Genomic DNA, 56,702 nt, shown 5'->3' with positions numbered 1-56,702 from the left:
GTTGACGTTTTTTGTTCGTTCAGTTTTCAAAGAGCAATGATTGTTATCATGTTGCCGCTCAAGGCGACTTTTAAATATTATCATAATCAAGCTGTTTAAGTCAACAACTTTTTTAAATTCTTTTTTCAAAAGTTATTGTCTCGCAACAACAGATATTAATATACCACCATATCAACATGGTTGCAATATGTTTTTTCAATATTTATCATTAGAATTGAAAGAAAAAATATTCATATAATTTATTGTAATACAAAAAAGGTAAAGCACCTAAAATTACATGCTTTACCTCTGATTAATAGTTATTAACGATGACGCATTAACGGGAATAAAAGAACATCTCTAATAGAAGGAGAATTGGTTAAAAGCATAACAAGGCGATCGATACCTATTCCGAGTCCTCCTGTTGGAGGCATTCCATATTCTAATGCTTCGATAAAGTCATCATCCATCATATGAGCTTCATCATTACCTTGCTCTCGTTCTTTAAGCTGCGCTTCAAAACGCTGTCTTTGATCAATAGGATCATTAAGCTCTGTAAATGCATTTGCATGCTCACGTGCAACAATAAATAGCTCGAAGCGATCCGTAAATCGTGGATCTTCGTCATTTTTCTTTGCAAGTGGAGAAATTTCTACAGGGTGGCCAAAAATGAATGTTGGCTGAATTAGTTTCTCTTCAACTTTTTGCTCAAAAAACTCATTTACAATATGACCATAAAGCATATGTTCAGTAATCTCTACTCCATGCTCTTTTGCCAATTGCTGCGCTTCTTCCTTGCTCATCTCTTTCCAGAAATCTACCCCTGTATATTCCTTAATCGCGTCAACCATATGAAGTCTTTTCCATTCCGGTTTTAAATCCACTTCATATTCACCGTATTGTACCGTGGTCGTTCCCAGTACCTCCTGTGCGATATGAGCGATTAGGTTTTCAGTTAGACTCATAATATCACGATAGTCAGCATATGCTTCATATAATTCAATCATCGTAAATTCCGGATTATGGCGCGTTGAAACACCTTCATTACGGAATACACGGCCGATTTCATACACCTTCTCTAAACCGCCAACAATCAAACGCTTTAAATGAAGTTCAATTGCGATACGCATGTACAGCTCCATATCAAGTGCATTATGGTGTGTAATAAACGGACGGGCAGAGGCTCCACCAGCAATTGAGTGCATCATCGGGGTTTCCACTTCTAAATACCCTTGGCTATCTAAATAACGGCGCATTGATTGGATAATCCGACTGCGGTCAACGAATGTTTTTTTGCTTTCCTCACTCATGATTAAATCCAAATAACGTTGACGGTATCGCTGTTCAACATCCTTTAAACCATGAAATTTATCAGGAAGTGGTCGCAATGCTTTTGTTAATAGTTCAAATTCCTGAACCTTTACAGAAAGTTCGCCTACTTTTGTTTTAAAAAGTGTTCCTGAAACACCAACAATATCCCCAAGATCAACTGAATCGAAAATTTCATATTTTTCATCACCAATTGCATCTTTACGAACATAGATTTGAATTTGTCCAGATAAATCCTGGATATGCGCAAAACCCGCTTTTCCTTTGCCGCGCTTTGTCATGATACGGCCTGCAAGTGCTACTGTTATATTTTTTTCTTCAATCTCTTCTTTTTCAAGCGCTTCATATTGTTCAATTAATTCCTTAGATTGATGAGAACGATCAAAACGCTTTCCAAAAGGATCTAGCCCTTGATTTCGAAGGCTATTCATTTTTTCCCTTCTGACGATTAATTGGTCATTTAATTCTTCATGACTCTGGCTCACTTATATCATCTCCATTATTTTGTAAATCTTTTTATGTAGGGCCTATGCACAATAAAAGATTTCTCACTTCTTATTATTCTACACAATGTGGACCGGACAGACATCAATAATATGAATAAATAGAATAAAAACTGCCAGTAGGTCACTGGCAGTTCTCTTTCGTTCAAAAGTATTATAGATAAAGAAAATTCCAAAGTCAAACATCACCTTTGTTATCCAGCTTGGATTTGACTCTGTTCCATATCCTCTATTTCTATTACAAGTGCATTTAACAATGTAACAAGATCGTCTCTTGTTTGACACTCATTTATCGCATTTCGCACTTTTCCATTGCCACGGATTCCTTTTAGGTACCAAGCAGCATGCTTACGCATTTCACGAACAGCTATATACTCATTTTTCAAAGCGATTAAACGATCTAAATGAAGGATGCAAACATTAATTTTCTCCCGTGCACTCGGCTCCCCCAATAATTCCCCTGATTCTAAGTATTTAACTGTACGATAAATCATCCATGGATTTCCTAGCGCTGCTCTGCCAATCATTACACCATCACAGCCTGTTTCATCAAGCATCCGTTTAGCATCTTGAGGGGTTTGGACATCTCCATTTCCGATTAGAGGAATATTGATGCTTTGCTTCACTTCACGAATAATATCCCAATTCGCTTTTCCTTCATACATTTGTACACGTGTACGTCCGTGCATCGCTACAGCCTTTCCGCCCGCACGTTCAACTGCCTGTGCATTACGTACAGCGTAAATATGATCTTCATCCCATCCCATACGCATTTTAACGGTGACTGGTTTTTCAACTGCATCTGTTACAACTGAGACCATTTCATATATTTTATCTGGATCAAGCAGCCATTTTGCCCCTGCATCACATTTCGTAATTTTAGGAACAGGGCAGCCCATATTAATATCGATAATGTCCGCGTTTGTATTTTTATCAACAAATCTCGCCGCTTCAACCAATGTCTCTTTTTCACCGCCAAAAATTTGCAAACTTAACGGCTTTTCTCTTTCATCGATGTAAAGCATGTTCATTGTCTTTTCATTCTTAATAACAATGCCTTTATCACTGACCATTTCCGCACATACTAATCCCGCACCGAACTCTTTTACCGTTAGCCGAAAGGCCGAATTACAAACCCCTGCCATCGGCGCAAGTACGACACGGTTTTTTAATTCAATATCGCCAATTTTAAACATTATAAACCTCCTATTTTGCAATAAGAAAGCGCCTTGTTGAGGACGACAAGCATAAAACAAGTCTTTCACTCAAGGCGCAGCAGTTGGAATTATTTAACCTAAAAGTTACATTTCTTATTTAAAAATATCTATTCTCTATTTTCATCTGGGGGAGTTAAATCTTCAAGGGTAATATTTAGCATGAAAGCAACCCGCCCTAAAAAGTCTGCAGCAGGCATTCTATTCCCTCTTTCAATTTCCCCTAATATCGATACTGATACACCAAGTTCTTTGGCAAAACTCTCTTGTGTAAAGCCTTTTAGTTTTCGAAAAGCGCGAATACGTCTTCCCCATTTTTCCGCTTCCATATCCGTACTCCCTCTCTATCAGGTATGTCCTCTAAACTTGCTTGAAGAGGCTTTTCCATCGCCGGAAGCTTGATGCTGGACTGAATCTCAAGTAGAGGGATGATAACAAACGCTCTCTCTTGCATCCGAGGATGAGGAACTAATAACTTCTCTGTTTTAATATTTTCTTGATTATACAGCAAAATGTCAAGGTCTATCGTTCGAGGCCCCCACCGTATTTCCCTTTTTCTCCCAAGATCCTTTTCAATAGCAAGGCATTCATCCAACAGTTGAAATGGATTTAATGCTGTTTTCACTTGTATGACCATATTTAAAAATTGCTCTTGATCCTCATACCCAACTGGATCCGTTTCATAAATGGACGAGGTATCCACTACATTCACACCTGGAAGAGCATTCAACTCTTTGATCGCTTGCTTTAAATTCTCGAAACGGTTCCCAATGTTGGAGCCTAATGCAATATATGCTTCATTATTCATTACATTCTGCTCCTTGTTACTTCAACGGCAACTGACTCATAATGGCCTGGAATAGGCGGATCTGGTTTAATTACCCGCACAGTCACTTGGGATATAGGTTCAAAACGAGCAAGCATTTCCCCGGCAATCTTTTCAGCAACTGCCTCGACAAGCTTATAAGGTTTTCCTTCAACAATCTCTTTGCATACTTGATAGATTTCTCCATAATTAATAGAGTATTCGAGCTGATCCGTTACCCCTGCTTTTTTTAAATTAGTTTCCACAGTTAAATCGACCATAAATCTTTGTCCTAGACGGGTTTCCTCAGGGAAAACCCCATGATATCCATAAAAAGCCATCTTATTTAAAATAATTTTATCCATGATAAACTCCCTTACCTACTAGTACATCCATCATTTTTGCCATTCGAGCCATTTCTTTCACATCATGTATACGCATAATGTGACATCCCTTCTGGATTCCATAACAAACGGTCGCCCCAGTACCTTCCATCCGCTCATTAACAGGCAAGTCTAACACCCCGCCAATCATAGATTTTCGAGAAGTTCCAAGTAAAACAGGATATCCAAGGGACACAAGCTTGTCCAAATCTCTCATCATTTCTAGATTATAAGTTAAGTCTTTAGCAAAGCCAATTCCCGGGTCCAAAATAATATTCTCATCCTTGACTCCCGCTTGTTTTACAAGTGAGATGCTTTCAAACAGATCGTTAACGACATCACGGTAAAAGACGGAGTAATCTTGGTTTGTACGATTATGCATTAATACAATTGGGACTTGAAGGTCAGCCGCAACCCTCGCCATGTCCTCATCCGCTTTCGCACCCCAAATATCATTTATAATATGCGCACCTGCCTGAATTGCTTCCTTTGCAACCTCTGCCTTATATGTATCTATCGAGATAGGTACATCTACTGCTTCTGAAACAGCCCGAATAATAGGAATAACCCGCTCAATTTCTTCTTCAGCAGATACTTTAATAAATCCGGGTCTGGTCGATTCTCCCCCAATATCAATAATATCTGCACCATCCTGCACCATTTGCACAGCCCGTTCCACCGCTTGATTCACGTGATGATACTTCCCTCCATCAGAAAAGGAATCAGGCGTAATATTTAATATCCCCATAATTAGTGTCTTCTTGCTGTAGTCCAATGAATAAGGACCACATTGAATAATTGTAGACATGAATATTTTACCTCCCTTTACCACTCATTCCTGCTCCACAAGTACCTGCTAAGGTTCTTATATCGCTTCTGAAGATCTTGTAAGAAACTGCCGTTATTGCCTGGCATCTTGGTCCCATCAAATGAATAAATCGGAACAACCTCCTGGATGGAATTCGTAACAAAAACCTCATCTGCTTTTTTGGCTTGATCCACATGATAGAAGCCTTCCTCAACGGTTATCCCATTCTTTTCGGCTAACCTCATAATTAATTTTCTTGTCACTCCATTTAAGATGCCTGTTTCAATAGCAGGAGTGTACAGCACATCCTCTTTTAGCCAAAATAAATTTGAGACAATCCCCTCTGCCAAATACCCTTCTTTTGTTAGAAAGATTCCCTCACAATCAGGCATATCCCCTATTTCCCTCTTTGCTAAAATATTATTTAAATAATGGTGTGACTTTAAGCGCTCTACACCTTCAGGAGTATTCCGATTCAGGGTTAATATTACAGCCTTTTTTTCCTGTCCGCTCATTGATAGAGGCAGAGGCTTCGCAAAGATAATCAGATTGGGGTGAAGATAAGGATCTGGCTGCAGTCCGATTTCTCCTGCCCCTGCGGATACATTCATACGAATATAAGCATCAGTTAAATGGTTTTTCGCTAAAAGCAGGCGAAGCGCACACAATATTTCATCCCTAGAATAAGAAATTTTCACATTTAACACTTCTAGACTATTATTCAGACGTTCCAGATGATCATCCAATAAAAAAGGATGTCCACTATAAACTCTGAATGTTTCAAATAGCCCCATACCGTATAAGTATCCATGGTCAAACGGTGAGATAACAGCCTCTTCCTTCCGGACAATTTCGCCATTCATATAGATAAACATTGCTTAATCACTCCTTAATCTCTTCCACTTTCGAATAATAACTCAGGAAGTTCTTAAGCAAATCCATTCCCGCTGTTGTCATGATCGATTCCGGATGAAACTGAACACCTTCTACCGGCAGCTCTTTATGGCGAATGGCCATGATTTCACCTTCAGCCGTCCATGCAGATACTTCGAAACAGGAAGGCAGCGTTTCCTTCTTGACAATTAAGGAATGATATCTTGTTGCCGGGAAAGGATTAGGCAAGCCACGGAAGATCGTCCTTCCATCATGATGCATTTCAGAGGTCTTTCCATGCATCAGCCGCTCTGCCTGAACAACTTCCCCACCAAAGACTTGGGCAATAGATTGGTGCCCAAGGCAAACCCCGAAGATTGGAATATGGCCAGCAAATGCCTGGATTGCTTCTAAACTCATTCCTGCTTCATTCGGACTGCAAGGCCCAGGAGATACCATTAAAAATCTTGGGTTTAATTCACGAATTTCATCAATCGATGTTTCATCATTTCTTTTAACAACTAATTCTTCTCCCAGCTCACCTAAGTACTGAACGAGATTATATGTGAATGAATCATAGTTATCAATCATGAATATCACAATTAATCACCTGCTTCCTGTTCTGTCATTTCTTTTGCTTTCCATAGAGCAATTGCCTTTTTTAATGACTCTTTATACTCATTTTTCGGATTTGAGTCAATAACCACACCCGCACCCGCCTGAACATGTGCGAACCCATCTTTCACAAGCATTGTTCGAATAATAATATTCAGCTCAAGATCCCCATTAAAATTAATCCACCCGAATGAACCTGTATACGGCCCTCTCCGTACTGGTTCTAGCTCCTCGATAATTTCCATTGTTCTAATCTTCGGTGCACCTGTAATCGTTCCTCCAGGGAACACAGCATCAATTAAATCAAACCCATCTTTCCCATCATCTAGTTCTCCTCTTACATTTGAGACTATATGCATGACATGAGAGTACTTTTCGATAACCATAAACTCATCTACTTGAACTGATCCATATTTACAAACACGGCCAAGATCGTTTCTTTCTAAATCAACGAGCATCACATGCTCTGCCCGTTCCTTTTCATTTTCAATTAACTCATTTGCCAGTTCGAGATCTTCTGATTCATCTCTTCCGCGAGACCTTGTTCCTGCAATCGGCCGGGTGCTAACCTCTCTGCCTTTCTTCTTAATCAATAATTCAGGCGAAGCACTAACAAGCTGATACTCTGGAGTATGGATATACCCCATATATGGAGAGGGATTTAATACTCTCAGCTGTTCGTAAACATCCATTGCCGGAAGGGAAATTGGCTGGCTTTGACGGACAGATAAATTCACCTGGAAAACATCGCCCTGCGAAATATAATTCTGTACGCGCTGAACAGCCTGAATAAACACCTCTTCACTCATTGAAAATTCTTTTTGACTGTTTATTTCAGCTGTCCTTTTCGATTTTGGAAGAGAAAATTCCGCCATCCAATGCCTCTTCCATTCTTCTGCTCTATCTTCTAGCTTTTCCTTATCATCAGACTCATCATATAGACACATGAGCCACAAAACTTCAGCTTTATGATCAAACACAAACCATTCCTTAAAAACTAAAAAGTGAATATCTGGTATTTGCAGATCATCTTTTGCTGCTTCCGGCAGCTTTTCAATATAACGGCCATAATCATAGCTAATTAAACCGATGGCGCCACCTTGGAAATCGGGGAACTCCTCATACCTTTCTGTTTCATATTGACTGAGCCACTCTTTAAGCAAATGAAGTGGATTTCCCTCAAGCGTTTGTTTTCCGGTTTTATGTATAACTTCTAATCTTGAATTTTTCCCGATTAAAACAGTTTCTGGGTCAAAAGCTGCAATGCTGTAGCGTCCGCCGCGCCCGCTTTCCAATAAGATATGATGTTCTTTTCCTGCTGCAATTTGACGATATTGCTGAAATAGACGACGATAAGTATAAGGAATTTGTTTGGCATGTATATGATATTTTTTCATCGAAGGTCACCCCCATGTATTCTCTTTTTTCATCATACATGAAGAAGGCTCGTCTTTCATTTTAATTTAAAAAATTACAAAAAAAAGCAACCGCCGCTTGTGACAGTTGCTTTTGCTAATTATTCCGTTTCAAATTGGTACAATGGAGTGCTTAAATAACGTTCTCCATTACTTGGCAGAATCGCAAGCACTTTCCTGCCCTTTCCAAGCTCTTTCGCAATCTTTAACGCAGCAAAAATGGCTGCTCCTGATGAAATGCCTCCTAGAATTCCTTCTTCTTTTGCCGCACGGCGAGCATACTCAAATGCCTCATCATTCGTCACTTGAATTACTTCATCATAGATTTCTGTATTAAGAATATCGGGAACAAATCCAGCACCAATTCCTTGAATTTTGTGCGGACCTGGCTTTCCTCCTGATAAAACTGGAGAGTCAGTTGGTTCTACTGCATAAATTTTGACATTCTCATATTTCTCACGAAGAACTTCTCCAGCCCCAGTTATTGTTCCACCAGTTCCAATTCCTGATATAAATGCATCCAGCTGATCACCCATTTGTTCAGTGATTTCCTTCCCAGTTGTTTTCCGGTGAATTTCTGGGTTAGATAAATTTTGAAACTGCTGAGGCATGAAGTAGCCGTGTTCATTTGCAAGCTCTCCCGCTTTACGAATTGCTCCATTCATTCCTTCCACTCCAGGAGTTAAAACAAGCTCTGCCCCATAAGCACGAAGAAGGTTGCGCCGTTCCATACTCATTGTATCAGGCATAACTAATACCGCCTTATACCCTTTCGCTGCAGCAATCATCGCCAGACCAATTCCTGTATTCCCGCTCGTCGGCTCAATGATGGTTGCTCCTTTTTTTAATTCTCCGCTTTCTTCCGCTGCTTCAATCATTGCTAAAGCAATACGGTCCTTCACACTGCTCCCGGGATTCATATATTCTAGCTTAACAAACACCTCTGCACTATTCTCATCAACGATGCGATTCAGTTTCACAATTGGAGTCTGGCCTACTAATTCTGCAATTGAATTTGCAACACGTACCACTTGCCCCACCTCTTATTCCGAGTATTTTTATTGGTTTAATTAAAAGTTACCAAGTAAAGCCTATAAAGTCAATTGTTTTGTATCGAAAAATTCAATTTTCAATTAAATTTCATACTTTTGCCTAATCTTCATTAACCTACCCCTAAAACTCAGAAAAAAACACGGACTTGGTCCGTGTTTCATACCTAGTTAGCTTCAAGGTCCCCGTAAAACCATTCAATATCTGTTTCATTCCATAATGGCTTCGCAGAGACAGGGATCTCCATTTGTTCTAAAGCAATTTGCCTTCTAATTTGATCTTTTACATCCTTATATTTATATTCCTTGCCTTTAACAGCTTCATGGAGCATAACAATTGCATAGCTATTCTCAAGCTTTATTGGTTTATTACTCCATTTACCTGGCTTTAGCTTTTTAATTATTTGAAGAAAATCCTTTGAGTAGCGATCGCTGTCTTCATTTACATATCCAGCATCTCCTCCAAGATTTGCCGTAAACTCATCAATTGAACGTTCCATTGCCAGCACAGCAAAACTAGACCCTTGCTCCAATTCCTTCAGCGTTTGTTCTGCTTCTTTTTTTGTTTGGACAACAATTTTAGAAATATGATAGGAGTCAGGCAAATGAAACTGGTTTTTATTCTGCTCGAAATAACTCTTCATTTCTTTTTCTGATACTTTTACATCCTTTGTTAAGATTTCCTCAAGCATCAGGCTGCTTTTAATTTGCTCACGCATTTTTTCTTCATCTGATGACTGGTAACCGCCAGATGAGCCATACATTGTTTTAATAACCATGAGTTCCCGTTCAACTGCTTGATCGGAAATTTTTATTCCGTACTTCTTCCCAGCAGTTTCAATAATTTTCTGGTCAACTAGCTCACTCAGTATTTCTTTTCCATATCTTGACTCCATTTCATTCAGCCAATCCTGCCGTGTGATCTTTTCCTTTCCTACCTTTGCCACAACCTCAGTATTTCCTGTACTCCCTTTAGAAATGAAAAAGGCTACGGTCAAGCAATTTAGCAAAATGAGTCCGGCTATTATAATCCAAATTTTCTCTCTCTTCAACCTCTCCCTCTTCACCTTGGCCTCCCCCTAAAATTTCTCCATTTACTTCGCTTCTTGCTTTAATTCTTCTAATTCTTCTTTTGAATAATGGTACACTTCATTACAGAAATGGCATTGTGCCTCTGCTTTGCCGTCTGTTTCAATCATATCCTGGATTTCCTCTTTTCCAAGACTAATAATTGCATCTGAAAACCTTTCCTTTGAGCAGGTACATGTGAAACTTACAGGTAATTTTTCAAGCACCTTCACATTTTCCTTCCCTAATAGCTCACTTAATAATTCCTCTGGCGAAAGTCCTTGCTGGATGAGTTTAGAAACAGGAGGAATCTGTTTTAAACGATTTTCAATATCTGTAATTGTTTCTTCATCTGTTCCAGGCATAAGCTGCAAAATAAATCCACCTGCAGCAAGAATGGTATTGTCAGGATTAACAAGCACTCCTACACCAACAGAAGATGGCGTTTGTTCAGAAGTGACGAAGTAATAGGTGAAATCTTCTCCTAATTCACCTGATACAATTGGAACCTGACCTGTAAAATTCTCCCTCATTCCGATATCTTTAACAACAGTTAATGTTCCGGTTGTCCCAACTGCACGGCGTACATCGAGTTTCCCTTGTTCATTTAAATCAAAATGGGTTTGCGGATTCGTTACATATCCCCTTACTTCCCCTTTTGAATTACTAACAACTAAGATAGGACCAAGCGGACCCCCGCCATCAATTTTAATGGTGATATTTTCTTCGCCTTTCAACATAGCACCCATCATCACACCAGCTGACATGGATCTCCCTAAAGCGGCAGAAGCTGTTGGCCATGTTTGATGACGGCGCTGAGCCTCACCAACTGTTTCTGTCGTCCGAACCGCATACGCCCGGACTTGCCCATTATATGCAAGTGCTTTAATTAAGTAATCGTTCATTTGTAAACCCCTTTCAACCCCTGTGTTCATTATTTTAATGTGTCCATATTACGCTTATAAATAATTTGAAGGCCTTTTAATGTTAAAAATGGATCAACTATATCAATTATTGTTGATTCCTTTGCAATTAAGCTCGCTAATCCACCGGTTGCAATAACGGTAGGATTTCCTTTTGCTTGATCCTTCATTCTCTTAACAATTCCTTCTACTTGACCTACATAACCAAATAAGATTCCAGCTTGCATCGCTGCCACCGTATTCTTCCCAATAATATCATCTGGCCTCGCAATTTCAATTCTTGGCAGCTTGGCAGCTCTTGAATACAATGCCTCAGTTGAAATACCAATTCCCGGGGCAATCGCACCGCCCATATATTGTTTATGCTCATTGACATAGCAATAGGTAGTCGCTGTTCCAAAATCAACAATGATAAGCGGACTGCCATAGTCATGGATGGCAGCAATTGCATTTACTATGCGGTCTGCCCCAACTTCCCTAGGATTTTCATATTTAATATTTAACCCTGTTTTCATACCAGGGCCAACGATAAGCGGTTTTATATGAAAGTATTTATGACACATTCTTTCAAGTGCATTCATTATCGGTGGGACAACTGAAGAAATAATAATTCCATCTATATCAGCAAATTTCAACTCTACATGGTCAAATAGCGACTTAATTAGCATGCCATATTCATCTTCTGTTTTATTTCGGTTCGTTTCAATTCTCCAATGGTATTTCAGAATATCTCCGTCATATACACCTAGAACCATATTTGTATTCCCTATATCAAATACGAATATCAATCTTCTCACCACTTTTTTTATAGTTAAATTCGACAATGTTTTCACTGAACACATCATATCATAACTCGGTTAGCAACGTGTAATCGGAATTAACTTGAAGTGAATTTCTTAAAAAAATTGTGCATGCGCCTTGATTAGCCTAAGGCGCAGCACAACATGAGCCTCATTAAAATCTTAGCCTTATCCTTCGCCTTCCTGAAGGAGCGGATTGTGATCTCGACGTCGACGTAGGAGTGACGTCGTCCCGCATTGTCAACTCTGTACAAACTGTACGTCAGGGGTAGGCGCTCCTCCCTATAATCCACTGCTTATATTTGTGCGATATAACGCATCAGAACCTTCCTAATGGAGCAGGATGCAGACCAACTCGTAACACTATTCACAACATTCGACTATATAGTTTCCTAAACCGCAAAAAAAGCGCTCCAGTAAGAGCGCTTTTCCAATTATTCTTTACGGTCGTCCTTCGTTTCTTGCTGAGTTTCTTCTGCAGAAGGAGCTGAATCTTCTTTTGCCTCTGTCGTTTTTTCAGGAAGTTCTTCTTTATTCACGTTTATGTTCACCTTAACGTCTCCAGAAGTATTATCATCTGATTTGACAGAACGATCAGGTAATGTGCCATGATCAATTAAATGTTTAATTTGTTCTGCGTCAAGCGTTTCTACTTCTAGCAGCGTGTTAGCAATTAAATCTAGTTTTTCGCGATTTTCAGTAAGGACCTTTTTCGCCTTTGCATAACAATCCTTAATAATACGCTGAATTTCTAAATCAATCTCATAAGCAATTGCATCTGAATAATTCTGATCATTATTGAAATCTCTTCCTAAGAAGACTTGACCGCCTTGGGATTGACCAAATTGTAATGGACCAAGCTTGTCACTCATTCCAAACTCTGTAACCATTCTTCTTGCGATACCTGTAGCACGCTGGAAGTCATTATGGGCGCCGGTGCTTACTTCACCGAACACAATCTCCTCGGCTACACGTCCGCCTAGCAAACCGACAATCTTATCAAGAAGCTCTGGTTTTGTCATAAAGAAGCGATCTTCTTTAGGGAGCATAACAGCATATCCGCCGGCTTGCCCACGAGGGACAATCGTTACTTTATGAACCATTTCCGCTTCTTCAAGGACTACACCAATCACCGTATGACCCGCCTCATGGAAGGCAACGATGTTTCTTTCCTTTTTAGAAATAACACGGCTTTTCTTCGCAGGACCAGCAATTACACGGTCAGTTGCTTCATCAATATCAGTCATATCAATTTTCTTCTTATCCCGACGGGCTGCAACAAGAGCTGCTTCATTCAATAAGTTCTCTAAATCAGCACCTGAGAACCCAGGGGTACGCTGTGCAATGGCTTTCAGATTAATACCCTCATCTAACGGCTTATTGCGTGCATGTACTTTAAGAACTGCTTCACGTCCAATAACATCTGGACGATCAACTGTAATCTGACGGTCAAAACGTCCTGGACGCAGCAATGCAGGGTCTAGAATATCTGGGCGGTTTGTCGCAGCCACGATTATAATTCCTTCATTGGCGCCAAAGCCATCCATTTCAACAAGCAATTGGTTAAGCGTTTGTTCACGTTCATCGTGTCCCCCACCTAATCCAGCGCCACGCTGGCGTCCAACTGCATCAATTTCATCAATAAATATAATACATGGTGCATTTTTCTTAGCATTTTCAAATAAATCACGCACACGTGATGCACCAACACCAACAAACATTTCAACGAAGTCAGAACCACTAATAGAGAAGAATGGGACACCAGCTTCACCAGCTGCAGCTCGCGCAAGCAACGTTTTACCTGTACCTGGAGGTCCTACTAAAAGAACACCTTTCGGAATTCTGGCTCCTAGTTCCGCAAACTTTCTAGGGTCTTTCAAAAATTCAACGACTTCAACAAGCTCTTGCTTTTCTTCATCCGCTCCAGCTACATCCTTAAAGCGAACTTTCTTTTTACTGTCATCATAAAGCTTTGCCTTGCTTTTACCAAAGTTCATCACACGGCTTCCTCCGCCTTGTGCTTGGTTTAGTAAGAAGAAGAACAAAATAAAAATAATGATGAAAGGGATAATTGAAGTGAAGAATGTAACCCAGCCGCTTGTTTCCTTAGCTGGCTGAAAATCCACCTCAGCATTTTGTGCAGCAAGTGCATCAATTCGATCAAGGATCTTATCACTGTTTACAACATAAGTAACAAAATACTTGCCTTCTTCATAGCCCTCAAGCTGACCTTTTACTTCAAATACGCCTCTCTCAGGCTGCATCGTAATGGATTTAATGTCACCATTTTCCAAATGAGTAACAAATTCATCATAAGAGACTTGCTTCGTTGGCTCATTGTTCCCATTAAAGAAACTAACGACGCCGATAATTACCAAAAATATCAATAAATAAAAGATGGTATTCCGGAAGATCCGATTCATCCTTTACCTCCTCCCACGGTAAACAAACTATAATGTATAGTATCATAGAAAAACGTGCCAATACAAGGATTTGCACTTGACAAAAGTGGTTCACTTCTTCATGTAGAAAGGATCATTCTTGGATGTTTCCTCTTAGAATTATTGACTTAATTATTATCACTATATACTTCAGGCTTTAGCACACCAATATATGGAAGGTTTCGATACTTCTCAGCATAATCAAGACCATACCCAACAACAAACTCATCAGGAACGATAAATCCAACATAATCGGCTTTAATATCTGCCTTACGTCCAGTTGGTTTGTCCAGCAGCGTTACAATTTTGATGGATTTTGCCTTGCGATAGCGGAATAATTCAACTAAATAACTTAAAGTCAAACCACTATCGATGATATCTTCAATGATCAAGATATCTCTTCCTTCAACAGATGTGTCAAGATCTTTAACAATTTTAACTTCCCCAGATGAAACAGTTGACTTGCCATAACTTGAAACGTCCATAAAATCCATTTCAAGATACGTATCGATACGTTTTAACAAATCTCCCATAAAAGGCATAGCACCTTTTAAAACACCAATCGCAAGAGGAAAGCTGTCTTTATACGCCTCTGTTAGTTCTCCAGCCAGCGCCTTAATTTTTTCTTGAATTTCTTCTTCTGTTATTAAAATTTTTTCGATATCATTTTTCATTATTAGCGTGCCTCCTAGAAGAATCATTGCCTTATGTAAGTTAAAAGAATAAAGTTAGCATTCGACTGCTGCCCTGTTGAAGAACGGGATTTTTTTAATCCTGGCACCCACAAGATTTGGCCGTTGCTGTCTGTAACAATTGGCCAAGAATTTCTTTCTTGCAAAGGCACTTTATTATCGATAAAAATATCTTTTACCTTCTTCGACCCTTGCATTCCTTTCAATGACATACGGTCTCCATCTTTCCTCGTTCGAATAACAAGAGGAAGCAAAGAATCGTCCCGCTGCAAAAGAAGGGAATTTGCTTGAATAGAACCTTCAGGACAGTTTGTGAATTCAAGAATTATACAGCTGCCATTGGGTAATTCGAATTTTCCAGGTTCTTTCATTTCAAAACGATAGGATTGTATTGGTTGAAGACGAAAAAGGAATTGACATTTCTCGTATGAACGCACAACTTTCAAACCGTTTGGGAAATGAAGTGTTCCAGATGGGTGGGGACTGCTCATTAATGCAAAAACATTCTCAATATGTAAGGCAGATAAAGATGTAGGTTTTTCCTTATAAAGATAGTTTAATATTAGTTGAATCCCTCTTCTTTGTAAAGGCATTGGCATTTCTTGAAATTCTATAATATTTATTATTATTTCCCTAGTTGTCTTCTTTTCCATTACTTTATTCATTTTTTGGATCGTTAATTCCTGCAAAAAAGCTTCATCACTTTGAATTTCTTCGCTAAATCGCTGAAAATGAACATGAACATGAGGGTTTTCCTTTTTTAAAAAGGGCATGACTTCCTTCCGAAAGCGATTGCGGCTGTAAAGTCCCTTTTCATTACTAGGATCTCGGCGCGGATCAAGATGATTGATTTCGCAATATTCTTCAATTTCCAATCGATTCAAGCATAGAAAGGGCCGAAGAATATACCCATTTCCAAACGGCCTGCTAAAAGCAATCCCCGCTCTAGCATCTCCTGAGCTTCCTCTAGTTAACCGCATTAGAATTGTTTCGACCTGATCATCTCCATGGTGACCAAGGGCAAGATAGTCTGAATGATGCTTCTCCATCATTTGTTCATAAAACTGATATCTGCATTCTCTAGATGCAGCCTGAGTGCTTTTGCCTGTCTCTTCAATATAGTTAGGAACATCCATTCTCGTCATTTCAAAGGGTATATTTCTTTCCCTGCAAAATCGCTGAACAAATTGTGCTTCAGCAAAAGACTCTTCCCCTCTAAACATATGATCAACATGGGCAGCAACAATAGAAAGATTGAATGACTGCTTCTTTTCCCACAAATAATGGAGAAGGGCAAGTGAGTCAGGTCCACCTGACACTCCAATTAAAATTTTCTTATTATTTAGGTCTAATCCTTTTCGCTGTAAAAAAGCTTTAACCTTGGCATCCAGCATATGCTTCTTCCTTATCATAAAAATATAATATCTAAATATGTTCTCCTTGAAGCATAGCATATATGACTTGGGTGAAACTAATCATTTAATTTTTTATGTTAATTGACCATAAATATAGAACATATAGAGAAGAGAAATAATAATAAAAATTAAGGCGGTTTCAAAAAGACCTCTTTTTTTCTTTTTCTTAGTATACGTTTGCCTGCTTACACTTTTATTCGATTGTCTTGTTTGAGTCTGTCTTCTCTTAGGATCGCGCGTTTTATGATCTGGCTGGGGCTGATTGAACTGCAGCATCGTCGTCCTCATTTCCTTCGCACTTGAAAAGTTCCCTTTTAAAGCTTGCAGTAAGGTGCTTTCATATTTTTTGAGCTCATCTTTTCCCTTAATCATGGCCTCCAGCTGTTTAAGATCACCAGAGGTTTTATTGAACCGCTTTGGATAAGAGATATTAATAAGAATCATGGCGACAGCAAAAAGATCGTAGCTCGGATCAGCCTTCCTTGATCCAAGGCCCCAATATCCCCTATCAAAGAATTCTGTGAACTCCTTTATTGCCCTTCCTTGAATGGTCGTTCCCCCGACATCAATACAGCGTATTCGGGCAGGCGGCCCTGTTACGATCAAATTATCAGGCTTCAGATCCCCAAACACCCAGCCATTTTTATGAAGTGTATGCAAATCGTTTAAAAGCTGTAATATAAGCACCTCTGTCCATACTTGCCCGTTTTGCTGAATAAAGGTTAATAAATCTGGCCCTTGGATATATTCCATTACATAAAAGGAGATTTGCCCTCCCCTTTGCTGCCAGTCATCAACATCAAGCAAAGAAGGCCCGAGGGCAGACCCTTGGACCTTTGCAAAGGATTTTAGAACATTCACTTCACTCGTAACGGACATTCCATTATCGCTCATTTTCAGCGCAACCGTCTGATTGCGAAATTGTGCTAAATAGACAATGCCATTGGCCCCAAATCCTAATTCCTTTATAATTTTATATTGATTATGGTGCCACTTTCCCTCTATTAGTGTTCCTGGCTTTACATTAAACTGATTCTTCAAAGAATGATTCATCATCACGAGAGAACAGACTCCTTAATGATCGTTTTTTCTTAAAATAAGTTAATGCCTCACGAATAGCGGGACCAGTTGGGGTGATTCCGCCAGTTGTTAATTTACCAAATATACTTGTGAGCGAACCAAGATTCGGTGTCCAATCCAAAACCTTTTCGACTTCTTTCCTTCTGGCTGGAAAAACAAACACGCTAAAATGATTATCACCTGAACGGGCATTTAAACTTAATGATAGATCCAGCAAGGCTTCTTTTACAGTTGGAAGCTTCTCTTTCATACTCGCACTCATATCCACTAGTATGAGTACTTCCAGCTCAACGGTTTCACCAAGCTCATCTACAACCTCCATCACTTCTCCCCTTTGATCTGGCGGGAGGTCCTCCACTTTTTTGTTGCCACCTAGAATTTGCTGCAGCTCCCGATTAACAACTCCCTGCAACGTTTGTGTCATTGCCTTTCTCGTAACCATTTGAACGGTTTGTGATAGTTGCTTTGCATAAACAACCTGACTAACGCCTCCGCCAGACATCGCGATACCCTCGATTTCATTCATTCCTTTTTCATCAATGATATCATGTTCCATCACACCGATAACATTCACCGTAATCCCTTGTTCTTTGGCTAACGCTGCCATTGCAATTGGATCCTCTCCTTGATTCGAGCAGCCGTCCGTAATTAATAAAATCTGCTTCAATGTTCCAGTTTTCATAAAACGCCCCTCCATTTTCAAAAAGGATAATGTTTTGCTTCTTTAAGTTAGACATCTGTCCAGCTCCAGCGCCTAGCCCCGACGTATAGAACGCACAAGTGTCGACTCGAGTCATAAGCCAAATCACTTCGAAAATCAGGATTTCCTACGTAATTCGTCTTGTGCTTGTCGGGGCTGAACACTAAGGAAAGCTTCCCTGAGTGATCTTCGCAGCAACAATTTGCCTCTTGATTGTTCCGAAGGCGCTTCCGCATTTCATTTCCATTTTCGACCGGTAAGAAGGGAAATATACATATATTATTAGCTATTAGGTTAAATTAACTAATTAGCCATTTTTCTAATTTTATGAACTGGAATGCTGGTCCACTTCGGTGTATTGTGCTTGACCTTTGCAACAATGACCGTCATATCATCTTCAATAAAGCCAGATCTTGAACGAATAACCTCTTCCATAATCAAATCGGCTACAGCCTGAGGGTCCTCCGTTTTCAATTCCATAATTTTTCTTTTCATCCATAAATCAAAATTTTCGACATGCTTTGGTCCCTCAAAGATGCCATCACTCATCATAATTAATAAATCCCCTGCTTTTAGCTGTTCACTGACAACGTCTACTTCAAACTCTTGGATAATTCCCATTGGAAGGTTACTAGCCTGTATTTTTATTACCTTGTCCCCTCTTTTAATAAAACTTGGTGTCGAACCAATCTTCAGAAATTCTGCGCCCGCATTTTGGAGGTCAATCATCGCTAAATCTAATGTTGAGAAAATCTCATCAGTTGTGCGCAGGGATAAAACAGAATTTACCGACTTAATTGCCACCTTTTCCTCTATCCCTGATTGCAAGATCTTTTGAAGCAGCTGAAGTGTCTCTTTACTCTCCACATGTGCCCGTTCTCCGTTCCCCATCCCATCACTAATAGCAATGGCATACTTTCCACAGCCCAGCTCCATCGTAGAATAACTGTCACCGGAAAGAAATCCCCCGTCCTTTGCTGCATGCGCAACCGCACTTTCAACGGTAAAGGCTTTAGACGAACGGAAAGTTACATGGCAGAAACCATTAGGAAAGGTTGAACAGTCCTCTGAACTGACAACAATGGATTCTCCGAGGATATCCGAAAGCATCGGCGCAATCAGTTTCTCACATTCTCTATGCCCGTTGCAGTAGGGAATAGTCATATCAATATCAACATTTCTCTGTTCCAGACTGTATATCTCCACTTGTTCAATTTGAATACCAAACTCTTGTAATGCTTCTAAAATAAGCTCTTCCTGTTTATGATGATTTTCTCTTTCCCTTTGAATTTCCTTTGCGAAATCACCCATCACCTCTGATACACCTAGTAATTGCTCAGCTACCAATCTTCTGCTTTCCTGTACCTGCTTCTTTAGCTTTTGATTCGCATGGTAAAAGGTTAATTCCTGCTGGATTGTATCTGTTACCTTCTTCGACCGCGTACAATGTTTTTCCCACTCTCGTGATAGCTTAGGCGATAAATCGCCATGATTATATTCCATTTCATTCATAATTTCTTTCATGTAGTCATATGTTGTATCAAAGTTTCTTGTCCAGCAATGATCCTTCTTAAAGCATGTTTGGCATGTTTTTTCGGTTACATTGCTTAGAAAATAATCTAACTCACGCGCTCCTTCATCCTCTTCCCATTCTGATGGCTTATCATAGGATGAAAAGCTTTTTGAAAGGGCTTGAAATACGTTTGAGAATTGTGCCACTCTTTGAGCTGTAACATCTCGCATTTTGCGCATATATTGCTGCTGTTCTGCAGCATGTTCAGTTGTGCCTGGAATATGTTTCGCTAACTTCGTTAATAACGCTTGAGGTGTAAAAATAAACAGGAAAATAGCTGCCGCTGTCTCTAAGAGAGTTTTATAGAGAGTGCCTCCTCCTTCACCATACATCCCTATTAAGAGAGTGGCTATCAAAAGACCTGCCGACACACCTATCTTTCTTCCGTCTTTTAATAGACCCCCTAGCAGACCAGCAAAAGCTAGCAAACTCATATGATAGAAACTTGTTATATTGGCAAGACTAAATATTAAGCCTGTTACAACGCCTACCGTAGAGCCTACTGTTGCACCGGCAACAAAGGCAAATAATACCACTAAATATCTTGACATAATATGCTCGATGGATAACCCATAAACAGTCCAGCCAATCGTTCCAGTCATGACGGTAGCCAGCATAATAATTAGGCAAACGATCTCCTCTATCTTTAACGATTGCTTTCGCTTGTTAACAGACAATAATGGGAGACTTTGAACAAAAATCAGTGTAAGGATAAAACCTAAGCTTGCTTCAACACCAGCCATCATTCCATCAAAAAGCGCAAGCTGCTTCGTTACTATAAAGGCTTCTAGTAGCTTTCCTGTAATGATTGTAAAAAACACAAAAAACGGCAATGCCTTTATCTCGTTAGTAAGCCATTTTTTTGCTATTCGATAGGCAAGCAAAAATAAAAAGCTAATCCCAAATGCAGATACAGCATGAGGGATGGATAAGGTTGCAGCTCCAGCGATCAATCCTATAAGAGCGATCGGTGCCTTTTCCTTTCTTAAAAAGTAAACAGCTGCGAAGAAAGGGAGGCTAAAAGGTGTTAGCTGGGCTAAAATCAGCGCTCTTCCAAGTAAAAAACCGATCAATAAAAGGAGATAGCCCTTTTTAAGAAAAATAGTCTCACACATCTGCTGAAATTTATTTAATCCTTTTGTAAACTCCCATTTAGGTTTAGTAAAATTCACTTCTCCAAGCGGTTGGACTACATTCCTTTCTACACTATTTGCCATTTAACTACACTCCCCACTTTTTATCGTTGCAAATCATTATAAGTTTGAAATGGAAAGAAGTTTGTCAAAATGGTGGACAAGGCTGTTTTTTTCGTTCGACTAATTTCACTGAAATACCTAATAAGTAAACAAAATGATCGAATGATTCACCCGCCTATTCCAATTTTTTAAATCTTTAAAGGCTTTTGAGGGGTGAAAAAACGAAATTGGCTGTTTCATTTGCCTTTATACTAAAAAGATTGACGAAATGATCGTTTTAGATGCGACATAATCCTATAAAAAATTCATTCATATGCTAGGGAAACGAATATAAACTATTTATATATCTAAACGCAGCGATTTTTGACAAAAAAAAGACAAGTCTATATTAGACTTGTCTTTAACCTATGGGAATAATAAACGATAAACCCTGCTATTTATAAATATATATCAATTAAGCAGCAAGTTACCCTCGTCTAGCGCCTCTTCCCCCACGCTTTGATTCAGTATTGCGTTTTAAAGATGATAAACGATCCTCACTATCCTTTAAGAAACGAGCCATTTTAGATTCAAAGTTTTCTCGGGAAGGACGATTATCATTTGATCTGCCTTGACGTGGACGTTGAGAATGTGAATGTCCCCTTGACTCTCTTCTGTCGCCTCTTTCAGGACGCTCTGTTCTTTCAGGCCGGTCTTTAGCTTTTTTAATGGATAAACCGATCTTTCCATCCTTTTCGACATTAATGACTTTAACCTCTACTTGGTCACCGACCTTAAGGTGTTCATTAATATCCTTAACATAATTGTCTGCAACTTCACTAATGTGTACCAGACCTGTTGAGCCTTCCGGTAACTCCACAAACGCTCCGAAATTTGTAATTCCTGTTACCTTACCCTGTAACTTGCTGCCCACTTCGATTGACATAAAAAGATATTGCCTCCTTGAGTTATATAAAAAAATCAAACTTACTATATATTATACAGAATATGAAAAAAGAGTTCAATACAAGGTCTAATTAGTTGATTTTCCCTTTTTGTCATCTTTTTCCTTATTATCAGGGATATTGAAAATGACTTCCCCATTTTCGGAAAGGAAATAATCCTTCCTTGCAAGCTTTGAGATGTATTCATCATCATTCAATTTCACGATTTCTTCTTCTAGCATCACTTCTTTTTTCTTTAGTAAGGCTAACTCTTGATCAAGTTTCTTTTTTTCTGCCCTTTTCTCATCCAGAACAGAGGATTGCGAAACGAGTGTAGAGATCATGAAAACAAAAAGGACAGCTGCACCTATAAAAAATACGGATAATCTTCTATAAAGACGTTTTCTTTTCATATTCACATTAATCTCAGCTACTTCTTGCTGTTTTGCATAGCTTGTCTGTATTTTGGCTACATTTCTTTTCTTGATGGCACCCACTTCGCACCCTCCCTTACTTTTTATTTTTATTCCACCTAGATATCCATCTAAGGAAGTAATTCTTTATTTGTTTAATAATTCCTGCCATTCTATTATAAATCTTATCGACTGTTTTTTTAATATGTTTCGGCAAAAGTTTCCAAATTAGCAAAAAAATCCACTTTACAGGCAGTAAAATGAGTTTCAATATTAATAATACTAGTTTTAATACTGCTTTTAACAGTGAAAAAAGACCCTTTCCTAATAAAATAAATAAAGAAATGATCGCAACAACTAATGCACGAATCGGTTTATAAATAACAAAATGAAATAATTTCAACAAAAAGCGGTAAAAATTGATGATCATTGTAATAAAGATTTCTAGCAAACGAAGGTAGATTCCCTTAAATAAACTCTGGTAGGCTGCAAATCCGCATAAAAGGGCAAGAAATACATACCCTCTTAGTTCCCCCTTATTAGCTAAAAACAAAATGTAAAAAATCGCCAGCCCTTGTACAATCCAAAAGAGGATATCGTTTATAAAGACGATTAGTCTGTTTCGCTCTGTCCGCTTTAAAAAACGATTATATGTATCAAGGGCAGCGCCAAAGACACAGCCCATGCCAACCATAGCTAGCATAGTGATAAATTGGGTTGATAATGTCATCGGAATAACTTGCTAAAGAACCCTTTAGCCTTATCTCCATGCTGATCATCCAGATAGACGAGATCAAAGATTTTTCCCTTAATCGAAACAACCCCTTTATCTACATCTAAATTCTTCATTTGCAGATTCTGGCCTTTTATCGCTAGAAAACCCATAACTGTATCTAACAGAAACTCTTCATTATCGAAGCTTTCAACCTGCTTAACTCCAGTAATATCTAACAGCCTTCTGCTTCGCATGATGACATCATGTTCCTGGACATTTGTCTTCGGTGTTGAATTTGTCTCGTAATATTGACTCATTCGTTCATCCCTCACATTCACAAAGTACAAGCTTTTTGTACATATTTATGAATGAATGAAATGAAATAGAACAACGAAATGCGGAGGGGGCTTGATCAGGGGCGACAAGCATAAGACAAATCGGCAGGAAGGTTGTTCTTTAACCTTCTTGACGAGTTGGCTTATGACCTCGAGACCCTAGCCACCGCAGCTGGACAATTCGAAATGCGGAGGTGCCTGCTTAGCCTTCCGATTCTACCTTCTCTTCTTTTATAATCGTATACATTTCTGGAGCATCTTCTTTTCTTGTTGTTTCCTGTATACGATCAATTTTCACAGTCACTAATTTTTGGCCGAAGCGAACAACTAATTCATCTCCAACCTTCACGGTTGTACTCGCTTTGGCCTGCTGTCCATTAACCGAAATACGCCCCTGATCAGACACCTCTTTCGCTAGCGTTCTTCTTTTAATTAACCGTGACACTTTTAAGAATTTATCTAATCTCATGACAACGCTCCTCTATTTATAGACCTTTTTCTTTTGCTTCATCCCAAAATTGGTCGAGATTCTCTAATTCGAACTCTTCGAATGGCTTTCCGCTTTTCTTTACCTTTTTTTCCACATATGAAAAGCGGCGTTTAAATTTTTGGTTTGTCTGGTATAATGCCTCTTCTGGATCAATATTGTAAAATCTAGCTATATTAACAAAGGCAAAGAGAATATCACCGAACTCATTTGACATTTTATCACTATTATTCTCTGCTTCTAATTCAAATTCGCGTATCTCCTCTTTTACTTTCTCCCAAGCTGGTCCTACTTCCTTCCAATCGAAGCCAACTTTTGCTACTTTCTTTTGAATTTCCGCAGCTGCCATTAAATTAGGAAGAGACTTTCCTACTTGATCAAGAATAGACTTATCTTCTATTCCCTTTTCTTCTTTTTTAATAGCCTGCCAATTCTTCAAAACATCTTCTTCGGTTTCTGCTGTTGTATGCCCAAATACATGCGGATGACGGCGAACCATTTTTTCGGATAACCTTTCAATGACATCATCTATAGTGAAAAAACCATCATCCTCCCCAATTTGTGCATGCAAGAGAACTTGAAGGAGGACATCACCAAGCTCTTCTATCATATGATCAATATCTTCTTCATTTATCGCCTCTATAAGTTCATATGCCTCTTCTATTAAATACCTTTTTAAAGATTCATGTGTTTGCTTTTTATCCCATGGACAGCCATCGGGCCCACGTAATTCAGCAATAATGTGACGCAGCTTTGAAAACTGTTTATATAAAATAGATTCATCATTGACTGGCGGGATATAAACAGAAGTTAAGTTATTTATTTCCATTTCCCGATCCAGTTCATACAATGGAACCTTTTGAATCCGTTCGGACTGGCTTCCTGCAGCAGTCACAATATATATTTCATAGTCATATGGGAGGATATCCATAAGTGTAAGCTTTACTTCTGAAGCAACAAATTGATCATACACCTGACCAATAATTAAATGCTGTTTCACTTCCATTTCATCCTTTTTCAGGCTTGTGCCATCAAGAAGCTGGAAACCATCAATGGGGTCAATTTTTAACGCTTGAAACAGGGAATCAAGGAAGCTTTGTCCACCGCCAACTTCTATGTCCACACCTCTTTCAGGTGCTTTTTCGAGTAAAAGCTGTACAGTTTGTTCAGCTACAAGAGGATGGCCAGGCACTGCATAAGTAATATCCCCCTTCGATAAAGCTTCATCAAGAAGGGAATAACAAATTTCCTCATATACCGCTTGAAATTGATCATGCTTTTCATAAACAGAATCAAAAGATGTAAACACCAATCCCTCTTTTTCCAGCTCATTCACAACTGGATGCTCCTTCGTACGCAAAAAAAGTGGTTCCGCTTTCTTTAATGCACGGTACACACCAAGTGGAAGCTGATCCAAATCTCCTGCTCCAAGCCCGAGTATACGAATTTTTTTCATCTGCATCTTCAACTCCTATTTCTTTTTTGGCAGAAAAAACAATAGCTTGCTTCCAAACGGCAGCATGGCAAGTTCCTCCTCTTTAAAGGTGCTCCCTTTTAAAACAATCCATAAATAGACTGCTGCTCCTACAATTACAGCACTTACAGATTGAAAGCTTGCAAACAGACGATCATGATTAAAGGCTGGGAAAAGACCCGTAACATATATATAAATCTTTAAAACGATCACCATGACAAGTGCAGCTGCACCTACAACAAAGGAAAAACGTATGCTTAAAATAGATGTTTTTAATAACACTCGAAGCCTGTATAACAATAAAGCCATGACCATACCTAATGTTAGACAGGATGCAAACGCTGCACCCATAGTATCAAACAACGGAACAAAGATCATATTCAAACCATATTTCACGCCAAACCCGCAAAGAATTACACAAGCAGGGAAAAGAAAATTGCCTAACCCCTGCAGAATAGCCGTTGTGGTAATGATTATGGACATAAATAAAATCAGCAAACATAATACCGCAAGGACCTCAGACCCCTCATTATTTTCAAACAGCATTTGATTAGTAGGTTTAATAATACTCCATAAGCCAAATGTAGCACCTACTCCAACGAACAAGCCAATTTGAAGAGCAAGGCGGATTTTATCATGCATATATCTCATTTGTTCTTTCAAATTTTCACTCGTAATCATCGGAACGAGAGTTAGAGACATGGAAGTTGCAACTACCGTCCCTAGCTGTATTAGCGGCTGTCCTCGGTCATAAATCCCCTTTAATTCCTTTGCCCCTTCACTAGTAAATCCGGAAGAAAGAAGAATGGAATATAAGTTCAATGAATCAGCCATTTGGATAAAAACGAGCAGCATGCTGCTTATACAAACAGCGAGGCCTTGAAATATAAGTGCACTTGCTATCTTCCTGCTCTCTATCCAATCCATTTTCTCAATTGAGAATAATGCCCGTCTTCTTCTATTCCAATAAAATGCTCCCAATAGGAGAATAGCTGTAATTCCACCGGTCACCGAACCTAGAACGGCCCCGCTTCCAACTATGTATAGGCTATATCCCTTTGTTGTCAGAATCCACGCTGTGAGTAAAATAGTTAGCACACGAACAAACTGTTCTCCAACCTGAGAAACTGCTGTCGGAACCATGTTGCCAGTTCCTTGGAAATACCCTCTAAGAACAGACACAATCGGAAAAATTAGAAACACAACTGAAATTATTCGCAGCAAACGCGCAAGACCTGGGTCACCCATCAATGCAGCAAGCCATTCTGCTCCCCAATAAAGGATTGAAAATCCAGAGAGACCAATTAGCATTAATATAAATGCAGAGATGGCAAATAAATGGTGGACTCCACTTCTCCCCTTCTTCACTGCCTGCTCTGCATGAAGCTTAGAGATAATAACAGGAAACCCACTCGTAGCTAATACTAGCGCAGCCCCATAGAAAGGATACACCTGCTGATAAATATAGAACCCAACATCTCCTACTATATTCTGAAACGGCACGCGATACATCGCACTTAATACTTTAGTAATCAAGGCAGCAATCGTTAAAATAAGCGCTCCTTTAAATAGATCTCGAGAATCCTTTTCGGGCCTCATAAGCCCAACTCCTCCCAAAACACATAGCAATAATTCAGAAGTATTATAACACAGAAATGTGGAGGCGACTGTTCAGCCCCGACTAGCATAAGACGAGCCGGGTAGAAGGTTGTTCTTTAACCTTCTGGCCGGATTGGCTTATGACCTCGAGGGGCTAGGAGCCGCAGCTAGACAACACAGAAATGTGGAGGCGACTGTTCAGCCCCGACAAGCTTAAGACGAACTGGCTGGAAGGTTTTTTTTACCTTCTAGCCAGTTTGGCTTAAGACCTCAAGGGGTTAGGAGCCGCAGCTAGACAACACAGAAATGCTGAGGTGACTGTTCAGCACCGACTAGCATAAGACAAGGCTGTCTAGCAAGGTTGTTCTTTTATCCCCGCTAGACAGATCGTCTCAGCTTTAATTGCTGAGCCTGTCTGAAAAAAGAAAAAAGGCAGCATTTCGCTACCCCTTTTTCAAAAATATTCTTTTGCAAATTCTTGCGTTAGGATTCTGGAGTATTTCTTAAGATTCCATTTGTCTTGCTAAGAAGCTCGCAGCGGTTTCTACTGCTTTCTGTTCTACATCACCTAAGGATCCTTCTTTTGCATAAATAATTACTGCACCAATTGGATCTCCATTTGCAATAATCGGACCAATTGTATAAGCGGTTAAATCCTCTGAATTTCCCTCAACCAAGGAGATATTACCTGACTGGTTCATAATAACCGAACTGCGTTCTTCCATGGTTTTCTCAACTAGTTCGCTAATACTTTTGTTTAAATATTCCTTCTTCGAACCGCCCGCAACAGCAATATACGTATCTCTGTCGCAAATTAATACTGGATTGCCAAGACTGTCATATAATGCTTCTGCATACTCCTTCGCAAAATCGCTAAGCTCACTGATTGGTGAATATTTCTTTAGAATCACTTCTCCATCACGATCTACAAAAATTTCGAGAGGATCCCCTTCACGAATACGCAATGTTCTGCGTATTTCCTTAGGAATAACCACACGACCTAAATCATCGATTCGACGAACAATACCAGTTGCCTTCATCTAATGTTGCCTCACTTTCATCTGATGATTTTGAAAAGCGTTTGCGCTAGACAGCAGTCTAACTTAAAACTCAGCTGCTTTTCCTTTAGCAATGCCTTAATTGGGAGAAAATGAATGCATCGCCATGTTTGAACTTAGTATCTTTCATCTGGAAAGTTATATACACGCTCAATTATTTTTTTCTCATGCAGGTGTGGCAATAACCAGAATTGGTTAAACATCACAGTAAGTTCTCTTTTTTAAATACCCTTATCCTAAGCAATTAAAACATTTTCTATGAAGTCGTCTGCTCCTCTTTTCTTGATCCATATAAGCCACGGACAACTTCAAAGGCAATATTCAACCAATCTCTTGTTTTCATTCCTTTAACATAAAGAACAGCCTTAAGCTTTTTCCCATCCATTCCAAGACCAACTGTACGTCCATATTTACTTGTTACTTCAAAGATCTTCTGACCATCAATTTGAGAACTTGCCTTTTCAGATAATAGAATTAAAACCTCATTCTTAGCTTGCTTAATCGTTTCGATACCAACCATTTCTCCATAAACCTTCATTTCAGTCATTTGGAATAAATAGGATACTTCATCCGGATACTCACCAAACCGATCTAGCATTTCTTCATTTAACTCCTCCAGATCTTCTAATGAAGAAGCGCCTCTAAATCGTTTATACATTTCAATCTTTTGATGACCGTCATGAATATAAGCATCAGGAAGATAGGCATCCACCTCAAGGTCCACTTCTGTTCGCTGTTTAATTTCCTCATTCATATTGCCTTTTCGATCTTCTATTGCTTCTTTTAACATTTGCGAGTATAAATCAAAACCAACTGAATCGATGAAGCCATGCTGTTCAGCACCTAGCAGATTTCCTGCTCCTCTAATCGATAAATCACGCATAGCAATCTTAAATCCAGACCCTAGCTCTGTAAATTCCTTAATAGCTTGAAGTCGTTTTTCTGCCACTTCTGTTAAAACTTTATCCTTACGATAGGTGAAATAGGCATAGGCTACCCGATTCGAACGGCCAACTCTTCCTCTAAGCTGATAAAGCTGGGAAAGTCCCATTTTATCAGCATCATGAACGATCAAGGTATTCACATTTGGAATATCAACACCCGTTTCAATAATTGTCGTGCTCACAAGAACATCCGATTCTCCCGCCAGAAAGCTCAGCATGACAGATTCCAGTTCATTTTCTGTCATTTTGCCGTGTGCATAGGTCACTTTCGCATCTGGTACAAGCATAGAAATTTCTTCCGCTTTTCTTTCAATATCCTCAACTCGGTTATAGAGAAAGTACACTTGGCCATCTCTCGCAAGTTCTCTTTCAATCGCTTCGCGGACAATCCCGCCATTATATTCCATGACGTATGTCTGAATCGGAAAACGATTTTCTGGTGGTGTCTCAATAACAGAAAGGTCACGCACACCCAGCATGGACATGTGAAGAGTCCTAGGAATTGGAGTTGCTGTAAGCGTTAATACATCCACATTCGTCTTCAGCTGTTTAATTTTTTCCTTATGCGTCACACCGAAGCGCTGCTCTTCATCGACAATTAATAGCCCTAAATCTCGGTAGGAAATATCCTTTGATAAAATCCTGTGCGTACCAACAACAACGTCAACTGCACCAGACTTCAGCCCTTTAATTGTTTCTGTTTGCTGCTTTCTTGATCGAAAACGGCTTAAGAGACCAATTTCAATCGGAAAGTCCTGAAACCTCTCCCTCATAGTTTCATAATGCTGCTGGGCAAGAATCGTTGTTGGAACAAGGATAGCCACTTGTTTTCCATCAGCAATTGCTTTAAAGGCTGCACGGATAGCCACCTCTGTTTTTCCATAACCGACATCTCCGCAAAGCAATCGGTCCATCGGCCGCTCTCTTTCCATATCCCGTTTTATCTCATGGATTGAACGGAGCTGGTCCTCTGTTTCTTGATAAGCAAATGCCGATTCAAATTCTCTTTGCATTTCTCCATCTGGACTAAAGGCATGTCCTTTCGAGGCTTCTCTTTCCGCATAAAGCTTAATTAGATCATCCGCAATATCTTGAACAGAGGATTCAACTTTCTTCTTAACCCGTTTCCAGTCATTCCCACCCAATTTATATATTTTTGGCTCTTTTGCCTCAGAGCCTACATATTTTTGAATTAGATCAATTTGCTCGACAGGAACATATAACTTATCACTGCCTTGATAGCGTATATGAAGATAGTCTTTATGAACACCATTAATTACCAGTGTTTCAATCCCTAAATATTTCCCGATTCCATGATTCACATGGACAACATAATCGCCAACTTTTAATTCCGAATAGCTTTTAATCCGTTCAGCATTTGATAGCTTTTGGCGACGAGGCTGTTTTTTGGTCCGTTTATTAAAAAGCTCTTCTTCCGTAATCACGGCAAGCTTTTGTATTGGCAATTCAAATCCCGTCTGAAGATTTCCTTCCACGATTTGAACCCTTCCAAGAAGGAGCGGCTGTTTCTCATCTATAAACAGCGTATCAATTTCATAATCTTCTAACACTCTTTGAAGCTTCCTTACCCGCTCTTCCCCAGGACCTACAAGAACAACCGTATAATTTGCCTTTTTCCATCGTTCCAGTTCGCCTTTTAACACATTCATCTGCCCGTGGAAATTCTGCATTTGCTTGCACGTTACATTAATAATATTTTCAGGACTCGTATTCGGGACATGTCTTAAAAACAAGGACATATATATAACAGGCTGTTTCTTCTTATTTAAAAACCCTCGTAAATTATGAGATATTTTCACATCATGAATAATTTGGCCTTCACTTAATAGACTCGTATACCATTCTGCTTCTTCCTTCTCCAATGAGTCATTCATCTCTTGGACACGACTAATTTCATCAATAACAATAAGACCATTCTCTGGAAGGTAGTCTACTAAACTATTTCTTTCCTCATATGCGAAGGAGAGATACTTGAATAGTTGATCAGGTTTATTGCCCATTTTTAATTGTTCTAACTCAAAACCAACATTCTGTGCTAACAGGGCCTTTGCCTTTTCATCTTTTATCTTTTTAAGGCTGGATCCTAATCCTTTTTCAAGCTTTTCAATGATTTTACTAAAATGATCAGCTTGTAAGGGATATTCGGTAGCAGGTCCGATTGTCACTTCTGATAGTTTCTCTTTTGAACGCTGATCCTCCAATGAAAAGGAACGAATCGAATCTACTTCCGTATCAAATAATTCAATCCGGATAGGGTCTGGTTCCGTTAAAGGATAAATATCAATTATTCCACCCCTAATACTAAATTCGCCCGGGGATGAAACCATTCCAACCCTTGTATATCCCATTTGAACAAATTGCAGGAATTGATCTTCTAAAAGTTCATCTCCTACTTTTAATGTTAATTGGCAAGCTTTCCATAGCGATGCGGGTGGAAGGATTTTTCTCAACCCTGCCATTGGGGCAATTAAAATTCCATTCCTACTATTGCTCCAATAGTTTAAAACTTCTATTCGCTGTGCCTTTAATTCTGGACTAGCAATGCTAATTTCTGCAGCGATCAATTCATTAGCTGGATATAAAAATACTTCCGATTCCCCAGCTAAATTAACAATATCCTCATATAATTTCTGTGCTTGAAGCAGGTTATGTGTAACAACAAGCATTGGCTTTCGTGTCTGTTCATAAACAGATGCTAGAAAAAGTGTACGAGCAGAACCGGATAAGCCAGATATTAGCTGCTCCCTCAGTCCTTCTTTTATGCCAGACAAGACGGACCTTACATCATCTTGCTGACTAATTATATGTTTTAGCCCTATCATGGCTACCCTCCAATCTGAAATGCGGAAGCGGCTTGGTCAGACCCGACTAGCATAAGACAAGATGGCTGGAAGGCTGGTCTTTAACCTTCTAGACAGGTTGGCTTATTACCCCAGCTAAGAGGGGTCAGGCGCTGGAGATAAACAGTTATCGAAAATCAAAATGCTAAACTTTGTATATCTGAAATGTCCAAGCTGCTTCTGCCTTCACCGACAATTCGCAATAATTAGAAATAGAAAAACGCTTTGGATGTTAGTCCAAAGCCTATTATTGAATCAAAAAATCATGTTCGTGATAATCCGGATTGCGCTCTAACAATTCATGACAATCCTCGCATATTGCCTTTACTTGAAGATCTCCTGAAAGATCATATGAGATCATTTCCTGACGTTCTGATTGATTTAATAGATGAAACCCTAGAGAGTCCGTGCTTATTGCTGTATTTTCAATTGTTCCTATCTTCACTCCACAATGACGGCAATGATAATGTATCGCCATGCATGTCCCTCCCTGCAAAACAGTTCAATACTATTAGTATGAACGCTATAAGAGGAACTTATTCAATGTAGCTAGACAATCCGACATGCGGAAGCACTTAATTTCAAGTTTGCTCTTCTTTGATGATTCTTAAATAAAAAGATATATTATTTTATGATACTAATAAAAAAATATGATGGATTACTGATTATATTCATTCATGATATGTAAAAACGGCTTGGACATCCAATCCTCACAGGCATTTGCGCATTTTAGAATAACCTCACCCAATATTTCCTGCTCTTCTTTCGAAAATCTTCCTAAAACATAGTCCGGAACCTTCATTCCGCTTGGGGGTCTGTCAATCCCTACTCTTATTCTGTTAAACTCTTGTGTTCCCAAATGAGCAATGGTTGACTTTATTCCATTATGACCGCCGGCACTGCCCTTTTGCCGCAATCTAATCTTCCCAACCGGCAAATCTAAATCATCATAAATAACAACAAGCTCTTCATCTTCTATTTGAAAATAGTCCATTAGAGCGGCAATAGATTCCCCTGATAAATTCATATAGGTAAGAGGCTTTAACAGGTATACTTTCTCTCCCTGTACATGGCCAACACCATAGATACCTTGAAACTTCGCCTGGTTTAACGGAATATTCAAACGATCGGAAAGTGCATCAATTACCTCAAATCCAATATTATGCCTTGTCTTTTCATACTGCTTTCCGGGGTTTCCCAGTCCAACAATTAGTTTCATTTTCCCACCATCTTTATATATATTGCCTAAAAAGAAGGGGCTGACCAATAAATTCGGACCAGTCCCTTTCTTTCGGGCAAGGCATTATCCCTTTTAGCCTTTATTCCTCACTGCTTTTCGTTTCTCTGCCTTCCTCGTTATCAGGGGTTCCAGGCTCTTGTTCTTCGCCGCTATTAATTTCTGCTTCCTGTCTAGGAGGAAGGATGGAAGCAATCACTTCCTCAACCCCTTCATTTATTGCATAACCGCTGTTTGTTTGAATATCAGCAATTGTAAGTGTTTCATTTACTTGGAGATTTGAAACATCAATATCAATCGATTGAGGAATATTATCAGGCGTTGCTGTAACAGTAAGCTCATGCATAGATTGCTGCATCACACCGCCATCTTTAACTCCTGGTGCATCTCCAACAAGATTGATTTTCACATTTGCTGTTATTTCCTTCGACATATCCACAGCAAGAAAATCAACATGGATTACTTCATGTTTAATCGGGTCCGCCTGATAATCACTTAGTACTACATTATGTTTATTTCCGCCTAGATCTAATGAAATAACGCCATTTCTTCCTACTTTTCGGATGACCTTAGTAAAATCCGCTTCGCTCACATAAATAGACTTACTGTCCAACTTTGCTCCATAGACTACAGCTGGAATATTTCCATCACGGCGTATACGAGTTAAAGCAGATCCTCGAAATTCTTTTCTCTCCTGTGCTTGCAATACGGCTGTCATCATTTGATCCCCTTCCTCATTTGTAATGTAAGACACTCTATATAAAAAATGCCCTAAAATGAGGAAAACTAAACCTTCAAGTTCAAAATCATCGACACCAAAAGATGCAATAATAGCAGGCTTGCATTAATGCAAGCCTGCTGACTTTAGCTAAAGCATTATTAAATATTTTGAGTTCGAGAACTGTTTAGCACCAGCTCCTTGCGTCTATTGGACTTCCCTTCCCCTCCTACGATAAGTCAACATCGAATCGCTGTCGCTCTTCGTGTTTCCTTTATCTCGTCAGGAGCGGTCCAGTCTATACGACGCTAAACAAGGCAAGGCGCTTACACTTTTCTTTCTATTAATCGAAAAGCGTGCTTACAGACTCCTCTTCGTGAACACGAATAATTGCTTCTCCAATTAAAGGTGCAACAGATAGTTCAACAATTTTGTCGATTTTCTTTTCTTCTGGTAAAGCAATTGAATTTGTAACAACTAATTCTTTAATATTTGAATTCTGAATTCTTTCAATTGCTGGTCCTGATAATACTGGATGTGTACAACATGCATATACTTCAGATGCTCCATTTTCAATAAGCGCGTTGGCAGCCAAAGTAATCGTTCCAGCTGTATCGATGATATCATCAATTAAAATTGCTAGTTTCCCATCAATATTACCTACGATATTCATTACTTCAGCAACATTTGGCTTTGGACGGCGTTTATCAATGATAGCAATTGGAGCCTTTAGACGCTCAGCCATTTTACGTGCACGAGTAACTCCGCCATGGTCCGGAGATACAATGACAACATCTCCATCCATCGCCTTCTTCTTAAAGTACTCAGATAAAATAGGCACACCCATTAAGTGATCAATTGGGATATCAAAGAATCCTTGAATTTGCGGTGCATGTAAATCAAGTGTAATCACACGTGTTGCTCCAGCAGTTTCAAGAAGATTAGCTGCTAATTTAGCAGTAATTGGTTCACGTGCTCTCGCCTTTCGATCCTGACGCGCATATCCATAATACGGCATAACGATATTGATTGTCTTAGCTGAAGCGCGCTTTAAAGCATCGATCATAATTAAAAGTTCCATTAAGTGCTCATTTACAGGAGAGCTTGTTGATTGAATCACATATACATCACAGCCGCGAATACTCTCTTCAATGTTGATTTGAATTTCTCCATCGCTAAAACGCTGTACTGAGCACTTCCCTAATTCTACTCCAATTACACTTGCAATTTCTTGTGCTAGGTCACGGTTTGAGTTAAGACTAAAAACTTTTAAATTAGGATCCAAATATTGGTTAGACATGTTGAGCCTCCATCGCTTTATTTCTTTCTGTTCAGTTTTCCCACATAATTCTCTTTATTCACTTGACGCGCTCTCGCAATTGACAACGCTTCCCCTGGTACATCCTCTGTGATTGTAGAACCAGCAGCTACATAAGCGTTCTTGCCAATCGTTACAGGCGCTACAAGATTGGAATTGCAGCCAACAAAAACCCCATCCTCAATCTTTGTCAGAAATTTATTTTTCCCATCATAATTAACAGTGATTGTGCCACAGCCAATATTCACATCACGCCCAACCTCTGCATCACCAATATAGCTTAGATGCGAAGCCTTGCTTCCTTCACCAAAAACAGCCTTTTTCACTTCCACAAAGTTGCCAATCTTTACATGGCCGTGAATTTCTGATTTTGGACGAATATGGGCATAAGGACCAATTTGCACATCAATTCCTATTTGACTATCAAATGCGGCGGATTGACGTATGACGGTACGATCTCCTACTGTACAATCAGCAATTTCACTATGTGGACCAATCACACAATCAGAGCCGATCACCGTATTTCCAGAAAGGGTTGTTCCTGGGTGCAAGATTGTATCCATTCCAATTATAACATCTGGACCGATATATGTATTTAATGGGTCAATAATTGTTACACCATTTTTCATATGAAATTCATTTATCCGCTTCTTCATAAATTGCTCTGCTTCAGAAAGTGCTACACGGTCATTTACACCAAGTGTTTCTTCGAATTCATCCGTTTGATAAGCGGTAACGATTTCTTGATCATCTTTTAGAATTTCAATCACGTCAGGCAGATAGTATTCACCCTGTACATTATCATTGTTTACACGATTAAGAGCACTAAATAATGCCTTATTGTCAAAACAATAGGTTCCAGAATTAATTTCCTGAACTTCTCGCTCTGCTTCTGTTGCATCCTTGTGTTCAACAATTTTTTCTACATGCCCATTTTCATCACGAATAATACGGCCATATCCAGAAGGATCATCAGCTAATACCGTTAGGACTGTAGCTTTCGCTTTCATCTTTTCATGGTGGTTAAGAAGTGCCTCCATTGTTTCATGCTTGATCAACGGAGTATCACCGCATACAACAATCGTTACGCCTTCTTTTTCTCCTAGGATATCTTTTGCTTGCATTACGGCATGAGCTGTCCCCAGCTGCTCTTTCTGCAAGGCATATAATATACTGTCACCAAGCTGAGATTGAACCAGTTCTGCTCCATGGCCAATAATGGTAACCATTTTCTCTATATTAAGCTTTGAAACTTGGTCAACTACATGTTGTACCATTGGTTTACCGCAAACGGGATGAAGGACTTTATAAAGTTTTGATTTCATTCTTGTCCCTTGGCCCGCGGCTAATATAACCGCATAACGATTAGACATTAACGCAGCCTCCATTCCAAAATATATCTTTATCACGTCAAAAGCCATCGTAATTATATCCTTTTTATCCATTAAAAATATATCTTAATTAGCCATCTATTTCAAGGAATGAAAAAAACTACTTATATTTGTCAATTTAATGAACATTTTTTATCAGATAAGGTTTAGATGGAAACAAAAGGGGGGAATGATAGAAGAGTGGAATGAAAATAAAAAGAGCCATACTATGGAAGTAGGCCCTTGATGTTTATTTGTTTAGGAAGCTCCAGCTTCTTCGAACTCAACTTCTAATTCACCTAAACGGTGGTATTCTGATAATACAGCTTCCTGAATTTTGCCTCTAGTTCCGGAGTTAATCGGGTGAGCAATATCTCTAAATTCACCATCTGGAGTACGCTTGCTTGGCATCGCAACAAATAGACCGTTATTCCCATCAATCACTCGAATATCGTGAACAACAAATTCATGATCTAAAGTAATGGATGCAATAGCCCTCATCCGACCATCTGTATTAACACGGCGTAATCTTACGTCAGTTACTTCCATCCTGTTCACCACCTTTGCGAGAAGATACAAACCTAGTGTATAAATTCAACATAATTCTTGTTTCTCCTTCTTTAAGTTGAAAAAAATTTTCGAATTATTCAGTTGAAAGGGCAAGATGTCACATTTTACCTTATATTTCCTCATTCATTATGACTAGTTTCCTGTAATAATATACAAAAAAATTTTAATTTATAAATAATTCAGCCTACAATACCTTGTTACCTATAAATAAAAAGCAAGCTTATCAACTAATAAGCTTGCTTTTTATTTTTTATTTAACTAGGGCAATTACTTCAATTTCAACTAATGCATCCTTAGGAAGTCTGGCTACCTCTACACAGGATCGAGCTGGCTTATGTGTATGAAAATATTCCCCATACACTTCATTAATGGCTGCGAAGTCGTTCATGCTTTGAATAAACACAGTCGCCTTTACAACAGTATCCAGGGAAGCTCCTGCCTCTTCAAGTACTGCTTGGAGATTTTTAAATACTTGATGCGTTTGAGCCTTTACATCGCCTTCGATCATTACACCATCAGCTGTCAGTGGAATTTGCCCAGAACTATAAAATAAGTTATTTACAATCATTCCTTGAGAATAAGGACCAATTGCTGCTGGAGCCATGTTCGTTTGAATCGTTTTCATACTGATTTTCCCCCTTATAATGACCTTTTGAAATAATTTCCTTCACCTACATTGATTTTTTTCTCTTTTTCATCAACATCTGAAAGCCTAACTAGGGATAAATATTCATCTACGAGACGCTCTTCTGCTTTCTCTGCCTCAACTAACACAGCAATCCCGGCAACATATGCCTTAAACTCCTCCAGCATACTCACCATCCCATTTACCGTCCCGCCTGCCTTCATAAAATCATCAACAATCAAAACCCTTGAGCCTTCTTCAAGGCTTCTCTTAGAAAGCAGCATGGTTTGAATTCGTTTAGCAGAGCCTGAGACATAGTTGATGCTAACAGTTGAGCCTTCAGTCACCTTACTGTCTCTTCTAACAATGACAACAGGAACATTTAAATAATTTGCTACTGCATAGGCTAAAGGAATCCCCTTTGTAGCAACTGTCATAACCACGTCAATTTTTGTATCCGCAAAAGCTGAAGCAAATAAGCGGCCAGCTCGCTGCACAATGGTTGGGTCTCCTAATATATCTGTCATATATAAATACCCGCCAGGCAATAGTCTTTCAGGGCTAGCAATTAATTCGCAAAGCTCTTTAATAAATGATCTTGCCTCTTCATCCGACACCTTTACATGGAACCGTACCCCACCAGCAGCACCTGGCACTGTTTGCAAAGTACCAATCTGTCTTTGTTCAAAGGTTTCCTTAATAATAGCTAAATCTTCACTAATTGAGGATTTAGCTGATCCGTATCTCTCCGAAAAAAATGTTAAAGAAACTAATTGATGTGGATGTTCTAGTAAATAATTCGTCATGTCAATTAAACGTTCGCTTCGACGAAATTTCATCATAGGACCCCCAATAAATCCGAATATTTTATCGATAATATATCATTATTATCCGGATTTAATCAAGCATATGTCTTTCACCAAGCATTCTGACCGCAAAAACTTGATCGCAGAAACCTCTTAGTCCATTATAAATCCGTTGCATTCTAGAATCGTGATGAACAAGTCCAAATACAGTCGGTCCACTGCCGCTCATCAATACTGCATCCGCCCCGAAACGCTTCATTTGTTCTTTAATTTGTGCTACCTCCGGATGTAAGGAAAATGTTACATCTTCAAGAACATTGCCAACATGACCGCATACACCCTCATAATCTCCTTGTTCAATCGCTCGAATCATTTCTTTTGTTTGCGGATGTTGAATCCCATTTATATTTAGTCTTCGATACACATCTGCTGTTGAAACACCTATAAATGGCTTGGCCAATACGACCCAGCAAGTCGGTGCAGCAGGAAGCTTCGTAATTACTTCCCCGCGGCCTGTCGCAAGAGCTGTCCCGCCATATACACAGAAAGAGACGTCAGAACCAATCTCTGCTCCTATTTCAGCTAACTGGTCAACTGAAAGCCCAAGCTTCCAAAGCTTATTAAGCCCTCTTAGTACAGCAGCTGCATCACTGCTGCCGCCCGCAAGACCTGCTGCAACTGGGATAGTCTTTTCAATGGCAATCTCTACGCCACTTTTCACATGAAATCGTTCTTTTAAAAGGAGTGCAGCCTGGTAAGCCAGATTCCGCTGATCATCCGGTACAAATCGATTATGTGAGATAATTTTTATTTCATCTTGCTCTAATAAAGTTAATTCTAGGCGGTCCGCTAAATCAATTGTTGTCATGATCATTTCAACTTCATGATAGCCATCTTCCCGTTTATGTAAAACATCTAATGATAAATTGATCTTCGCTGGTGCCTTCACCAAAAGCTTCACATTTCCACCTACTTTATATATTTCAACGACTCCATTTTTTGTCCTATTTTACCACAAAACAGCAAAAGTAAGACCTCTGATCTGACTTTCGTCACAAATTATTTGTTTCACGGAATTTTCAAAATAAAAAACCAGGGCAGATAACCCCGGTTTCACACAGTGTTTTCAATTTAGTTAATAATAAAGCATGCTTAACAGTCATTAAAAGATTACTGGCTCTTCTGAAGACTTTGCTGGGCAATTTCGACAGCCCTTTTGACCATATTTCCTGCATCTCTGGCAGTTATGCCTCCCCATCCCTCTTTTTGGACAGTATCATAAAAGCCTAATTCCTTCGCGAGCTCCTCTTTAAATCCTTCTGACATAACTCCTCTTCTTCTGCCTATGATTAACATCCCCTTCCACACTGTGTATGTATAGTATGAGGCAAATTTCCTTTTTCATGAGAGATATAGGGTAGATGTTGACTTCACTCTAGGTTGCTCGCTTTCCGAGTGGTGAGCTTCCACTCACGGGATGTTGAATAAGCTACTGTGAATAGTCATCGCATGAAGGAAACGGGACAGCATTATCGAGAAGTCTCACACCTTCCTCTCCAGTCAACCAATCTTTTTTGCATTCACATCACGTGTCTAATTTTTTAAAAAACAAAATAAAAAAGCCGCTGATTTCTCAGCGACCCCATGTGAAGCAAAATCATCTATTAATTTAAAGCAACTTGTCCTGTTGTATCTTCATAGAATGTAATTTGAACCGTTTCTGTTAAGACATCTGCATAGCTGTAAGATACGCGTTCAAACGCATTTTCTTCCTGATCTAACTCAATAACAAATACGGATGGGTACGTTTCAGCTAAAACACCTGAACGCTCAATCGTCTTTCTCCGTCCGCCATTGGCCTTGAGCAAAAGTCTTTTCCCAAGGTTTGAATCAAGAGCCTTTTTGATATCATTTAATGTTTTTCCCATTCGGTCCACCTCACTATGTTAAGTATATCACGTTGACACAATGGAGTCAAATTAAAAATATAAATTATAACAGGAAATAAAAAAGATTGTCAATATATTTTAATCCGCAATTTCTTCTATTTTTCTACAATTATAGATTGCCCCTATACATATGAAATTATGTAAGCATACTTCATATTCTCTGCATACAAAAAAATAAACCGTTTCATGAAGAACGGCTTACAAATCAAGATTCAGTATTTTGTTCTCTATTGTAAGGCATACCTGTTCTTAGTACTCCTCTTGTTTCTATTCCCCCTAACCCCTTTTCTCCTGTTAATGTATTTCTCAAAACATCCCAAACATTTATTCGCTCCATAAAGGGGGTAAAACTGATTTTTGCTACAATATACACTGGATCAAGTGCATGGATGTTCACTCGATATGGTGAACTTGCAAAATTTGCTCCCGCATGGATGAGTGATTCAAAATGAGACTGACAAGCCCCTGCAAAGATAACGAGCTGGTCTAAATGAGGGACCTTCTTCCTTGCCTCTTTAACTGTTTGAACAAAATGTTTAGAATGTCTATATGCATTAATATCTTCCTTTTTCCCCTTGGCTTTTGAGTATGAATCATGTCCTGTAATAACTAAAATATCAGGTCTGTAATAATCAATTAATTGCCCAATTTTTATTGGCATTTCCTTCTCATTGCAATGAATCCCCGTGACAGGAACACCGATTTTTTCATATAAGGATAAGCATTTTTCCAAATAAGCCGGGTCACCGTCTAAATGCAGCACTCTTCCGGGCATCTGAAAATAATTATATGCCTTGCTGTATCCATCTGTTGCTTCATACTCTCGCCTTTGCTTTAGCAGATCTACATCCTGCTGAAATAACTGAAGAGATTGCTCCTCTCGTGTATAGAATTCCTTTGCCTTCTTTTCCCTCATCGACTGGCTAACCGCCAGCAGATCCTCAAGCGGCGCATCCGCAATCAGCCGAATATCTTCCCCGTACAAAATAGCAATCTTCTTGCCATTTTGTTCACGTATATCAATAACCCGAAACATAATATCACATTGATAAGAGACTCTGCCGACAATATCCATGATGTTTATGCTCACTGTTGTCACTCCATTTAGCCCTATACATATAAAGAGCGATCTATTCGAATATATTCCTCTCATAAAATATGCATACGTCCATAAACATGTGCGTTATCCGCAGTCAGCAGCTGGGATAGAATCCCCGCTATACAAAAAGGCCTGCATATGCAGACCTTAAGAAAAGCTAGGTAACAGTTGATCACTTAAACGGGCAAACTCTTCGATAGATAGAGTTTCTCCTCTTCGTCCAGGATCAATTTCCGCTTGTTTCAATGCTGAAAGAATGTCTTCCTTCTTTTGTTTTCCTTCTGGCAGCCCATTCGTAAGATTGTTCAGGAGCGTTTTTCTCCTTTGTGCAAAGCTTATTCGTATTAATTGGAAAAAGAATCCTTCATCAATTACTGATACAGCCGGCTCCCTCCTCTTCGTTAATCGAATGACCGCTGAGTCCACATTCGGCTGAGGAATAAAAACAGTTTTAGGAACAATCATTACTGTTTCAGCCTCAGTATAATATTGGATGGCAATCGAAAGGGAACCATAATCCTTTGTTCCTGGCTTGGCTGCTATTCGATCAGCCACTTCTTTTTGAAGCATGCAAACAATCCCTCTAATCGGCAGCTTTTCTTCAAGCAGCTTCATAATAATTGGCGTTGTTACATAATAAGGGAGGTTTGCCACAACCATTAAATCTGATATCTCACCTAACTCGTTTTCAATTACTCCTTTTACATCCGCTTTCAATACATCTTCATGTATAACCTTCGTATTTGGATAAGGAGCTAGTGTTTCCTTTAAAATTGGCAATAGACGCTGATCAATTTCAAAGGCCACTACCTTTTTGCTTCTTCTGGCAAGCTGCTCCGTTAATGCGCCGATTCCCGGACCAATCTCAATGGCTGCTGAATCATCCGTTAGTTCTGCATGATCAACGATTCGCTTTAATACATTCGTATCAATTAAAAAATTCTGTCCGAGACTTTTCTTAAAAGAAAATCCGTATTTTTCTAGAATATCCCTAGTCCTAATTGGGGTGGCAATATCTTTATGCATTGTCTTCCTCCTGACGTATAACTTGGATAGCAGCAGCAAATGAATCCTTGCTAATCTGGAACATCATTAATCTTTTATGCAATTGCTTTCCATTTGCAAAACCAATCTTCAGCAGCTTTCCAAGCTTTTCTCTGCGCTCTCTTGCACCCTCTCCACCAATGAGACCCGCAGTTATTAAATCCTCCTGCGTTATTTCCTCCACTGTCTCCTCATGCATCACATGCGCGGCTTGAAGAGCCCTTCGGATCGTTTCGGGAGAGGCATGTTCAACACCTACACCTTTTCCATACTTATGAATAGCGTCTTCTTTCTCTATAAAAGCATGCTTACAGCCTGGAACCTGCTCTTTTATCGTATTACGGATTTTTTGTCCTGGAAAATCTGGATCAGTAAGAACAATAACGCCTCTAGTTTCTTGGGCAAGCTTTATTTTTTCAATCGTTTCAAGATTAATTGCTGACCCATTGGTTTCAATGGTATCCGCGTCCAAGGCTCTTTTTATTGCTGTTGTATCATCTTTTCCTTCGACAACTATTATTTCTTTAATTTTCATATTTCCTCCTAAAGGCGACGAAAAGCGTAGGCGTCTTGACCATCGCCGAACAAACTGTAAGGGCCGGTCCTTTCGATAAAGGATACACGAAGAGTGATAGCGCATTCGTGCTTGACTTATCGCAAGAAGGGGATCTGAAGTTTGATTGGTAATAGGCGCTGTTGCTATTCTCTAATTCCAAAGTTATCCTTCGTATCATTAAATAAAATATTTGATAAAAACTTGAAACATTTTTGTAATGTAAATCGTCTATATAGATGAACATTAAATAATGACTTTTATTATATATGAAAAACTCCCGAATGGAAAAAACAAAAATGCAGAGGTTTTAAAAGCCCCTGCATTGTGAATAATACTATTAATTTAGAATTCTAATTTTAACTGTCTTACGGCCCCAGCGGTAAGCTTCCGATTTAGATGAGAAGAATACATCAATTTTGTTTCCTTTGATTGCGGATCCAGTATCAGCAGCTACAGCATACCCATAGCCCTCAACATATACTTTAGTTCCTAATGGAATCACTCTTGGATCCACTGCAATCACTTTTAAATTTGGATTAGCTCTCAAGTTAATGCCTGTTGCAGTATTCCCTGAACAACCATTACAATTTGCTGTATATGCTGTTGAGGAGACATAAATTTCCTTGCCGCCTGATTCATTTCCTCGAGACACAACATAATTGACTGTCTTCGATCCAACAGAAACTACTTTATCTGTTTTTTCTCTGACTTTTTTCTCACTAATTAATTTTCTGGAAACTTCTTTGCCGTTTTCTAGAACAACTTCAAACTCCTTGTTTAGAAGGCCTTCCTTCCCTTGTGTAACAACTTTCTCTGTCCCTTTGTTCATACTGCTGTCCTTTTTCGTTACAACAGCAAACTTTATTGGTTCTTCCACTACATCGGTGACCTTTTCTACTCGAATGACCTGAATCACGTCATTTTCTTTGACTTTTTCTTCTGTTTTCGGTTCAACACGATCTAACTCTCCTAGTGTAATCCCCTGTTGTGATAAAAAGTCAGCGACCGTAGTCGAAGTTGACCATACCTGTTTCTCATTTCCGCCATCAGACAAAGTGATCGGAAATGCTGTATCTATTTCTATCTCTAAATGATTTTTTATTTTGTTTTCAAGATTTGGTTGAACTTTGTCATGTTCAGATAAGGCAATCTTCTGTTCATTCAAAAGCTCTTCAACTGTTTCGGATACTGTCCAAATCGTTTTCTTCTCGTTGTCTTTTACAATGTGAACCTGTTTTGCCGGCTTCCAAACAACTTCTAAATTATTTTCCACCTTTGTGTCTCTTGCTGGAAACACATAATCCTCTGAGTGTAAAGAAATTTCTAGCTCTGCGAATAACTCACTTATCGTTGCCGCATGAGTTTTAATATTTTTTTCTTGCCCGTCTAATGTAATTGCCACTGTTTTCTTAGTAGTTTCAAAGATTAAGAAGCCAAAAGACGCCGCAAAAACTAAGAAACTCGCAGCAATAATTGCTAATTTCTTTTTACTCAAAGACTTGGATAACAGGTTTTTCATGTTTTTGAATACGATGAAAAACGCCTCCTTTTCTCTCGGAGTGATTATATAGACTATCGAGCTTGCTGTCAACTCCTTGGTATTTAGTCGTCAAGTAAGAATGTTACACAAAGGAGACAGACAGCTTTCTAACTATTTAGTCGTAATCTTTCTTTCCAAGTAGAATAACCAGCCCCCTCTCAAACTTATTCCCTATTATGCAAAAACTTCAATAGAAAGGAAAGAGAGACTTATCGACATGGTTATCCTATGAAGGGAGAAGGAAATGTAGAACTTCTTAGAAATAGAAAAAAATAGGACAGGCTATCTAAAAAAACGACAATATTCCCTATCAATTTATGCCGAATATTTTTTTTGCATTGGCCGTTGTTGCTTCAGCTACTTCATCGAAAGAAATTCCCTTTATCTCTGCAATCTGCTCAGCAACTAACTTTACATAACTAGGCTCATTCCGCTTCCCCCGATATGGATGAGGAGCTAAATAAGGGCAGTCTGTCTCAATAAGCAGCTTTTCTAACGGGATCGCTTCAGCGACTTCCTTTGGCTTTTTCGCATTTTTAAAAGTAACTGGACCTCCTAGAGAAATATAAAAATTCATCTCCACACATTCTTTTGCAGTCTCTGGACTTCCACTGAAACAATGCATGATTCCCCCAACCTCTTTTGCCTCTTCCTCTTTTAGAATCTCAACAATATCTGCCGTTGCATCTCGATTATGAATAATAATTGGCAATTTCACCTTTTTAGCCAGTTGGATTTGTCTTCTAAATACCTCTTTTTGGACATCCTTCGGGGATTTATCCCAATAGTAATCTAATCCCATTTCTCCAATTGCGACTACCTTCGGATGGCTTGCAAGCTCCTCAATCCAAAGAAGATCTTCATCTTTCATATCAATCGCATCAACAGGATGCCAGCCAACACTTGCATAAAGAAAATCATATTTCTCCACCAGTTCCATTGCCCTTTCAATTGTCGGACGATCAAAACCAACAACAACCATTCGAGAAATCCCCTCATTAAGCGCCCTATTGATAACTTCTTCTAAATCCTCTTTATATTGATCCGCATTCAAATGCACATGTGTGTCAAATAACATCAAAATACTCCTTTTTATCAAAAATTAATTTTTCATTACATTTTTATCATTTAAATAACAAATGAAATATCGCTTCTTTGAAATAATATTCAAATATATCTAAAATTATGTAGATATAAGTATTTCAAGGGTAATATCCCTTTAAATCGATACACATTTGACTACAAAGTTATTTTATAAAAGAAAAACATAGAAATGTTCGACGTAAAATGTTACACGTGAAACATTTCTATGTTATTCACTTTTTATTATTTTACCCTAGAACCTAAAGGAAGAGATTCTGCAATGGTTGCTAGTGATAATTCGCCATCCTTACTTCCTGCTAAAATCATTCCTTCAGAAAGCTCTCCGCGAAGTTTAACTGGCTTTAAGTTTGTCACACAAACCACTTTTCTGCCAACTAAATCTTCTGGCCTATAGAACTTCGCAATCCCTGAAACAACTTGGCGTTTTTCATATCCTAGGTCTAATTGAAGTTTCAGCAGCTTATCAGCCTTTTTCACCGGTTCCGCTTGAATGACTTCAGCTACCCGTAAGTCTACCTTCATAAAGTCATCAATAGTGATTTCTTCACTATCTGGTTTCACTTCTTCTTTTACCTCTTCGACTTTAGGAGCAGAACCTTGCATCTTTATTTTGATATATTCTACTTCCTCCTTTAGATCTAGGCGCGGGAATATTGGATCACCCTTTGCGATCTTTGTTCCCTCTGGAATTAATCCAAATGACTCAAGGCTCTCCCAAGAAGTTAAAGCTTCTTCATTAATATTTAACTGGGCAAAGATTTCCCTTGGCGTTCTTGTTAAAAAAGGCTGCAGGAGAATAGCAATTCTTCTTAATGATTCTGCCAAATGAACCATTACATTGCCTAGTTCTCCTTTGTTTGCTTCATCTTTTGCTAAAGCCCATGGCTGTGTTTCGTCAATATACTTGTTTGTCTTGCTCACTAATTGCCATACTGCTGTTAATGCAACCGAAAACTCCATATTTTCCATTGCTTCTTCATATTTAGCTACCGTTTCTTTATTAACTTGAAGCAATTGCTGATCAAATGCGCCTGTCGAATCTTTATAAGTTGGGATTACACCATCAAAGTACTTATCCACCATCGCTAATGTTCGATTTAATAAATTCCCTAAATCATTTGCAAGATCAAAGTTGATCCTTTCAACAAAGCCTTCTGGTGTAAATACACCATCAGAGCCGAAAGGAACTTCGCGCAATAAATAGTAGCGCAAGGCATCTAAACCATATCGATCAATTAAGGTAACAGGATCAACCACATTCCCTTTCGATTTAGACATTTTTCCATCCTTCATTAATAACCACCCATGGCCAAACACTTTTTTAGGAAGTGGCAGATCTAATGCCATCAACATAATTGGCCAATAAATCGTATGGAAACGAATAATTTCTTTTCCAACTAGGTGGACATTTGCAGGCCAAAACTTTTTGTATTTAGAGTCATCCTCTGTTCCATATCCAAGTGCAGTAATATAGTTAGATAATGCGTCAATCCAAACATAAACGACATGCTTTGGATTTCCAGGGACCTTGACTCCCCAGTCAAAGGTTGTCCTTGAAACAGCAAGATCTTCCAAGCCTGGTTTAATAAAGTTATTAATCATTTCATTTTTACGGGACTCAGGCTGAATGAAAGAAGGATTTTCTTCATAATATTGAAGCAATCTATCTGCATATTTACTTACCTTGAAGAAATATGATTCCTCTTTCACCTTATTTACAGATCGTCCGCAATCTGGGCAATTCCCATTATCAAGCTGACGTTCTGTGAAAAATGATTCACAAGGTGTACAATACCATCCTTCGTATTCCCCTAAATAAATATCACCTTGCTCCAATAATTGAGCAAAGATCTTTTCAACCACTTGCTTGTGCCTCGTTTGTGTTGTACGGATAAAGTCATCATAAGAAATATCGAGTTTCTTCCAAAGTTCCTGGATTCCCTCAACAATTTCATCAACATATCTTTGAGGTGTTACGCCCTTCTCTTCTGCCTTTTCCTGAATCTTTTGTCCATGTTCATCTGTTCCTGTAAGATACATAACATCAAAGCCACGCATACGTTTATAACGAGCCATTGCATCTCCAGCAACTGTCGTATAGGCATGACCTATATGTAAATTGCCACTTGGGTAGTAAATAGGTGTAGTTAAATAAAAGGTTTTTACTTGTTCCTCCATGAAATTCCCTCCCTATAGAAAACGTAAACACTAGTCAAATCTCTCAAATTGATAGTAATATTTCACCATCTTTTCAAATTAGCCAAATAAAAACGTGAATGAAAATTATTCAAGATATCGATAAAAAACGCATAGATTTTCATGCTTCTATATTCGTCATCTTTACCTCTTATATCATCAAAATATACCTAAAATTTAGCATTTGTGCAACAAAATCAACATATTAAGCCATACAAATAACATTACACATATTTTTTTATGTTCTTCCAATTATTATTTTCATCCAAATTTTTAAAATTATCCCTATAAAACTAGTTTTCCCTTCGAATACTATAATACATGTCGAAAAATAGCATTAGAATTTTGTCGAATTATATTTACAAAGGAATATATTCAAGCTGCTAATTAATCCCTGTTAAAAAATTGAAATGATAGCCAAAACCCACTTATATCAAGCTTTTCCCTTAAGGCTATATTTACCAAATAAAATAGAAATAAATTAATTGACGTTTTTTGGAATGACTGGTATTATTGAGGTACAATGAATTTTGTCGAATTATGACGAATCAATGATAACTAAAAAAATAGAATCATATATTTTGGGAGGAGAATATTAAATGAAATCTACAGGTATTGTTCGTAAAGTTGATGAGCTTGGGCGTGTGGTTATTCCTATAGAATTAAGACGTACATTAGATATTGCTGAGAAGGATGCACTTGAAATTTATGTGGATGATGAAAGAATCATCCTAAAAAAATATAAGCCAAATATGACATGCCAAGTAACTGGCGAAGTTTCTGATGATAACCTTACTTTAGCTAATGGCAAGTTAATTGTTAGCCGTGAAGGTGCAGAGCAATTATTAAAAGAAATTCAAAATAGATTTGAATTAGTATAAAAAAAAAGCTTCTCAAAAATTTGAGAAGCTTTTTATTCTTTAATATGGTATGTGTGGTAAACCTCTCTTTTACTCATCTGGCGATCACTAGCCGTTTGTTTAACAGCCTCCTTGCTTGACATCCCATTAACCGTAATATAATGAGTAACATGATCCTCAATAGACATTTCTTCCCACCATGCCTCTTCATCCTCGTTTTCTTCAGTTGAAGAACCTTCTATTATCAGGCAAAACTCTCCCCGAACTTCCTCATTTGTTGCCCAATTTAATACTTCTTTTACTGTTCCTCTGATAAACTCTTCATATTTCTTCGTTAATTCGCGGCAAAGAACAATCCTTCTACCACCCATCTGTTCATCAATCAGTGTAAGTGTTTCTTTTAAGCGATGCGGAGCCTCATATAGGATTGTCGTTGCTGTAAATTTGGCAAGCTTTTCAAGCTCCTGCCTCTTTATCTTCTTTTGTCTGTTTAAAAATCCATAAAAGTAAAAAGGCTGCGGGTTTAGGCCAGATGCAATCAGTGCGGTCAAAGCTGCATTTGCACCCGGAAGAGGGACAACCGTTAATTGTTCAGCTGCAGCCGCTGCAACTAGCTCATAACCTGGATCTGAGATCGTTGGCATCCCAGCATCACTCACAAGAGCAATCTTCGCACCGGCCTCTAGTTTTTCCAACAGTTTTTGCCCGCTCACCTCTTTGTTATGCTCATGATAACTAATAACAGGTGTATCAATTTCAAAGTAATTGCAAAGCTTCTTCGTATTTCTTGTATCCTCCGCAGCAATAAAGTCGGCTTCCTTCATTATTCTTATCGCCCGAAAGCTCATATCTTCAAGATTTCCAATTGGGGTTGGAACCAAATACAAAATTCCCTTATGCTCCTCATTATTAAAGCTTTTTTGCTGCCACATATATTCCACCTGATTCCTTTACTAGAAAGTCTTCTTTCTTTTTCCTGGGCCATTGTTTAAATTCATATTCTGCCTTTAATGCATCCCGTTTATTATCATATGCTTTTGAGAAGACCAGCTTTACCGGTCCTCTCCCCCTTGTATACTTGGCACCCTTGCCTTCATTATGGAGCTTGACTCGCCTATCTAGGTTATTTGTATAACCTGCATACAAACTATTATCTTTACAGTGCAGCACGTAAAAATAATGGTGGTTATTTTCCATATAAAATTTCCTTCAACTCTGGAGTATATTCATTTTCTTCATTATATACAATTAGCGGCGGCAATATTTTCAAATCAGGATTGCCATCTTTAGTTGCTTCAATCAGCAGTGTATTTGCTTCTTTCCCTTGCTTTGGGTATACAAATTGAATTTTTTTGGGTTCAAGTCTATATTTTCGCATCAAAGTAACAATATCAAGAAATCTGGAGGGACGATGAACAAATGCCACTTTCCCTCCTTGTTTTACTAATTGGCTGGAAACTTGTATGGCATCCTCTAATGTACATAAGATTTCATGCCTTGCAATGGCTAAATGCTCATTCTCATTTCTTTCCTCCGCAGAAGGAGTAGGAAAATACGGAGGATTACATGTAACGACATCATACTTTCCGTGTCCTAACCTCTTAGGCATCTCTTTTATATCCCCATGAATCATTTGTATACGTTCCTGAAGAGTATTAAACTCTATGCTCCTTTTAGCCATATCGTATAATCTTTCCTGGATTTCAACTCCTGTTATTGTTCCTTTTGTTCTTGCACTCAAAAATAATGGAATTACACCATTTCCGCTGCATAGGTCAAGTATGCTCCCCTTTTGGATAGGTACATACACAAATCTTGCTAATAATACAGCATCAAGTGAGAAAGAGAAGACTGTTGGGCTTTGAATGATTCGCAAATCCTCTGCCAACAAATAGTCTAAACGTTCATCTCCTTGTAAAAAGTCCATTCACTTTCCTCCAAATCGTATTAACGGCCGTTCGAGTCAGAAAAGCCAAGCACCCTGATCTTCGCCGTCCAAATTAGAAAAGCTGCCAATCTCACGCCGCCTTCCATTCTATTCTTTGTAGCTGGTCATTCACCTCGCCTTCTAAAGAAAGAGATATAGAAAGCACGGTGAACGTGGGTGAATCGATGCTAACATATCATAGGAAGGAGACCTGAAGTTTGACGGGTGATAGGCTGCTTACACTATTTAAAACTCTGATTCATTGTTATATTTTCTTGTCTTTAAAAATAGCCTTCCTTTGATAGGAAGGCCATCATGATTATTTCTTATTAAGGAAGGATAAACAAAACAAGCAGTCTCCTTCTTTCCGCGGGCTCCCAAAATGCAGATTACAAATATGAAAGCCTTCCTGGTACAAACGGGCAAGGTTATCGTAGCCTTCCCCTATATCAATCAGCTTTTCTGCCGCTGACTCTACTTTCGCATTTGCTGTTTGACTCTTTTTGTTCGGCTTTTCTACCTCATCTGTTCGCAATTCTAAATGTTGTCTTAGATGATTATTTTCCAGTTTTAAAGAATTATTCTCTTCAAGTATTTCTGCCAAATGCTGCTTTAACTCACCAAGCTGCTGATATAAATGTCCGATTTGGGCTTCCATACTACTTACTGAGTCAAAGATTTCTTTTTTATCCACGTGTTCCACCTCATTAATCTGTGGATTGAACTGATACAGCATCCTGTTTTAATATTTCATCATGTGTATATTCTAACACTCGTTCCTGTGAAGTCACATCGACCTGAAGCACTCGTTCAAGAATATTTAACCCTACTACTTTCCCAGGTCCATCTGGTGTTTCAATCCATTCACCTACATCCGGCAGCTGTTCTTTAGCTGCCTCATATTCATCATTCTCGTATTTTAAACAGCACATTAATCTTCCGCAAAGCCCTGAGATTTTTGTTGGATTTAATGATAGATTTTGATCCTTCGCCATCTTAATTGACACAGGGTCAAAGTCGCCTAAAAAAGTAGAGCAGCATAGCATTCTTCCACAGGGGCCTATTCCCCCAAGCATTTTCGCCTCATCTCTTACCCCTATTTGGCGCAATTCAATCCTTGTCCGGAAAATGGCTGCCAAATCCTTTACTAATTCACGAAAATCGACTCTTCCGTCAGCAGTAAAGAAAAATATCACCTTATTACGATCGAATGTATATTCAACATCAACTAGTTTCATATCAAGTTGATGTGTATTTACCTTTTCACAGCAAACCTCATAGGCTTCCTTTGCCGCTTGTTTATTTTCTTCAACAATCATTCGATCCTTTTGATCCGCAATTCGGAGGACTTTCTTTAATGGAAGGACAACATCATGCTCATCAACCTTTTTCGGAGCTACTACTACCCTCCCATATTCCACTCCTCGAACGGTTTCAACAATTACAAAGTCATCCTTTGCAATCATTAATCCACCGGGATCAAAATAATATATTTTTCCCGCCTTTTTAAAGCGGACTCCTACGACATCATACAAATGAAGACCCCTCCTGCAATTTCAATACAAGCTGTTCCATTAGCAGCTGCGGATTCATATTTGCTTGCAATTTCCTTTTTGCTTCTAAAATGGCTGTCATCTGCTCTGATATACGCCTGCTCGAGGATTGCAAGGCAAACTGCTCAAAGCGGATTTTTTCGTTTTGAAAAACAGCTTGATCCTGTTTGCCTACCTGAATATATAATAAATCCTTAAAAATAAGTAATAATAGATCTAAACCATAATCCATTTGTTCTTTCTCTTTAAAGTGAAAAAACCATTCCTCCTGAAGGGTTACCATTGCTTCAAGCGGGTTTTTTTTAAGCACTTCATGTAATTTTAACACTATTTTTTGCGCTTGTACAAACCATTCATTTCGACTATATTCGAGTGCTTCATCTAAATTATTGGTAATCTGGGCAAGTATTGGCGCCGTAAATCGATCCACTCCATTTGATGTAAGCGTTTCAATCATTTGATAAGAAGAAAGGGCCTTAAATGAAATAGTTTGACAGCGAGAAAGAATAGTAGGGAGTATTTGCTGAGACTGTTCTGTCATCAAAATGGCAATGGTGTGAGGATGTGGCTCTTCGAGAAATTTTAATAAACTGTTTGCTGCATTTACTGTCATTCTGTCCGCATGTACAATCATGTATAATTTCTTATTCGATTCAACCCCTGTTTTCGAAAACTCTTCTTGCAGCGAGTGAATCTGAGATTTCTTGATAGACTGTCCATCTGGTTCAACAAGATGGACATCTGGATGGTTTCCGTTGTTAATTCTTTTACAGTTTAGGCAGGTTTCACATGGGATATAACCTTCTACAAGGGATTGGCAAAATATACTTTTCGCCAATAGCGTAGTTGCCTCACGTTTTCCAGTCCCCTTCATTCCCTCGAATAAATAGGCATGGGCAAGCCGCCCCTTTAATATACTATTTTTTAACATTTTTAAAACGATAGGCTGAATTTCCTGTAGCTGTTCCCATGTTTTCGCCAATTCCATCACCACTTACGTATATATATTGATCAAAAGTCCTTTTATTTCTCCAATTTTCCCTAATATATCTATAGAAGATTCTTCTTTTTTCATAACTTCCTCTGTTAACTCAACTAGCTTATTATCAATCGTTTCAACAACTCGTAAAGATCTTCCCTGCCCAAATTGATTCCAGCTATGGGATTGCTTCAACTCCATCCCATAATCAACCGCCTCTTTCACAAAACGTTTCACTAATGTTTTAAATTTAGCTAAGTCTTTAAAAGTTCTTGATCGTCCAAGCCTGTCTCCAGCTAAATTGATATCCTTTAGCAGCTGTTGCAGCTGCATATTTTGCATTTTTTGATCTTGCTTTTGAACTAGACCAGAAAACTTAGCTCCGCCACTGCCTAAATGCTTTTGCTCAGGTCTCACTTTATCCATGTTTAAACGAAGTTCTTGATTAATTTTCATCATAATCCTCCACGGTACCCTTCCATCTAAAACTGGAGGAAATTTTCAATTGGCAATACAAATACGGTTGCACCGCCAACCTCCACCTCTACTGGATATGGCACATACGAATCGGCATTTCCTCCCATTGGAGAGATTGGGGCAACTAGCTGGTCTCTTGACTGACAATTTTCTTTTATTATTTGCAATGCTTTATCAACACGAATATCTTCTGTACCTATCATGAAAGTCGTATTTCCTGACTTTAGGAAACCGCCTGTACTTGCCAATTTAGTCGCACGAAAGTTGTGATCCACCAATGCTTTTAATAATTTATTGCTGTCTTGATCCTGAATAACCGCTAATATAAGTTTCATACTTTCAGCCCCCTTCATTGTTCCATAATTATTCCTATCTACATTATACCAATTATTAAGGAATCAAACATATTTAATTCATTGTCGATAAATGGGAATTTTTTTTGGTTAGAAAAATGGCCTTAAAGATTACTCTTTAAGGTCATTGTCACTTGCTTTCTGAATAATTTCCATTATTCTTGATTCAGCTTCCCTTAAAACGGATTCAATCGGCTGGGAGGCATTTATTTTAACCATTCGCTCGGGATATTCCTTCATTAACTTTGCATATCCTTCTCTAACCTTATGATGAAATTCAAGATCTTCTAAATCAAGACGATTGACTTCTCGATTTTTATGCTTGTTTATTCTTTCAAGCCCAACCTCTGGTTCAATATCAAAATACAATGTAAGTTTCGGCATCATATCTTCTATTGCAAAGCGGTTAATGGAAAACACCTCTTCAACCCCTAACCCGCGAGCATAGCCCTGATAAGCTAAGGAGCTATCAATAAATCGATCACATAATACAATGTATCCTTTTTCAAGAGCAGGGATAACCTTTTCAACTAGATGCTGTCTTCTTGCGGCTGCATACAATAAAGCTTCTGTTCGAGCATCCATTTGTGTATTCTTTCTATCTAGAATGACCCTTCGTATTTGTTCAGCGATTTCTATTCCCCCAGGTTCTCTCGTTAGGAGGATCTGATATCCTTCTTCTTCAAGTTTGTGTGAAAGCATTCCGATGACTGTTGTCTTTCCTGCTCCCTCCGGTCCTTCTGCTGTAATAAAAATCCCTTTTTCCATTTGGTAACCCCCATGATGATTCAATTATAATAAATTTAGTCAGGTTATATATATTGTTAGTTTTCCATCTATTAGGTCCCCATTTGCTTGAAATCTAGCCCCGGACGCTCTTAGTAATTCAATATGTTCGATTGTATCTGCTCTTATTATTTCCCCAGGAAATAATAAGGGGATCCCAGGCGGGTATGGAATAATTAATTGTGCACTTATTCTTCCAATGGCCTCCTCCACCGAAATATTCATTTTTTCTAATCGTGCTTGTTCATCTGCATTCAATGCCAATTTTGAAATATGAGGAATATTGTACGAAGCCTTTTCTTTCACCACTTTGGTATATGAAGCAGATTCCAATGCAGACTGGAGACGAGTAATGATATCCCTTAACGGATATTCCATTCCATACTTTAATAATGGGAATACAAGAACAACATTATAAGGGTCAGCCATTTCTGGATATATCCCTTTATTTTCAAATATTTTTTGAAGGTCGAACCCACTTAACGAAGTATTCGATTGAATTGTTACCTTTAAAGGGTCACCTATTCCCCCTTTATATGTTAACACCTTGATTTCTTTTATCTGCTGTAGCTCGTTTCGAAACTCAGTTACCTTCTGCTTTAGTGATTCAACATCTTTATCTGTAAATGTCGCTAAATAGTTTCTTGCTATATCTAAAGATGCCATAATAGGGTAGGAAGGACTGCTAGATTGCAGAATCTGAAGAAAGCTGCTCACATGCTCTGCTGAAAGAAGCTCACTATTAAAATGCAAATATGCTCCCATTGTCATAGCAGGTAGTGTTTTATGTGCCGATTGAACAACGATATCTGCTTTTAGTTGTATGGCAGATGGCGGAAAATACTCTCCGCCAATCAAATGGGCCCCATGGGCTTCATCAATTAAAACAGGAATCCGATGACCATGGGCAACTTTAATAATTTCCTCTAATTCATTAACCATTCCATAATAATTAGGGTATGTAAGAATAAGCGCCTTTGCATGTGGGTATATTTCTATTGCTTGTTTAACAATACTTGCAGATACTCCCCCTGCAACCCCCCATTCCTCATCAAAAACTGGACCTAAAAAAACGGGATTGGCTTTTACAAGTTGAATCCCATTCAATATCGATTTATGGCAATTCCTTTGTAAAAGAACTATATCATTTTCCTTAACTGCTGCCATGATCATCGCCAGGTTTCCAACGGTTGAGCCGTTCACTAAGAAAAAGCTCTTTTTCACACCGTATAATTGTGCTAGAAGCCCTTCTGCATCTTTAATTACTCCTTCCGGAGAATGCAAATCATCTAACCCGCTAATCTCCGTTGCATCAATCCTTAGCAATTCTTTATAATAACTTTCTGTATCTCCTGTCATGAGCTTCCCATATTTGTGACCCGGCACATGGAATGACACCGGATTTTGCTCGGCATGCCTTTTTAGCTTTTCGAATAAAGGCATTCTATTCTGATTCATTTATAATCACCAATTATCTTTGTTAGAGTCCCATTTATTTTACCAAATAGCTGTTTAAAGTGATACTGTTACTTAAATTCATAAACATTAGTAAGCAGTAAAAGAATTACATAATAGACATACAATCAAATTACTTTTAAAACATACAATAGCTAATAAGGGAGTTTATAGTCGAGTTTTCTAAATATTGTATACAACAATTCATAACCGGACAGACTAGGTGTATGGAGGTGGAGTAGTTGGGGATGTTAGTGGCAAAGAAGCAAATTGGGGAAAAGTGTGTCATTTGCGAGCAAGCGAAACGAAAAGGAATACATCTATACACTTCTTTTATCTGTGTAGACTGTGAACATGACCTAATTTCTACAGATACAAGTAATCCTAAATATAAATACTTCTTAAAGCAATTAAGAAAAATAACAAATCCAGAAATTTTCTCTTGATCGGCTCCTTAATGGGGCTTTTTATTTTTCCCACCATTTATTAACAAGAAAAGAGCACCTTTAT

At 38.7% G+C, this 56,702-nt stretch carries 57 protein-coding genes; 2 read left to right on the top strand and 55 right to left on the bottom strand.

Annotated features, from left to right (window positions below; genetic code table 11):
• Nucleotides 1-302: 302 nt before the first annotated feature.
• The 45 genes from lysS to metG all read right to left on the bottom strand — a co-directional run bounded on the left by lysS (nt 303) and on the right by metG (nt 47,784).
• Nucleotides 303-1,793 (bottom strand): lysine--tRNA ligase, encoded by a 1,491-nt coding sequence (gene lysS / locus ASU02_RS22055; protein ID WP_082631894.1) that lies wholly within the window; start codon nt 1,791-1,793, stop codon nt 303-305.
• A 212-nt stretch (nt 1,794-2,005) separates the two neighbouring features.
• Nucleotides 2,006-3,007, bottom strand: a complete 1,002-nt coding sequence (dusB, locus tag ASU02_RS22050) for a tRNA dihydrouridine synthase DusB (RefSeq protein WP_057767580.1) — start codon at nt 3,005-3,007, stop codon at nt 2,006-2,008.
• Nucleotides 3,008-3,135: 128 nt separating this feature from the next.
• Nucleotides 3,136-3,354: a helix-turn-helix domain-containing protein gene (locus ASU02_RS22045; RefSeq protein WP_057767579.1), complete on the bottom strand. Its 219-nt coding sequence runs from the start codon at nt 3,352-3,354 to the stop codon at nt 3,136-3,138.
• Nucleotides 3,306-3,833, bottom strand: a complete 528-nt coding sequence (folK, locus tag ASU02_RS22040; RefSeq protein ID WP_057767578.1) for a 2-amino-4-hydroxy-6-hydroxymethyldihydropteridine diphosphokinase — start codon at nt 3,831-3,833, stop codon at nt 3,306-3,308. Before folK ends, ASU02_RS22045 begins: the two co-directional genes overlap by 49 nt.
• A complete protein-coding gene (folB, locus tag ASU02_RS22035) occupies nt 3,833-4,195 on the bottom strand; it encodes a dihydroneopterin aldolase (RefSeq protein ID WP_057767577.1) in 363 nt (120 codons plus the stop codon). Before folB ends, folK begins: the two co-directional genes overlap by 1 nt.
• A complete protein-coding gene (gene folP, locus ASU02_RS22030; protein WP_057767576.1) occupies nt 4,188-5,021 on the bottom strand; it encodes a dihydropteroate synthase in 834 nt (277 codons plus the stop codon). The genes folB and folP overlap by 8 nt, the downstream gene beginning before the upstream one ends.
• Before the next feature lie 17 nt (nt 5,022-5,038).
• Nucleotides 5,039-5,896, bottom strand: coding sequence for an aminodeoxychorismate lyase (gene pabC / locus ASU02_RS22025; RefSeq protein WP_057767575.1), 858 nt, complete (start codon nt 5,894-5,896; stop codon nt 5,039-5,041).
• A 7-nt stretch (nt 5,897-5,903) separates the two neighbouring features.
• Nucleotides 5,904-6,494 (bottom strand): aminodeoxychorismate/anthranilate synthase component II, encoded by a 591-nt coding sequence (gene pabA / locus ASU02_RS22020; RefSeq protein WP_057767574.1) that lies wholly within the window; start codon nt 6,492-6,494, stop codon nt 5,904-5,906.
• Between the two features lie 2 nt (nt 6,495-6,496).
• Entirely contained in the window at nt 6,497-7,906 is a 1,410-nt protein-coding gene (locus ASU02_RS22015) for an anthranilate synthase component I family protein (protein WP_057767573.1), read from the bottom strand.
• 119 nt (nt 7,907-8,025) lie between these two features.
• A complete protein-coding gene (gene cysK / locus ASU02_RS22010) occupies nt 8,026-8,955 on the bottom strand; it encodes a cysteine synthase A (protein ID WP_057767572.1) in 930 nt (309 codons plus the stop codon).
• A gap of 185 nt (nt 8,956-9,140) precedes the next feature.
• Nucleotides 9,141-10,040, bottom strand: a complete 900-nt coding sequence (locus ASU02_RS22005) for a peptidyl-prolyl cis-trans isomerase (protein WP_232426320.1) — start codon at nt 10,038-10,040, stop codon at nt 9,141-9,143.
• Between the two features lie 27 nt (nt 10,041-10,067).
• Nucleotides 10,068-10,946: an Hsp33 family molecular chaperone HslO gene (hslO, locus tag ASU02_RS22000; RefSeq protein ID WP_057767571.1), complete on the bottom strand. Its 879-nt coding sequence runs from the start codon at nt 10,944-10,946 to the stop codon at nt 10,068-10,070.
• Nucleotides 10,947-10,975: 29 nt separating this feature from the next.
• On the bottom strand, nt 10,976-11,752 hold the full coding sequence (locus tag ASU02_RS21995; RefSeq protein WP_165571573.1) for a type III pantothenate kinase: 777 nt from the start codon (nt 11,750-11,752) through the stop codon (nt 10,976-10,978).
• Nucleotides 11,753-12,198: 446 nt separating this feature from the next.
• A complete protein-coding gene (ftsH, locus tag ASU02_RS21990; protein ID WP_057767569.1) occupies nt 12,199-14,187 on the bottom strand; it encodes an ATP-dependent zinc metalloprotease FtsH in 1,989 nt (662 codons plus the stop codon).
• 146 nt (nt 14,188-14,333) lie between these two features.
• Nucleotides 14,334-14,879 (bottom strand): hypoxanthine phosphoribosyltransferase, encoded by a 546-nt coding sequence (gene hpt / locus ASU02_RS21985; RefSeq protein ID WP_198317476.1) that lies wholly within the window; start codon nt 14,877-14,879, stop codon nt 14,334-14,336.
• 23 nt (nt 14,880-14,902) lie between these two features.
• Nucleotides 14,903-16,291, bottom strand: a complete 1,389-nt coding sequence (tilS, locus tag ASU02_RS21980) for a tRNA lysidine(34) synthetase TilS (protein WP_057767568.1) — start codon at nt 16,289-16,291, stop codon at nt 14,903-14,905.
• A 93-nt stretch (nt 16,292-16,384) separates the two neighbouring features.
• Complete coding sequence (locus ASU02_RS21975; RefSeq protein ID WP_057767567.1) at nt 16,385-17,368, bottom strand: protein kinase domain-containing protein; 984 nt, start codon at nt 17,366-17,368, stop codon at nt 16,385-16,387.
• Nucleotides 17,337-18,089, bottom strand: a complete 753-nt coding sequence (locus ASU02_RS21970; RefSeq protein WP_082631893.1) for a vWA domain-containing protein — start codon at nt 18,087-18,089, stop codon at nt 17,337-17,339. Before ASU02_RS21970 ends, ASU02_RS21975 begins: the two co-directional genes overlap by 32 nt.
• Before the next feature lie 306 nt (nt 18,090-18,395).
• The gene (spoIIE, locus tag ASU02_RS21965) at nt 18,396-20,882 is read right to left on the bottom strand and encodes a stage II sporulation protein E (RefSeq protein ID WP_057767565.1); all 2,487 of its coding nucleotides are present in this window, start codon (nt 20,880-20,882) and stop codon (nt 18,396-18,398) included.
• A gap of 445 nt (nt 20,883-21,327) precedes the next feature.
• The gene (locus ASU02_RS21960; RefSeq protein WP_053479367.1) at nt 21,328-21,786 is read right to left on the bottom strand and encodes a S1 domain-containing RNA-binding protein; all 459 of its coding nucleotides are present in this window, start codon (nt 21,784-21,786) and stop codon (nt 21,328-21,330) included.
• Nucleotides 21,787-21,873: 87 nt separating this feature from the next.
• Complete coding sequence (locus tag ASU02_RS21955; protein ID WP_057767564.1) at nt 21,874-22,281, bottom strand: FtsB family cell division protein; 408 nt, start codon at nt 22,279-22,281, stop codon at nt 21,874-21,876.
• A 13-nt stretch (nt 22,282-22,294) separates the two neighbouring features.
• Complete coding sequence (gene yabQ / locus ASU02_RS21950; protein WP_057767563.1) at nt 22,295-22,927, bottom strand: spore cortex biosynthesis protein YabQ; 633 nt, start codon at nt 22,925-22,927, stop codon at nt 22,295-22,297.
• Nucleotides 22,924-23,229, bottom strand: coding sequence for a sporulation protein YabP (yabP, locus tag ASU02_RS21945; RefSeq protein ID WP_057767562.1), 306 nt, complete (start codon nt 23,227-23,229; stop codon nt 22,924-22,926). The genes yabQ and yabP overlap by 4 nt, the downstream gene beginning before the upstream one ends.
• Nucleotides 23,230-23,449: 220 nt before the next feature.
• Nucleotides 23,450-23,716, bottom strand: a complete 267-nt coding sequence (locus ASU02_RS21940; protein WP_057767561.1) for an RNA-binding S4 domain-containing protein — start codon at nt 23,714-23,716, stop codon at nt 23,450-23,452.
• Between the two features lie 16 nt (nt 23,717-23,732).
• A complete protein-coding gene (yabN, locus tag ASU02_RS21935; protein ID WP_057767582.1) occupies nt 23,733-25,190 on the bottom strand; it encodes a bifunctional methyltransferase/pyrophosphohydrolase YabN in 1,458 nt (485 codons plus the stop codon).
• Between the two features lie 15 nt (nt 25,191-25,205).
• Nucleotides 25,206-26,807: a putative polysaccharide biosynthesis protein gene (locus ASU02_RS21930; RefSeq protein WP_057767560.1), complete on the bottom strand. Its 1,602-nt coding sequence runs from the start codon at nt 26,805-26,807 to the stop codon at nt 25,206-25,208.
• A gap of 503 nt (nt 26,808-27,310) precedes the next feature.
• Nucleotides 27,311-27,847, bottom strand: coding sequence for a stage V sporulation protein T (gene spoVT / locus ASU02_RS21925; protein WP_057767559.1), 537 nt, complete (start codon nt 27,845-27,847; stop codon nt 27,311-27,313).
• Nucleotides 27,848-28,121: 274 nt separating this feature from the next.
• Nucleotides 28,122-31,652, bottom strand: a complete 3,531-nt coding sequence (gene mfd / locus ASU02_RS21920) for a transcription-repair coupling factor (RefSeq protein ID WP_057767558.1) — start codon at nt 31,650-31,652, stop codon at nt 28,122-28,124.
• Between the two features lie 265 nt (nt 31,653-31,917).
• On the bottom strand, nt 31,918-32,148 hold the full coding sequence (locus tag ASU02_RS21915; RefSeq protein ID WP_057767557.1) for an anti-sigma-F factor Fin family protein: 231 nt from the start codon (nt 32,146-32,148) through the stop codon (nt 31,918-31,920).
• Nucleotides 32,149-32,328: 180 nt separating this feature from the next.
• Nucleotides 32,329-32,889 (bottom strand): aminoacyl-tRNA hydrolase, encoded by a 561-nt coding sequence (gene pth / locus ASU02_RS21910; protein WP_057767556.1) that lies wholly within the window; start codon nt 32,887-32,889, stop codon nt 32,329-32,331.
• A gap of 100 nt (nt 32,890-32,989) precedes the next feature.
• On the bottom strand, nt 32,990-33,625 hold the full coding sequence (locus ASU02_RS21905) for a 50S ribosomal protein L25/general stress protein Ctc (RefSeq protein WP_057767555.1): 636 nt from the start codon (nt 33,623-33,625) through the stop codon (nt 32,990-32,992).
• Nucleotides 33,626-33,968: 343 nt separating this feature from the next.
• Entirely contained in the window at nt 33,969-34,925 is a 957-nt protein-coding gene (locus ASU02_RS21900) for a ribose-phosphate diphosphokinase (protein ID WP_057767554.1), read from the bottom strand.
• A gap of 17 nt (nt 34,926-34,942) precedes the next feature.
• Entirely contained in the window at nt 34,943-36,316 is a 1,374-nt protein-coding gene (gene glmU / locus ASU02_RS21895; protein WP_057767553.1) for a bifunctional UDP-N-acetylglucosamine diphosphorylase/glucosamine-1-phosphate N-acetyltransferase GlmU, read from the bottom strand.
• A gap of 255 nt (nt 36,317-36,571) precedes the next feature.
• The gene (gene spoVG, locus ASU02_RS21890; RefSeq protein WP_053479353.1) at nt 36,572-36,862 is read right to left on the bottom strand and encodes a septation regulator SpoVG; all 291 of its coding nucleotides are present in this window, start codon (nt 36,860-36,862) and stop codon (nt 36,572-36,574) included.
• A 271-nt stretch (nt 36,863-37,133) separates the two neighbouring features.
• Entirely contained in the window at nt 37,134-37,508 is a 375-nt protein-coding gene (locus ASU02_RS21885; protein WP_057767552.1) for a RidA family protein, read from the bottom strand.
• A gap of 14 nt (nt 37,509-37,522) precedes the next feature.
• The gene (gene purR, locus ASU02_RS21880) at nt 37,523-38,347 is read right to left on the bottom strand and encodes a pur operon repressor (RefSeq protein ID WP_057767551.1); all 825 of its coding nucleotides are present in this window, start codon (nt 38,345-38,347) and stop codon (nt 37,523-37,525) included.
• Nucleotides 38,348-38,405: 58 nt separating this feature from the next.
• Nucleotides 38,406-39,275, bottom strand: coding sequence for a 4-(cytidine 5'-diphospho)-2-C-methyl-D-erythritol kinase (gene ispE, locus ASU02_RS21875; protein ID WP_057767550.1), 870 nt, complete (start codon nt 39,273-39,275; stop codon nt 38,406-38,408).
• Nucleotides 39,276-39,484: 209 nt separating this feature from the next.
• Nucleotides 39,485-39,661: a small, acid-soluble spore protein, alpha/beta type gene (locus ASU02_RS21870; RefSeq protein WP_082631895.1), complete on the bottom strand. Its 177-nt coding sequence runs from the start codon at nt 39,659-39,661 to the stop codon at nt 39,485-39,487.
• A 317-nt stretch (nt 39,662-39,978) separates the two neighbouring features.
• A complete protein-coding gene (gene veg, locus ASU02_RS21865) occupies nt 39,979-40,242 on the bottom strand; it encodes a biofilm formation stimulator Veg (RefSeq protein ID WP_053479348.1) in 264 nt (87 codons plus the stop codon).
• 226 nt (nt 40,243-40,468) lie between these two features.
• Nucleotides 40,469-41,353, bottom strand: a complete 885-nt coding sequence (gene yabG, locus ASU02_RS21860) for a sporulation peptidase YabG (protein WP_057767548.1) — start codon at nt 41,351-41,353, stop codon at nt 40,469-40,471.
• Between the two features lie 156 nt (nt 41,354-41,509).
• Nucleotides 41,510-42,388 (bottom strand): 16S rRNA (adenine(1518)-N(6)/adenine(1519)-N(6))-dimethyltransferase RsmA, encoded by an 879-nt coding sequence (rsmA, locus tag ASU02_RS21855; RefSeq protein ID WP_057767547.1) that lies wholly within the window; start codon nt 42,386-42,388, stop codon nt 41,510-41,512.
• The gene (gene rnmV, locus ASU02_RS21850) at nt 42,381-42,941 is read right to left on the bottom strand and encodes a ribonuclease M5 (protein ID WP_057767546.1); all 561 of its coding nucleotides are present in this window, start codon (nt 42,939-42,941) and stop codon (nt 42,381-42,383) included. The genes rsmA and rnmV overlap by 8 nt, the downstream gene beginning before the upstream one ends.
• Before the next feature lie 358 nt (nt 42,942-43,299).
• Nucleotides 43,300-44,481, bottom strand: coding sequence for a G5 and 3D domain-containing protein (locus tag ASU02_RS21845; RefSeq protein ID WP_057767545.1), 1,182 nt, complete (start codon nt 44,479-44,481; stop codon nt 43,300-43,302).
• Nucleotides 44,482-44,812: 331 nt separating this feature from the next.
• The gene (locus tag ASU02_RS21840; protein ID WP_057767544.1) at nt 44,813-45,580 is read right to left on the bottom strand and encodes a TatD family hydrolase; all 768 of its coding nucleotides are present in this window, start codon (nt 45,578-45,580) and stop codon (nt 44,813-44,815) included.
• A gap of 248 nt (nt 45,581-45,828) precedes the next feature.
• Nucleotides 45,829-47,784, bottom strand: coding sequence for a methionine--tRNA ligase (metG, locus tag ASU02_RS21835; protein ID WP_057767543.1), 1,956 nt, complete (start codon nt 47,782-47,784; stop codon nt 45,829-45,831).
• Nucleotides 47,785-48,401: 617 nt separating this feature from the next.
• Here metG and ASU02_RS21830 point away from each other — a divergent pair.
• Nucleotides 48,402-48,683 (top strand): AbrB/MazE/SpoVT family DNA-binding domain-containing protein, encoded by a 282-nt coding sequence (locus tag ASU02_RS21830; RefSeq protein WP_053479341.1) that lies wholly within the window; start codon nt 48,402-48,404, stop codon nt 48,681-48,683.
• A 32-nt stretch (nt 48,684-48,715) separates the two neighbouring features.
• Here the strand turns inward: ASU02_RS21830 and rsmI are convergent, their stop codons facing one another.
• The 10 genes from rsmI to ASU02_RS21780 all read right to left on the bottom strand — a co-directional run bounded on the left by rsmI (nt 48,716) and on the right by ASU02_RS21780 (nt 56,195).
• Entirely contained in the window at nt 48,716-49,594 is an 879-nt protein-coding gene (gene rsmI, locus ASU02_RS21825; RefSeq protein WP_057767542.1) for a 16S rRNA (cytidine(1402)-2'-O)-methyltransferase, read from the bottom strand.
• Complete coding sequence (locus ASU02_RS21820; protein ID WP_057767541.1) at nt 49,572-49,859, bottom strand: GIY-YIG nuclease family protein; 288 nt, start codon at nt 49,857-49,859, stop codon at nt 49,572-49,574. Before ASU02_RS21820 ends, rsmI begins: the two co-directional genes overlap by 23 nt.
• Complete coding sequence (locus tag ASU02_RS21815) at nt 49,849-50,589, bottom strand: tRNA1(Val) (adenine(37)-N6)-methyltransferase (RefSeq protein WP_057767540.1); 741 nt, start codon at nt 50,587-50,589, stop codon at nt 49,849-49,851. The genes ASU02_RS21820 and ASU02_RS21815 overlap by 11 nt, the downstream gene beginning before the upstream one ends.
• Before the next feature lie 319 nt (nt 50,590-50,908).
• Entirely contained in the window at nt 50,909-51,283 is a 375-nt protein-coding gene (yabA, locus tag ASU02_RS21810; protein ID WP_057767539.1) for a DNA replication initiation control protein YabA, read from the bottom strand.
• 13 nt (nt 51,284-51,296) lie between these two features.
• On the bottom strand, nt 51,297-52,124 hold the full coding sequence (locus tag ASU02_RS21805) for a PSP1 domain-containing protein (RefSeq protein WP_057767538.1): 828 nt from the start codon (nt 52,122-52,124) through the stop codon (nt 51,297-51,299).
• Nucleotides 52,117-53,124 carry a DNA polymerase III subunit delta' gene (holB, locus tag ASU02_RS21800; RefSeq protein ID WP_057767581.1) on the bottom strand — a complete coding sequence of 336 codons (1,008 nt, stop codon included), beginning with the start codon at nt 53,122-53,124 and terminating at the stop codon, nt 52,117-52,119. The genes ASU02_RS21805 and holB overlap by 8 nt, the downstream gene beginning before the upstream one ends.
• A 12-nt stretch (nt 53,125-53,136) precedes the next feature.
• On the bottom strand, nt 53,137-53,577 hold the full coding sequence (locus ASU02_RS21795) for a YaaR family protein (RefSeq protein ID WP_057767537.1): 441 nt from the start codon (nt 53,575-53,577) through the stop codon (nt 53,137-53,139).
• Between the two features lie 26 nt (nt 53,578-53,603).
• On the bottom strand, nt 53,604-53,933 hold the full coding sequence (locus tag ASU02_RS21790; RefSeq protein ID WP_053479333.1) for a cyclic-di-AMP receptor: 330 nt from the start codon (nt 53,931-53,933) through the stop codon (nt 53,604-53,606).
• Between the two features lie 129 nt (nt 53,934-54,062).
• Nucleotides 54,063-54,719, bottom strand: coding sequence for a dTMP kinase (gene tmk / locus ASU02_RS21785; protein ID WP_057767536.1), 657 nt, complete (start codon nt 54,717-54,719; stop codon nt 54,063-54,065).
• Nucleotides 54,720-54,758: 39 nt separating this feature from the next.
• Complete coding sequence (locus ASU02_RS21780; RefSeq protein WP_057767535.1) at nt 54,759-56,195, bottom strand: aminotransferase class I/II-fold pyridoxal phosphate-dependent enzyme; 1,437 nt, start codon at nt 56,193-56,195, stop codon at nt 54,759-54,761.
• Nucleotides 56,196-56,434: 239 nt separating this feature from the next.
• Between ASU02_RS21780 and ASU02_RS21775 the strand changes: the two genes are divergently transcribed.
• The gene (locus ASU02_RS21775) at nt 56,435-56,638 is read left to right on the top strand and encodes a sigma factor G inhibitor Gin (RefSeq protein WP_057767534.1); all 204 of its coding nucleotides are present in this window, start codon (nt 56,435-56,437) and stop codon (nt 56,636-56,638) included.
• Nucleotides 56,639-56,702: the final 64 nt, after the last annotated feature.

Source organism: Cytobacillus praedii (assembly GCF_001439605.1).
In the GTDB taxonomy this organism is placed as follows: domain Bacteria; phylum Bacillota; class Bacilli; order Bacillales; family Cytobacillaceae; genus Cytobacillus; species Cytobacillus praedii.
The sequence above is the reverse complement of the archived record's forward strand: the minus strand, read 5'-3'. Positions and strand labels throughout refer to the sequence as shown.

Bases quoted from the DNA above. Each gene is read 5' to 3' on its own strand.
- yabP (WP_057767562.1), bottom strand. From the start codon at position 23,229: ATGAGTCAATATTACGAGACAAATTCAACACCGAAGACAAATGTCCAG.
- yabQ (WP_057767563.1), bottom strand. From the start codon at position 22,927: ATGACATTATCAACCCAATTTATCACTATGCTAGCTATGGTTGGCATG.
- spoVT (WP_057767559.1), bottom strand. From the start codon at position 27,847: ATGAAGGCAACTGGTATTGTTCGTCGAATCGATGATTTAGGTCGTGTG.
- spoVG (WP_053479353.1), bottom strand. From the start codon at position 36,862: ATGGAAGTAACTGACGTAAGATTACGCCGTGTTAATACAGATGGTCGG.
- ASU02_RS21795 (WP_057767537.1), bottom strand. From the start codon at position 53,577: ATGAAAATTAATCAAGAACTTCGTTTAAACATGGATAAAGTGAGACCT.
- rsmI (WP_057767542.1), bottom strand. From the start codon at position 49,594: ATGTGGCAGCAAAAAAGCTTTAATAATGAGGAGCATAAGGGAATTTTG.
- ASU02_RS21940 (WP_057767561.1), bottom strand. From the start codon at position 23,716: ATGAGATTAGATAAATTCTTAAAAGTGTCACGGTTAATTAAAAGAAGA.
- yabN (WP_057767582.1), bottom strand. From the start codon at position 25,190: ATGAAAAAAATTCGTATACTCGGGCTTGGAGCAGGAGATTTGGATCAG.
- glmU (WP_057767553.1), bottom strand. From the start codon at position 36,316: ATGTCTAATCGTTATGCGGTTATATTAGCCGCGGGCCAAGGGACAAGA.
- ASU02_RS22015 (WP_057767573.1), bottom strand. From the start codon at position 7,906: ATGAAAAAATATCATATACATGCCAAACAAATTCCTTATACTTATCGT.
- ASU02_RS21905 (WP_057767555.1), bottom strand. From the start codon at position 33,625: ATGACAGCCGTATTGCAAGCACAGGAGAGAAAAGAATTTCGAGGATCT.
- ASU02_RS21915 (WP_057767557.1), bottom strand. From the start codon at position 32,148: ATGGCGATACATTATCATTGCCGTCATTGTGGAGTGAAGATAGGAACA.
- ASU02_RS21900 (WP_057767554.1), bottom strand. From the start codon at position 34,925: ATGTCTAACCAATATTTGGATCCTAATTTAAAAGTTTTTAGTCTTAAC.
- hpt (WP_198317476.1), bottom strand. From the start codon at position 14,879: ATGAAAAATGATATCGAAAAAATTTTAATAACAGAAGAAGAAATTCAA.
- metG (WP_057767543.1), bottom strand. From the start codon at position 47,784: ATGGAGGAACAAGTAAAAACCTTTTATTTAACTACACCTATTTACTAC.
- ASU02_RS22045 (WP_057767579.1), bottom strand. From the start codon at position 3,354: ATGGAAGCGGAAAAATGGGGAAGACGTATTCGCGCTTTTCGAAAACTA.
- pth (WP_057767556.1), bottom strand. From the start codon at position 32,889: ATGAAACTAATTGTTGGACTGGGAAACCCCGGAAAGCAGTATGAAAAG.
- ASU02_RS21885 (WP_057767552.1), bottom strand. From the start codon at position 37,508: ATGAAAACGATTCAAACGAACATGGCTCCAGCAGCAATTGGTCCTTAT.
- ASU02_RS21960 (WP_053479367.1), bottom strand. From the start codon at position 21,786: ATGTCAATCGAAGTGGGCAGCAAGTTACAGGGTAAGGTAACAGGAATT.
- mfd (WP_057767558.1), bottom strand. From the start codon at position 31,652: ATGATAGGGCTAAAACATATAATTAGTCAGCAAGATGATGTAAGGTCC.
- veg (WP_053479348.1), bottom strand. From the start codon at position 40,242: ATGGGAAAAACATTAAATGATATCAAAAAGGCTCTTGATTCAAACCTT.
- ASU02_RS21930 (WP_057767560.1), bottom strand. From the start codon at position 26,807: ATGAGGCCCGAAAAGGATTCTCGAGATCTATTTAAAGGAGCGCTTATT.
- ftsH (WP_057767569.1), bottom strand. From the start codon at position 14,187: ATGAATCGGATCTTCCGGAATACCATCTTTTATTTATTGATATTTTTG.
- ASU02_RS21975 (WP_057767567.1), bottom strand. From the start codon at position 17,368: ATGATGAATCATTCTTTGAAGAATCAGTTTAATGTAAAGCCAGGAACA.
- dusB (WP_057767580.1), bottom strand. From the start codon at position 3,007: ATGTTTAAAATTGGCGATATTGAATTAAAAAACCGTGTCGTACTTGCG.
- ASU02_RS21780 (WP_057767535.1), bottom strand. From the start codon at position 56,195: ATGAATCAGAATAGAATGCCTTTATTCGAAAAGCTAAAAAGGCATGCC.
- ASU02_RS21970 (WP_082631893.1), bottom strand. From the start codon at position 18,089: ATGGAGGGGCGTTTTATGAAAACTGGAACATTGAAGCAGATTTTATTA.
- rnmV (WP_057767546.1), bottom strand. From the start codon at position 42,941: ATGAAAATTAAAGAAATAATAGTTGTCGAAGGAAAAGATGATACAACA.
- purR (WP_057767551.1), bottom strand. From the start codon at position 38,347: ATGAAATTTCGTCGAAGCGAACGTTTAATTGACATGACGAATTATTTA.
- folB (WP_057767577.1), bottom strand. From the start codon at position 4,195: ATGGATAAAATTATTTTAAATAAGATGGCTTTTTATGGATATCATGGG.
- hslO (WP_057767571.1), bottom strand. From the start codon at position 10,946: ATGAACGATTACTTAATTAAAGCACTTGCATATAATGGGCAAGTCCGG.
- tilS (WP_057767568.1), bottom strand. From the start codon at position 16,291: ATGCTGGATGCCAAGGTTAAAGCTTTTTTACAGCGAAAAGGATTAGAC.
- ASU02_RS21820 (WP_057767541.1), bottom strand. From the start codon at position 49,859: ATGGAAAATAACCACCATTATTTTTACGTGCTGCACTGTAAAGATAAT.
- ASU02_RS21840 (WP_057767544.1), bottom strand. From the start codon at position 45,580: ATGTTATTTGACACACATGTGCATTTGAATGCGGATCAATATAAAGAG.
- tmk (WP_057767536.1), bottom strand. From the start codon at position 54,719: ATGGAAAAAGGGATTTTTATTACAGCAGAAGGACCGGAGGGAGCAGGA.
- ASU02_RS21815 (WP_057767540.1), bottom strand. From the start codon at position 50,589: ATGGACTTTTTACAAGGAGATGAACGTTTAGACTATTTGTTGGCAGAG.
- spoIIE (WP_057767565.1), bottom strand. From the start codon at position 20,882: ATGGCAAATAGTGTAGAAAGGAATGTAGTCCAACCGCTTGGAGAAGTG.
- ASU02_RS21830 (WP_053479341.1), top strand. From the start codon at position 48,402: ATGAAATCTACAGGTATTGTTCGTAAAGTTGATGAGCTTGGGCGTGTG.
- pabC (WP_057767575.1), bottom strand. From the start codon at position 5,896: ATGTTTATCTATATGAATGGCGAAATTGTCCGGAAGGAAGAGGCTGTT.
- rsmA (WP_057767547.1), bottom strand. From the start codon at position 42,388: ATGCATAAAGATATTGCCACCCCAATTAGGACTAGGGATATTCTAGAA.
- folK (WP_057767578.1), bottom strand. From the start codon at position 3,833: ATGAATAATGAAGCATATATTGCATTAGGCTCCAACATTGGGAACCGT.
- ASU02_RS21790 (WP_053479333.1), bottom strand. From the start codon at position 53,933: ATGAAACTTATATTAGCGGTTATTCAGGATCAAGACAGCAATAAATTA.
- ASU02_RS21845 (WP_057767545.1), bottom strand. From the start codon at position 44,481: ATGAAAAACCTGTTATCCAAGTCTTTGAGTAAAAAGAAATTAGCAATT.
- folP (WP_057767576.1), bottom strand. From the start codon at position 5,021: ATGTCTACAATTATTCAATGTGGTCCTTATTCATTGGACTACAGCAAG.